Raw genomic sequence first — 57671 nt, 5'->3', positions numbered from 1 at the left:
CGTCGAAGTCGGTCAGGCTCGCCTCGGCCCACTCGATCCGATCGCGGACCGCCGCCAGGTTGGCGGGCCGGCCAGTCGACAGGTCGTCGATCACGCGGACTCGAAGCTCTTGGCCGAGCAGGGCTTCCACGAGGTGCGAGCCGATGAATCCGGCCCCGCCGGTGACGAGAATGTGTTCGGGTCGGCTCATAACTTCCTCGATGTCGGAGATCAGGCGCGAACGATCCGCGCCTTGGCGTCGGTCAGGTTCTTGAGAGCGTTGCGGGTGTCGACGATCAAGGGTGCGTGCTCGGCGATGGTCTTCCAATCGTACGCCGAGTGGTCGGTGGCGATCAAAACGCAGTCGCGCGATTGGAGGTATTCGGGCGTCAGTTCGCGGCTCGACAACTGAAAATGGGGATAATGTCGCATCGCGGGGAGAGCGGCGATATGGGGATCGTTGTACTCCACAATCGCCCCCTTTTTGAGGAGCAAGTCCATGAGCTCGAAGCCCGGCGATTCACGGGGGTCGTCGACGTCTTTCTTGTACGCCATGCCAAGGATGACGACCTTGCTCCCGCGCAACGGCTTGGCGACGTCGTTGAGCGCGTCGGCCACCTTGCCGACCACGTAGGCCGGCATCTGGGTATTGATCTCGCCCGCCAGCTCGATGAACCGAGTGGCCATCCCATGCTTGCGAGCGACCCACGTCAGGTAGAACGGATCGATGGGGATGCAGTGCCCCCCCAGGCCCGGGCCGGGATAGAACGCCTGGAAGCCGAACGGCTTCGATTTCGCGGCCTCGATCACCTCCCAGACGTCGACCCCCATACGGTCGTACAGCATCTTCAATTCGTTGACGAGCGCGATGTTCACCGCGCGGTAGGTGTTTTCGAGGATCTTGCAAGCCTCGGCCACCTCTAGAGTCGAAGCCGGGACGACCCGGACGACGATCTTGCCGTACAGGGCCGACGCCAGTTCGAGACTCGCGGCGTCGAGCCCGCCGACTACCTTGGGGATGGTCGGCGCCGAGAAATCGGGGTTGCCCGGGTCCTCGCGCTCGGGGCTGAACGCGAGGTAAAAATCGAGGCCCGCCCGCAGCCTCCCGGCGGCGAGGATCGGCAGCACGACCTCGCGCGTGGTCCCCGGATAGGTCGTGCTCTCCAGCACGATCAACTGGCCGGGCCGGAGCCGCTCGGCGATCGCCCTGGCCGAGTTGACGACGTACGACAGGTCGGGCTCACGCGCGTCGGTAAGCGGTGTCGGCACGCAGATGATCACCACGTCGGGCTCGTCGAGCCGCGTGAAATCGGTCGTCGCTTCGAACCCCTGCGCCCGCATCCGATGCACGACGGCCGCCGCGATGTGGCCGATGTAGCTCTCGCAGCGCTGAAGCTTTGTGACCTTGGCCTCGTCGACGTCGAAGCCTATGACCTCGATCCCTTGCTCGGCGAACGCCCGCGCCAGCGGCAGCCCGACGTATCCCAGGCCGATGACGCCGACCTTCACCTCGTTCGACTGGATCTTCAGCCCGAGCCGCTCGTGATTTTCCATGGGGATTCGCCAATCCAATCAGAGGACGTGATCGCAGGCGATCATCATAACATAGCCGAGGCCGAATTTGAGAAGGGCGACGGCCGCGGGTCCGCGCGGCTTGCACGGATTCGCGGGCTGTGCGATGTTCGGAAGATCATCGACCGTCTCGGGCGTGCGTGCAACGGTCAGGGCGTCGATGTTGATGAAAATCTCTCTTGAGGGAAGTGATGATGATCAATCGCCGAGAGGTGCTGAAGGTTGGCGCGGCGGGACTGACGACCTCGATGCTGGGGGCGTACGCGGCGGGGGCGGCCGACGGCAAGACCTACCGCGTCGGCCTGATCGGCTGCGGCTGGTACGGCAAGAGCGACCTGTTCCGGCTGATCCAGGTCGCGCCCGTCGAGGTCGTCGCGCTTTGCGACGTCGACAAGCACCAGCTCCAAGGCGCGGCCGAGATGGTCGCCAAGCGGCAGAAGTCCGGCAAGACGCCCCGCCTGTACGGCGATTACCGCGAGCTGCTCAAGGAGAAGGACCTCGACATCGTCCTCGTCGGCACGCCCGATCACTGGCACGCCCTGCCGATGATCGCCGCGGTCGAATCGGGCGCCGACGTCTACGTCCAGAAGCCGATCAGCCACGACGTCCTTGAAGGCGAGGCGATGGTCGCCGCCGCCCGCAAGCACAATCGCGTCGTGCAGGTGGGCACCCAGCGCAAGAGCACGCCGCACCTGGTCGACGCCAAGAAGAACGTCGTCGAGGCCGGCCTGCTCGGCAAGATCGGCCACGTCGAGGTCTGCTGTTATTTCCCCATGAGGGCCAACGGCAACCCGCCCGTCACCGTCCCGCCGGACTTCCTCGACTACGAGATGTGGACCGGCCCCGCCGCGCTGCGGCCCTACGACGGCCTGCCGCACGTGCGATGGTGGCGGACCTTCAACGAGTACGGCAACGGCATCATGGGCGACATGTGCGTTCATATGCTCGACACCGTGCGCTGGATGCTCGGGCTGGGATGGCCGACCAAGATCACGTCCTCGGGCGGCATCCTCGTGCAGAAGGAAGGCAAGTCGAACATCGCCGACACCCAGGTCGCGACCTTCGAATACCCCGGCCTCAACGTCGTCTGGCAGCACCGGAGCTGGGGCACGTCCCCCGACCCCGATTACCCGTGGGCCCTGTTCATTTACGGTGAGAAGGGGACGCTGAAGGCCAGCACCATGCGGTACGACTTCGTTCCGCAGGGCGAGGGCAAGGCGATCCGCAAGGACTGCGTTTTCGAGCGCGAGCAGTACCCCGAGGACGTCAACGAGCCCGAGATCGAGCTGAACGCCGCGCCCGCGACCCGGGCCCACATGAAGGACTTCCTGGCCGCGATCGAGAGCCGGGGCAAGCCGGTCGCCGACATCGAGGAAGGCCACATCTCGACCGCGTCGTGCATCCTGGCCAACCTCGCCATGAAGCTGAGCCGCCCCGTCGTCTACGATCCGACCAAGCGGATCGTCGTCGGCGACGACGAAGCCACCGCGCTCCTCAAACTCCCTTACCGCGGCCCCTGGCAGCACCCGGCCGATTCGCTGGCGGCGAAGTAAGCAAGAAAAGCCGTCGCTATAATCCGTTCGCTCGCTGAGCGCCCGACACCTATTCCGAGCCCTCGGAATACAAGCTCGAAGCGCCAGCGAGTGGATGATTCGTGCGATCGGCCCCGGACGCTTTGAAAATCGCCAGTGGGACGATCGGAGAGCGAAATACAAGCCCGAAGCGCCAGCGAGTGCATTCCACGTCAGCCGGCCGAGTATGCGAACGCAAAACAATGCACTCGCTGGCGCTTCGGGCTTGCATACCGACCCAACGAAGCAAGCCCGGTCCCATCTTCCCGAAGAAAATTCGCCAGGCGACGGACCCAAAGCGAGGTCAGGGGGCAGTATCTCTGTAGACGCGAACCAAGCGACGGGGGCAGGGGATGAGAAAGAGCGATAAAGGGCTGCTGTTTCAGGACCTGGATCGGCTTTTTCGTTATGGGACCGTCTCATCGGGGGACGGCGCCCTGCTCGAAAGCTTCTTGACCGAGGGGAACGAGTCGGCCTTCGAGGCGCTGGTGAATCGTCACGGACCGATGGTCCGGGGCGTTTGCCGGCGGCTTCTGCCCAGCCCGCACGACGCGGACGACGCTTTTCAGGCGACGTTCCTCGTCCTGGTGCGGAAGGGGGGTCGACTGCGGGACCCCGACCGTCTGGGGCCCTGGCTCCATGGGGTGGCGATGCGCGTGGCCGGCAAGGCCCGCGCTCGCGCCTCTCGTCGCAAGGATGAGGCGATCATCGACGTTCCTTCCCGCGAAGGAGGGAACGCCGAATGGTGCGACGTGATGCCGATCATCGACGCCGAGCTGGCTCGGCTGCCGGCGAAGCATCGCGACGTGCTGGTCGCCTGCCTGCTGGACGGCGCGACGGCCGAAGAGGCGTCGCATCGGCTTGACTGCCCGGTCGGAACCGTCAAGAGCCGCCTGGCTCGCGCCCGGGAGACCCTGCGCGCTCGTTTGACGAGCCGTGGAATCGCCCCGGCCGTGGCCCTTGGGGCCTTGACCACGACCGACGCGTTCACCTTCGCGTCTCCCGCTTCGTCCACCCTGATCCGCGCGACCCTGAAGACGGTCACGACCAAGGCCGTCGCACCGGGCGTCGTCGCTCTCACCGAGGGAGTCGCAACAACCATGTTCGCTAAATCCACCTTCACGGCCCTTGTGCTCGCCACCGGAGTCGGCCTCGCCGGCCTCGGCACAGCGGTCTGGATCAAGCCGACGCTGGCCCAGGTCTACCTGCCATCGTCCGGGGATCAGCCCGGCGGCCAGGGCCAGGGCCAAAACCCGGCCCTGTCCACTGTCACCCCAGACTCGAAGGCCCGAGACCAGCACCTCAAGGAGATCCTCGCCGCCACTCATAACTACATCTCAGCGAACGCCAGCGCCACCTTCCCCCCGGCGGCGATCTCCAATGACGCGGGCCAGCCCCTGTTAAGCTGGCGCGTCGCGATCTTGCCGTACCTCGACCAGAGCGAGCTGTATCAACAATTCCACCTGAACGAGCCGTGGGACAGTCCGCACAACAAGGCTCTGATCGACCGCATGCCCGCCGTCTTCGAGACGCCTGGCGCCCCCGCGCCCAACGGCCAGACCCGCATCCGGGGATTCGCCGGCAAGGGCTCCGTTTTCGACCCGGCCCTGACCACGCGCAACGCGATAGGCGCCAGGACGACGGCGACTCCGTCGCCCGCCAGGCCGCGGGGCGTCGAGATGAGGGAAATCACCGACGGCACGTCGAACACGGTGTTCGTTGTGATGGCGCGCGACGCGACGATCTGGACCAGGCCGGGCGAACTCCCGTTCGTCCCCGGACAAGATCTCCCGGTGCTGGACGAGAGCGATCCGAGAGGCTACCTGCTGGGCTTGTGCGACGGCTCGGTCCACGTGCTCCCGAACGTCCGCCAGAACTTGCTGCTCCACCTAATCACGCGGAACGGCGGCGAGGTCGTCGATACAAGCTGGTTCCCCAACGTGGACCAACGCACGGCGACGACGACCGTCCATCCGCCTACGACCCCGCCGATCGACGCGAAAGCTCCTGCCCCGACCGCGCCGGCCGCTCCCGCATCGTCTGCCTCGTCGGTCGAGCAGCGGCTCCAGAAGGTCGAAGAAAAGCTTGACCGGCTCCTTGAGAAGCTCGACGCGAAGTAGAAAACGCGGCTTCGGCCTCCCGTCCTCCATCCCACGCACCAAGGCGGGGCGGGAGGCTCATACCGCGTTCTCGACCGCCGGATCACTCACACATCGGCCGCGAACCACCCGTTGATCGCCTCGAACGTCTCGATCGCCGAGCGAATGACGGCGTCCTCGATTTCGGGCGTCGTCGCATAGTCCGTGAGGGCCGCGCCGAACGCCTTCCACATCGGGCCGACGCGGTCGCCGTAACTGCTGAAGAAGGCGCAGCCGGAATCCGGGCCGATCCCGAATTCGCTTGCGACGCTCTTCCGGATGTACTGCCCGCCGAGCGTCGCCCCTTCCAGAACGTACATCGCGCCGAAGGCTTCGGCCAGGCCGGTCAGGCTTGGCAAATCCCGGCAGCGGGGCAGGGCGGCGATGGCTTCGTTATCGAGGCCGAGCGCAAGGAGATCCGCCTTGAGGAGGGGGGCCTTCCTCCGCTCGTCGGGATCGAGGCCCGTCGCCTCCCAGCCGGAGGTGCGACCGAAGGCCTCTTCGACGGGTTCGTAATACCCGAGGAACCGCTCCAGGACGCGCCGGTAGCCTTCGATCGTCCGCCCCATCCGGAAGACGTCGATCCGGGTCTCGATCGCATCGTGGTGCGGGCGCGTGGCTTCCTTGAGTCGTGGCATGATCATGGGGTCTTGTTCCCGGTCGACAATTCGGTGATTTCGATCGATCGTACCATCGCCGCGACGGTCGGCGTAGAGCGCCGACCTGGCATCCGCGTATCGGCCAGCCGTTTTCGGACATGACGGCCGCTCCGCGCCTCGGCGTCCGAAAACGGCGAGACGTCGGGCGGGGCGGCTGTTACATTTCCTGCATGAGAACCGACGACGCAACTTGCTATCGAGCCCTGGCTGCCCGCGATCGGCGCTTCGACGGAGTGTTCTTCGTCGGGGTGACGACGACGGGGATCTACTGTCGGCCGATCTGCCCGGCGCGAACGCCCGGGGCCGACCGCTGCCGGTTCTTCGACCACGCGGCGGCGGCCGAGCAAGCGGGCTTCCGCCCTTGCTTGCGGTGCCGGCCCGAGCTGGCCCCGGGACACGCGCCGATGGACGCGCCGGGGAGGCTCGCCAGGCAGGCGGCGGTCCGGATCGAGGCTGGCGCGCTCAACGACGGCGGCAGCCTTGAGAGGCTCGCCGACGAGTTGGGCCTCAGCTCGCGCCAGCTTCGGCGGGTGGTGCAACAGGAGTTCGGCGTCGCTCCGGTCGTGCTCGCCCAGACGAAGCGGCTGCTGCTGGCCAAGCACCTGCTGACCGAGACGGCGCTGCCGATGATCGCCGTCGCGTCGGCCAGCGGGTTCGCCAGCCTCCGCCGGTTCAATGCGCTGTTTCGGACCCATTACGGCATGCCGCCGTCGCGGATTCGACGCCGCCAGGCCGACGCGCCGGCCGACGCCGCAAGTCTGACGCTCAGCCTCGCGTACCGGCCGCCGTTCGCGTGGGACGGACTGCTCGGCTTCCTGTCCGGCCGGGCGACCGCCGGGGTCGAGGTCGTCGCCGACGTCCGGTACGCGCGGACGATCGCCGTCGGCGACGCACGCGGTTGGATACGAGTCGAACACCGGCCGAAGCGCAACGCCGTGGCCGTCGAGATGGCCAGCTCGCTGCTGCCGGCGCTCGCGCCGCTTCTCGGGCGGATTCGATGCCTGTTCGACCTTGACTGCCGACCCGACCGGATCGCCGCGCAGCTCGCGGTCGACCCGCGCCTGGCCGCCGCGGTGAGCCTGTTTCCGGGACTCCGCGTCCCCGGCTGCGTCGACGGCTTCGAGCTGGCCGTGCGGACCATCCTCGGCCAGCGGATCTCGGTCGCCGCCGCGACGACCCTCGCCGGCCGGTTCGCGTCGGCCTTCGGCGAGCCGATCGAAACCCCGATCGCGGGCCTCGACCGGATCGGGCCGAGCGCCGCGCGGGTGGCGGCCGTTGATCCGTCGGAGATCCAGACGCTCGGCATTACAGGCCCGCGCGCGATCGCGATCCGGGAACTCGCCGCGGCGATGGCCGACGGCTCGATCCGACTGGAGCCCGGCGCCGACCCGGACGCCACGATTGCGCGGCTCAAACGGCTGCCGGGCGTCGGCGACTGGACCGCTCATTACATCGCCATGCGGGCCCTCCGCTGGCCCGACGCTTTCCCGACCGGCGACCTCGGCTTGCTGAAGGCCGTCGGCGAATCGTCCATCCGCAACCTCGACGCCATCGCCGAAACGTGGCGGCCCTGGCGAGCCTACGCCGCCATGCACCTCTGGAACACGGGAGCAACGCCGACATGAGCACGTCCACACATTTCGCCTGGCATTCGAGCCCTATCGGAGACGTCCTGCTGACCTCGCGCGGTGGAGCCCTGACCAGCCTCCACATGCTCGGCCTGCGATCCGAGACGACGATTTCGGACGACTGGATCGAAGGCGGAACCGTGCTCGACGCCGCCCGCGCGCAGCTCGAGGCGTATTTCGACGGCCGCGCGCGGGGCTTCGACCTGCCGATGCAGACCGACGGCACGCCGTTCCAGCGTCGGGTGTGGGAGGAGCTTTACAAGATCCCATACAGCCAGACGATCAGTTACGCCGAGCTGGCCCGGCGGGTCGGCAAGGATGGCGCAGCGCGAGCCGTGGGGGGCGCGAACGGCCGCAACCCGATCAGTATCATCGTCCCCTGCCACCGCGTAATCGCCGCCGACGGCACCCTCGGCGGTTACGGCGGCGGCCTCGACCGCAAGCTCTGGCTCCTCCAGCACGAAGCCGAAACCCTCGGCCGCGATACGCCGAAGTCGTGGACGGCCCCAACCGCCTCGGCGAGACGGGTTCGGGGATGACCCGGCGCACTCCTAAGGGGATAATGGAGGCGTGCGTTTGATCGTACGCGAACGCCTCGGCGCTCGACTCTCCCTCATCCGTCCGGACGGACGAGCGGTCAATCACGATCCTCCCATGGACCCTCCCGCCATGAAACCATCCAGCCGCGCCCTTGTTCTCTTCGCGTTCGCCGCGCTCACAACGTCGGTCAGGGGCCAGTCGCTCAATCCCTCGGCGCTGGTCGACCCGCGTCAGAAAGAGGAGCGGACGTCGTTCCAGACGGGTGCCTACTGGGACCCTGGGCTTCAACTTCCGGCCGACGTCGTGATGTGCTACGGGGTCGGCAACGACCTGCCCAAGCGGCTCGCGCAATGGAAGAGTCGCGGCTACATCACGCAGTTGATGACCGGTGTTTCGTGGGGGCAATATCAGGATTACCTCTACGGGCGGTTCGACGGCAAGAATCACGTCGACGAGGCGCAGACCGATCGCAACGGCAAGGTCATCTCGCACGGCGGCGACGTCTATTACATGTGCCCCGGGCCGAATTACGGCAAATACCTGGCGCAGAACGTCATCAAGGCCATCGACGCCGGCGCCGAGGCGATCCACCTGGAGGAGCCCGAATTCTGGGCCCGCGCCGGCTACGGCGAAGGCTTCAAACGCGCCTGGCGCGCGCACTATAAGGAAGAATGGATTCCGCCGCACGAGTCGCCCGACGCCCAGTATCGCGCATCGAAGCTCAAGTACGTCCTTTACCGCGACGCCCTCAAGCAGATCTTCGACGCGGTGAAGGAGCACAACGCCAAGACGGGCAAGAACGTGAAGTGCTACGTCCCCACGCACAGCCTGGTGAACTACGCCCAGTGGCGGATCGTCAGCCCCGAGTCGAGCCTGCTCCAGGTCGGCGCCGACGGGTTCATCGCCCAGGTCTGGACCGGCACCGCGCGGACGCACAACGTCTATCGCGGCGTCGAGGCCGAGCGGACGTTCCAGACGGCGTTCCTCGAATACGGCTCGATGACCGCCGCCACCCGAGGGAGCGGCGGCAAGCTCTGGTTCCTCCACGATCCCATCGAGGACAACCCCGAGTACACCTGGGACAACTACAAGATCAACTGGGAATGCACCGTCGTCGCCTCGCTGTTCTGGCCCGAGACGTCGCGGTACGAGGTCGCGCCCTGGCCCGACCGCGTGTTCCACGGCAAATACCCCCGGCCGGAGCGCGGGCGGCGGTTCCGCGACCTCCTCAAGGCCCGGCCCGAACCTCAGCCGATCCCGGCTTCGTACGCCACCGAGCTACTCACCGTCATGAACGCGCTCAACGACATGGAACAGAGCGACCTCGCGTGGGAGAGCGGCACGCGCGGCGTCGGCCTGGTGATGTCCGATACGATGATGTTTCAGCGCGAGGGGCCGAACCAATCCGACCAGCACCTCGGCTCGTTCTTCGGCCTGGCCCTGCCGATGGTCGAGCGCGGCATGCCCGTCGAACCCGTCCAGCTTGAGAACCTCAAGACCACGAAGGACCTCGACCGCTACAAGGTCTTGCTCATGACGTACGAGGGCATGAAGCCGATGTCGCCCGACGCCGACAAAGTGCTCGCCGACTGGGTGAAGGCCGGCGGCGCGCTCGTGTTCGTCGACGACGACCGCGACCCGTACAACGCCGTCAAGGCCTGGTGGAACGCCCCCGGCGGCCCCGGTTTCACGACGCCCCGGCAGTCGCTCTTCGAGGCCCTCGGCGTGGGGCGAGACGCCAAGCCCGGCGCGCACAAGGTCGACAAGGGGACGCTGATCTGGGACGCCGCCAGCCCGGCCGCGCTGACTTACAAAATCGATGGCGCCGTACAAATCCGCAAGCTGATCGAGCAGGCCTGCCAGGCCGCCGGCGTTTCGTACGGCGAGACCGACCACATGGTGCTCCGCCGCGGCCCGTACGTGATCGCCGCGGGGCTGGAAGCCGACAAGCCGGGGCAAAGCCACACGCTCAAGGGGCGGTTCATCGACCTGTTCGACGCCGGCCTGAAGGTCGTCGAATCCGTGCCGCTCGCCCCGACGACCCGGGCGCTTTTGATCGACCTCGACCGCGCCGCGAAAGCGCCCCGCGTGCTCGCCGCCGCCTGCCGCGTGACGAGCGAGACGCCAACGCCCGAAGGAGGCCTGAAGTTCGTCGCCCGAGGCCCGAAGGACACGACGGCCGCTATCCGCGTCGCGCTCGCGAAGCGTCCGGCCAAGGTCACGGTCGACGGCCAGCCGGCTGACGGCGAGTCCCAGACCTGGGACGACGCCTCGCACACGCTGCTCCTCCGGTTCGCCAACGGCGCCGACGGCCGACAGGTCGCGATCGATTGAGGATGCGAACGAGTGCAATGGGTGGCACGGGTTCGGTTCGTCCGAACCCGTGGGACAGGCCGTGGCAAGCGATCACGGGGTCGAGTACGAACCCGTGCCACCCTACGACTACGACTCATATACAAATTCTATTTACCCAGCTTCGTCGCGGGGTTGCGAAGGTAATAAAACCGGCCGTCTTCGGCGCCGCCGAGGAAGTCGGGGAGGCCGTCGGCGTTGAAGTCGACGACGGTGGGGCTGACGTCGTGGCCTTCGATGTTCTGGTTGGAAAGCGGGCCCATGTCGCGGAAGGCCCAGACGTCGTCCTCGGCGTCGACCTGGCGGAAGAACTGGGCGTTGGCGGCGTTGAGCAGGAGGTCGAGCTTGCCGTCGCCGTCCCAGTCGACGACGCAGAGCTTGCGCCGGCCGCTCTTGCCGGCCTTGCCCGCGTTGAGCCGTAGCGGGTCGCCGTTGGGTTTGTAGAACGCTCGCCGTGGAGGCAGGAGGACCAGCCGGCCGCTGGACCGGGCGCGAGGGAAGAGGCTGAGATAGCCTTCGTGATCGAGCATCACCAGGTCGACCATGCCGTCGCGGTTCCAGTCGATCGCGAACGGCGTCGTCCGCCATTGCGTGAGCAGGGCCTTGCCCTCGGGCCGAAGCCAGCCCCAAGGCAGGTGCGGCTGCGGGCGGCCCTGATTCCATTCCACCTCGATCGGCTGCGCTGCGGCGAGCTTCGGCTGCGTCCGCGAGCCGATGTTGCGATGCCACTGGACCTTGCCCCAGATCGAATTGACGAGCAGGTCGGGCCGGCCGTCGGAGTCCCAGTCGGCGACGCTCAGCGTGGTGTAGCCCCACTTGGCCTCGCAAGGCCCCTGGATGCTGCCGTTCGGACCCGCCATCACGCGGATCATGGCGCCGTCGGCATCCAGCCGCTTCGGCGCGGCCCATTTCGGCTTCTCGACGCCGGGCCCGCTCAGGTTCTCGAAGAAGCCGATGTAGCCGGCCGTGTTCCCCGAGAGGATGTCGAAATCGCCGTCGCCGTCCCAGTCGAAGCCGACCGGCGTGGCGAGCGCCCCGAATTTCAGGTCGTCGGCCTCTTGCTGGAAATAGCGAGGCGCCAGGAACCGGGGCGAGCGGTCGGCGGCGAGCGCGCCGGCGTTCTCGACGAACGCGACCCGGCCGTCCTCGTCGCCGACGATCAGGTCGACGTCTCCGTCAAGATCCCAGTCGATCGCGGTCGGCGTGATCATCTCCAGGTCCATCGCCAGCGGGCGGCCGTCGGCGTTCGCCAGCCGCTTGCCGGCCGCGTACTCGGGACGGGTCCGCGAGCCGACGTTCTCGAAGTACGTGAAGCCGTCGAGGAATTCGCCGCAGATCAGGTCGAGATCGCCGTCGCCGTCGAAATCGGCGAAGTTCGGCGACGGCCAGCCGAACACCTCGATCGGCGCGCCGGCGGCCGTCGCCTGGAACGGTTTCTCATACTTCGGCGCATCGTTCTCGCCCACGTTCCGGATCACATAGACGAACCCGCGCAACGGGCCGCGCGTCCACTTGCCGGCGACGTCGTAGCCGTCGTCCCAGCCGTAATCGGTCCAGTCGTCGGCGCCGACGACGACGTCGAGCTTGCCGTCGCCGTCATAGTCGACCAGCCGCCAGAAATTCCCGCGCACCTTGTTCGGGTGGATGTTCGCGGGCAGGCCGAGACTCTTGACGACGTCGAGGCCGCGGTTGAGGAAGTCGGGGTATTCGAAGCCCGGCGAAAGGACGCGGGGGCGGCCGTCGACGTAGCTGACCTGGACGTTCTGCAACCCCTTGCTGATGCGCCGACCCGGCTTGAAGACCGGGGTCTTGACGGCCGAGGTCGGGCCGGTCGCATTCTCGAAGAAGTAGACGCCGTTGTACGGCTGGTCCGGGCAGGCGACGACGAGGTCGAGGTCGCCGTCGCCGTCGAAATCCATCGGCAGCGGCCAGGCCCAGAGGCCGACGCCGAGGTCGACGACGAGGCCGGGGTTGTTGTACTTCAGCCGCTCCAGGCCGTCGGCCGCGTCGACCCGCGCGGCGACCGCCAGGCACAGGAACGCACACGCCGCCATCCCGCTCCATCTCATGATCACGTCGACTCCAACTCGCTCGCTTATCCGGGGACGAACCGCCGCAACAGCCCCGAAAGCAGGCCGCCGCGAGGGCGAGAGCGAGCGTCGGGCTGGTCATTGTACGCACACGAGCGGAACAATTCTTCCAGCTTGCGGCGAAACGACCAATCCTGAGTGAGCTGCGAGAGCCGATCGAAGTCGGTCTTGCTCATGTAGCCGTTGCACGTGAGCCGCTTGGTCGCGGCGTCGTAAGACAACCGGTCCTTCATGTCCCGAGGAATAACGAACCCGGTCGGCAGTCTTTCGAGCATGACGAAGCGATCCATGGAAGACCCTCCATCCCATTCAAGCCCTTAAATACGTCGTCGATCGGTCGAACCGAATCGTGCGACGGCCGCCCCGCTGCCGCGTTAATCGGCAAGTCCAGCATGGGCGCGAGAGCCCGTCGATTGCAATCGTCGGATTCGAATTTCCCTATCCACGACAACCGCGCCATTCGCGCGGGTCGCATTGCAAAACCTGCATTCATCCTTGCCGGAAACAGCCGCCCAAGTCGGAAAGGCCGCCGCGCGAGCCCGGTCGACAGAGTTCGCCCGACCGATCGAACTCCGAGAGTCGGACCGAAACACGACCGTCGCCATTTGCGGATCGGATTCGCGGGATCTAAGCTGGAATGATGCCGTGTCGACGCGGCTGATGCGGGCGATTGCGAATCTCAGGAGGGGGAGACGGCGATGATCGATCGGCGCGGCTGGCTGGGTTCGGCCCTGGCGGGAGGGCTGGCGATCGCGGCGGGCGGGCTCGGAGGCCGAGCCTCGGCCCAGGAGCCCAAGCCCCAGACCAAGGGCCGGCGCACGGTTCGACGGCCTGTGGTCGCTCGCGACCGCACGGCGATGCGGCCGGTGCTCGAGCCCTGGGAGACGGGCCTCGCGAGCGATCCCCGGATCGAGACGATCCTCGCGCCGATGGTCGAAGCCTACAAGCCGCCCGGCATGATCGGCGCGATCCTCAAGGGGACCGCGATCACGGCGATCGGCGCGGTCGGCGTCCGCAAGATCGGCTCGTCCGACCCGATCCGCGTGACCGACCAGATCCACATCGGTTCGTGCACCAAGGCCATGACGGCGACGATGATCGGCACGCTGTTCGAGGACCAGTTGCTCGCGCCCTCGACGACGATCTCCGAACTCTTCCCGGACGACGCGCCGGGGTTGCATCCCGACTTTCAGAAGGTCACGCTCTGGCAATTGCTCACCCACCGGGCGGGCCTGCCGCACGACGCTTCGTGGTGGCAGCTCGCCGGCCAGACGACGACCGAACAGCGGCGTTCGGCGATGCTTCAACTCATGTCGAAGCCGCCGCTCACGAAGCCGGGAGCGACCTACGCCTACTCGAACGCCGGCTACGCGCTGGCGGGCCTGATGGCCGAGCAGGCGACCGGCCAGCCCTGGGAAGATTTGATGCAAGAGCGGCTGTTCGCGCCGCTCAACATGTTCTCGGCGGGCTTCGGCCCGCCCGGCGAAGGGCGGCCGGGAACCGTCGACCAGCCGTTCGGCCACCACATGGTTCGCGGCCGGCTCGAAGCGACCCGACACGACAACGCGGCCTGCCTGGGACCGGCCGGAACCGTGCACTGCACGACGGCCGACTGGGCGAAGTTCGCGATCGCCCACCTTCGCGGCGAGCGGGCCGACGGCAAGCTGCTCCGGGCCGAGACGTTCCGCGAACTGCACACGGCGCCGAAGGGTTCGCAGTACGCCGCCGGCTGGATCGTCGTCAATCGGCCCTGGGCCGGAGGCCGGGCGCTGACCCATTCGGGCAGCAACACCTACTGGTACTGCACCATCTGGCTCGCCCCGGCCCGCGACTTCGGGATTCTCGTCGCCGCCAACCGAGGCGACGGCGACGTCGCCCGCGCCTGCGACGAGACCGTCGGCGCCCTGATCGGCCTGGCCTGACGACAAAGACGATTGCCGATGCGATGATCTCTTCTCCCGGTGGGGGGGAAGGCATACTCGCCGCGGTCGGCGTCTGTGTATGATAGCTCTCGACGACTTTTCACCCGAGACACGATCCGGCATGGACCTGAACCAACATCACGAGACGCACCCACCGATCGAAGACCCCCGGGTCTACCTGGCCGCCGAGCGCACCTACCTGGCCTGGGTGCGGACCTCGATCGGGCTGATGGGCTTCGGCTTCGTGATCGCCCGGTTCGGCTTCTTGATCCGGAGTCTGGCGATCATGGACCCGAGCCGTCCGTATAACTCGAAGTTCTCGCCCTACCTCGGATTCACGATGGTCTGCTTCGGCGTCGCGGTCTGTCTGGTCGCGGCCGTCCGTCATCGCGTGTACATCCGGGCGCTCCGCGCCGGGGTGGCGAACCCGCAAATGAGCCTGTCGGCTTCGATGGCCCTCGCCGCCGTGCTGGCCGTCGCCGGAATGATGATGGCGATTCATATTTTGACGACTTAGCACCTTGACCTGATGGGAATCGAGAACGGAATGAACGCCCAGGAACTTTGGAAGCGCTATCAGCGGACGCTCTGTCAGGTCGCCTCGGTCGGGGTCTCGCTCGACGTCAGCCGGATGGCGTTCGACGACGCCGACCTGGAGCGGATGAAGCCGGCGCTCGACCGCGCGTTCGCGGCGATGGACGAGCTGGAGAAGGGGGCGATCGCCAACCCGGACGAGAACCGGATGGTCGGCCATTACTGGCTGCGCGCCCCCGAACTCGCGCCGACGTCGGACCTGACCGACGAGATCGCCCGGACGCTCGCCGCGGCGGTCGACTTCGCCGCCCAGGTCCACTCGGGCGCGATCAAGCCCCAGCGCAAGCCACGATTCACGCGGATGCTGTCGATCGGCATCGGCGGCTCGGCCCTCGGCCCGATGTTCGTCGCCGACGCCCTGGGGGGCCCCGGGATCGACAAGCTTCAGCCCCACTTCATCGACAACACCGACCCCGACGGCATCGCCCGCGAGGTCGCGCGGCTGGGTGCGAATCTCGACGAGACGCTCGTCGTCGTCATGAGCAAGAGCGGCGGCACGCCCGAGACCCGCAACGGCATGCTCGTGATCGCCGAAGCCTACCGCGCGGCGGGCCTCGATTTCGCCAAGCACGCGGCGGCCGTGACCGGCGACGGCTCGAAGCTCGACCAGGCCGCCGTCAAGGAAGGCTGGCTCGCCCGATTCCCGATGTGGGATTGGGTCGGCGGCCGGACCAGCGAGACCTCCGCCGTCGGCCTCGTGCCGGGCCTGCTCCAGGGCCTCGACATGACCGCCCTCCTCGAAGGCGCGGCCGACATGGACAAGGCGACCCGCGCGCACGACGCCGCCAAGAACCCCGCCGCGCTGCTGGCCCTGATGTGGTTCCTCGCGACCGACGGCAAGGGGCGCAAGGACATGGTCGTGCTCCCCTACAAGGATCGACTTTTGCTGTTCAGTCGATACCTCCAGCAGCTCGTGATGGAGTCGCTGGGCAAGCGGCTGGACCTCGACGGCAACCGCGTCGATCAGGGGATCAGCGTTTACGGCAACAAGGGGTCGACTGATCAGCATGCGTACGTCCAGCAGCTTCGCGACGGCGTCAACAACTTCTTCCTGACGTTCGTCCGCGTGCTCGAAGACGGCGGCGACGGGGTCGAGGTCGAGCCCGGCGCGACGCCCGGCGACTACCTCCACGGCTTTTTGCTCGGCACCCGCGAGGCCCTGTTCGCCAACGACCGCCAGTCGGTGACGATCACCGTGACGCGGGTCGACGCCCGGACCGTCGGCGCGCTCATCGCGCTGTTCGAGCGGGCCGTCGGGCTGTACGCGAGCCTCGTGAACGTCAACGCCTACCACCAGCCGGGCGTTGAGGCCGGCAAGAAGGCCGCCGCCGAAGTGCTGGCGATCCAGGACAAGGCGGCCTCGGCCCTGTCGGCGACCCCGCATACGGCCGATCAGATCGCCGCCGCCGTCGGCGCGCCCGAAGCCGCTGAGGCCGTCTACCTCGTCCTAGAACACCTCGCCGCCAACGGCCGCGCCCGCGTCACCCCCGGCGAACACCCCGGCGCCACCACGTTTCAGGCCCCGTGAGCCGAGCATCCTCCGAGACTCCAACCACCAACCGAGACCCCGCCATGAGTCTGGCTGGCATCGAGTTCGAGACCGAAGATGAACCGACCGATCCCGAGTCGGAGGCGCTCGGGGTCCTCGTCGGTCGGATCGGCAGGAAGGGGGGCGCGATCCCGGCCGAGGCGCTGGCCCGGCATGTGATGAGCATCGTTCCGGCCGACGAGTGGCCGGTGCGGGTCGAGGCGGTCGACGCCCTCTTGCGGCGCCTGGAATCGGCGCGGAAGGACGAGCTGCGGATCGACGCCCGGCCGGCCGACGGGCGGACGCTCGGACGGTACGCGACCCGCCGCAAGGGGTCGAACTCACGGCCGTACCACACGGTCGCCTCGGGCGTCGATCCGATCGTCGGCCGATGCGACTGCCCCGACTTCCTCAAGAATTCGCTCGGCGTCTGCAAGCACGTCCTGGCCGTCGTTGAGCATCTGTACTCCCGGCCCCGGCTGCTGGCCCGGGCGATCAAGGAACAGGCCGAGACCGCGACGGACGCCGATGTCGAGGGGCTGACGTGGGACCCGATCCGCCCGCTGGTCGGCTTCGGCGACTGGCTGGAGCGCGTCGTCTGGCGAGGCGCGGGGAAGGACGCCCCGCGCGGCCTGTTCAAGGTCGACGCCCAGGGCGACGGCCTCGTCAAGAACGCCTTTCGCGACGCGCCTGAGAAGCGGCTCGCCGTCGTCGAATCGTTGCTGGCGGTCGGGCCGAAGACGCCGGGCGATCGCGGCCTCGATCCGGCGGTGCATGCCTTGCTGGCCCAAGAGCAGGCGAGGCTCACGCGGATCATCCGCGGCGTGGTCGGGCCGTCGAACCTGAAGAACACCTTCAAGGGGCTTTCGCGGCCGCTGTATCCGTATCAGCGCGAGGGGGTGAACCGGTTCCTGCGGACCACGCGCCTACTGCTGGCCGACGACATGGGGCTGGGCAAGACGGCGCAGGCGATCGCCTGCTGCAACGTCCTGTGGCGGGCCGGGCGGGCGAAGCGCGGGCTGATCATCGCGCCGGCGGCGCTCAAGCCCCAGTGGGCCCGCGAGTGGGCTCAGTTCTCGGACCTCTTGGTCCAGGTCGTCGACGGGCCGCCCGCCGAACGGCAACGGATTTACGAACGCTGCAATGAAGGCTTCCTCATCATCAACTATGAGCAATTGCTTCGCGACCTGGAGATGGTGCGGGGCTGGGCGCCCGACCTGGTTGTGCTCGACGAGGCGCAGCGGATCAAGAACTGGGCGACCAAGACGGCGCTCTCGGTGAAGGGCTTGAATCCGCGGTACCGGCTGGTGCTGACCGGGACGCCGATGGAGAACCGGGTCGAGGAGCTGGCGTCGGTGGTCGAGTGGGTCGACGACATGGCGCTCGAGCCCAAGTGGCGGCTGCCGGCGGTCCACGCCGTCCGGGCCGACGGCCGCAAGGAGGTCGTCGGCGTCCGCAACCTCGACACGCTCCGCGAGCGGCTCGCGCCGTGCATGCTCCGGCGGGTCCGGCAGGAGGTGCTCGACCAGCTTCCGCCCCGCACCGACGTCCGGGTGCCGATCGAGATGACCGAAGAGCAGATGGAGGAGCACGACGCGCTCAACCAGCCGATCGCGCAGCTCGTCCGCATCTCGATGATCCGTCCGCTCAAGCAGCACGAATTCCTCCGGTTGATGAGCCTGTTGACCACGCAGCGGATCATCTCCAACGGCCTGGCCCAGCTTCGGTTCGAGGACGTCTGGCCGTCGATCCGCCGCCGAAGCCCCGACGACGGCGTGCTCAAGAGCCTGTCGGCCCCCAAGCTGATCGAGCTGCGCCAGCTCATTCGCCAGCTCGTGCTCGACCAGGGCCGCAAGGTCGTCGTCTTCAGCCAGTGGCGGCGGATGCTCCACCTGGCGCACTGGGCGGTCAGCGACTTGCTCGCCGAGGAAAACCTCCGCGCGGGCTTCTTCACCGGCGCCGAGAACCCCAGGCGGCGCACCCAGAACATCGTCGAATTCCACGACGACCCGACGTTCCGCATTCTCTTCGCCAGCGACGCCGGCGGCGTCGGGCTCAACCTCCAGCGCGCGGCGAACTCCGTCGTCAACCTCGAACTCCCCTGGAACCCCGCCGTCCTCGAACAGCGGATCGGCCGCATCTACCGGATCGGCCAGAACCTGCCGATCGACGTCTACAACCTGATCGCGGAGCAGGGGATCGAATCACGGATCGCCGATCTGGTCGGCTCGAAGCAGGCGTTCTTCAAGGGCCTCTTCGACGGCCAGAGCGACTCCATCCAGTTCGAGAACGCCGGCTCGTTCTTGAGCCGCGTCCAGAAGCTCTACGAAGACTCGATCGCTGAAGCCGCCCGAGGGGGCGGGGGGGTGGACGACGAGACCGAGACCGTCGAGCTGGCCGACGCGGCCCTCGACGACGCGGTCGCCGACCGGTTCGACGAGTTGATCGAGGCCGGCGACGAATCGCGCGACCCGGTCGCGGTCGTCAGCGAGACCACCGTGATCGAGGAGCGAAGGGCCGCGATGCCGGCCAGCGACGGCGAGGTCCGCCGGCTGTTCTCGCAGTTGAGCGTCCGCCGCGAGCCCAACGGCAACCTCGTCATCGAAGCCCCCGCCGAAGCCGCCGACACCCTCGGCGCCCTGTTCGAAGGCATGGCCGCCATGCTCCGCGCCTCGGCCCGGCCGACGGAGTAAGTTGCCCGATCGCGGTTGGAGTTGCGGCGGCGGCGGCTTGCGACGGCGGGCGGTGCGCGTCATGCTGAAAACCTATCGGCGGATTCGGGCGTCGCGGTCCGAGGCCGATCTCTTGCCTGTTTTCGAGGAGTCGCTGGACCATGAAACGTCGTGATTTCCTGACCACTTCCGCCATCGCCGGCGTTTCCGGGAGCTTCTTGCGAGGCGCGGCGCCGGCCGTCGCCCGGGCGGCCGACGAGTCGCCCAATTCCAAGGTCCGCTTCGCCTGCATCGGCGTCGGCGGCAAGGGGGACAGCGACACCAACGACGCCGGCAAGCATGGCGAGATCGTCGCCCTTTGCGACATCGACGAGAAAACGCTCGACAAGATGGCGGCCAAGTACCCCAACGCGAAGAAGTACTTCGACTACCGCAAGATGCTCGAAGAGCTTGGCGACAAGATCGACGCCGTCACCGTGAGCACGCCCGACCACTCGCACGCGGTCGCCTCGGCGATGGCCATGCGGATGGGCAAGCACACGTTCTGCCAGAAGCCGCTGACGTGGTCGATCGAGGAGGCCCGCATCCTCCGCACGCTCGCCGCCGAGAAGAACCTCTGCACCCAGATGGGCAACCAGGGAACCGCCGACGACGGCTTCCGCGAAGGCGTCGAGCTGCTCAAAGCCGGCGCGCTCGGGCCGATCAAGGAGATCCACGTCTGGACCAACCGGCCGATCTGGCCGCAGGGCGTCAAGCGCCCCACCGACACCCCCGGCATCCCCAACAACGTCCACTGGTACGAATTCCTCGGCCCCGCCCACGACCGCCCCTACCACGGCGGCTACCACCCGTTCAACTGGCGCGGCTGGCTCGACTTCGGCACCGGCGCGCTGGGCGACATGGCCTGCCACACGATCAACGTCGCCGCCATGGGCCTTGAGCTGTTCGACGCCGAGAGCGTCGAGGTCCTCGACACCTCCGGCATCGTCGACCGCGAAACCTACCCCACCTGGTCGATCATCAAGACCCAGTTCGGCGAGCGCAACGGCCGCGCCCCGCTCTCCCTCACCTGGTACGACGGCGGCGACAAGCTCCCCGAGGAGAAGCGCGCCTACAAGAAGCTGCTGCACGGCGAAAAGTCGTCCGGCAGCGGCCTGTTGATCGTCGGCGAGAAGGGCTCGTTCTACTCCGTGAACGACTACGGCGCCGAGCACGTCCTGCTGCCGCGCGACAAGTACAAGGAATTCAAGAAGCCCGAGGCGACCCTACCGCGCTCGCCCGGCCACTTCACCGAGTGGGTCGAGGCCATCAAGACCAAGGACCCCAAGAAGGCGCTCTCGAACTTCGAGTACGCCGGCCGCCTCACCGAGACCGTCCTCCTGGGCGTCGTCGCCCTCAAGGCCGGCACCAAGATCGAGTGGGACGCCAAGGACATGCGCGCCAAGAACAACTCCGCCGCCGACCAGTACATCCGCCGCGACTACCGCAAGGGCTTCTCGATCCACGTTTGAGCGCGGCTCGCAGACACGTTGTGGACGGCCGGATTCGGGTTCCCTTCTCCCCTTGCGGGAGAAGGTGCCCCGAAGGGGCGGATGAGGGGTGCTCGATCGCCCTGTGACCCGAACAAAGACACGATGATGCTCCCCCCTCATCCGGCCGTGCCGGCCGCCTTCTCCCGCAAGGGGAGAAGGCATGGCCGCGACGGCCTGTTCTCATAATCAAACCGAGTTTCACCTAGCGAGCCACGATGATCTGTTCACACGTAAACTCCGTACTGCGTTCGTCGCGCCTGGCGCGCAGGGTCTTCCTCGGGGTCTGGATCAGCCTGACGGCGGGGGCGGGGCCGGGGCCGCTGTCGCCGGAGGACGAACGGGCGACGTTGCGGCTGATCGACCCGGAATTGCGGATCGAGCTGATCGCGTCCGAACCCGACATCGCCAGCCCGGTGGCCGTCGCCTGGGACGAGGCCGGGCGGCTGTTCGTCGTCGAGATGACCGACTACCCGGCCGGTCCGAAATCGGGCAAGGTCCGTATGCTCGTCGACCGCGACGGCGACGGCCGCTATGAGACCGCATCGACGTTCGCCGACGGATTGAATTTTCCGAACGGCGTGCTCCCCTGGAACGGCGGCGTGCTCGTGACCGCCGCGCCCGACATTGTGTTCCTGAAGGACACGAACGGCGACGGCGTCGCCGACGAGCGCCGGGTGGTCTTGACCGGGTTCGTCGAGGGGAACCAGCAGCTTCGCGTCAACGGCCTGACATGGGGCGCCGACAACTGGGTTTACGCCGCGAACGGCCGCAGCGACGGCGTCGTCCGCCGGCCCGGCGACCCCGACGCCAAGGCGGTCCCGCTCAACCGCCACGACTTCCGGTTCCGGCCCGACACCGGCGAAATCCAGGTGGTCTCCGGCTTCAGCCAGTTCGGTCTGCCGCGCGATGATTGGGGCCGCCGGTTCCCGTCGTGGAACACGATCCCGATCCGCCACGCCGTGATCGAGGAACGCGTCCTCAGCCGCAACAAATACCTAGCCGAATCGGCGTCGGTCGCGTCGATCCTCGACCCCGCCGACGGCGGCCGGGTCTTCCCGATCAGCCCCGCGCAGACGACGTTCAATCGCGAGTCGACGGCCTATTTCAACGCCACCTGCGGCCCCACGATCTACCGCGGCGACGTCCTGGGCGACGCCTACAAGGGCGACGCCTTCGTCTGCGAATCGCTCACGAACCTGGTCCAGCGCCGGGTGCTGGAACAGCGCGGGCCGACGTTCCTCGCCCGCCGGGCCGAAGCCGACCGCGAATTCCTCGCCTCGACCGACCCCTGCTTCCGCCCGGTCAACCTGACGACCGGCCCCGACGGCGCGCTTTACGTCGTCGACTTCTACCGCGAGATGGTCGAGCACCCGCAGTTCGTCCCCGAAGCGCTGCGCAAGTCGGTCGACTTCCGCCGCTGGAACAACCGGGGCCGGCTCTGGCGGATCAGCAAGAAAGACGCGAAGCTCGCGGTCGGCCCGCCGCTCGGCAAGGCGCCGACGGCCGTCCTGGTCGCCTCGCTCGAACACATCAATGCCTGGCAGCGCGACACCGCCCAGCGGCTGCTCGTCGAGCGCCACGATACGGCGGCGATCCCCGCGTTGGCTGCGCTGGCGAACGCCGGCGCGACTCCGCTCGGCCGGGCGCACGCCCTCTGGACGCTCGACGGCCTCGGATCGCTCGACGACGCCGTGCTCGCCCGGGCGCTTTCCGATCCGAACGCCGGCGTCCGCGAGGCCGCCGCGAAGCTGGCCGACGGCCGCCCGGGGCTCGCCGACGCGCTGGTCAAGGCGGCCGACGCCCCCGAGATCCGCGTGCGGTTTCAGGCGGCGATCGCGCTGGGCGACCTGGCCGACGACCGCGCGGCCGGCGCGCTGGCGAAAATCGCCGCGCGGGACGCCGACGACGAATGGGCCCGCCTGGCGGTGCTCAGCGGGCTGGGCGAGAAGGCCGATCGGTTCTTGCAGGCGTTGCTCGACGACGACCCCGAATGGCTGGCCGCGACGTCGCCGGGTCAGGCTCGATTGCTGGCGGCGGCGGCATCGATCGTGGGGGCGCGGAATCGCCCCGACGAGTTGCGGAAGCTGGCGGCCCGGCTGTCGCCCGATCCGAACGCCGCGTCGGTCGCCGGCCGGATCGCCCTGCTCGACGGCCTGTCGGACGGCCTGTCGCGAGCGGGCCGGCCGCTGCATGCGCTGTTGAAGGAAGGGCCGGCCGAGGCGTTCAAGGGGATCAGCGCGTTGCTCGACCGCGCGGCGAAGGTCGTCTCTGCCGCCGACGCCCCGCCGGCCGACCGCGCCCAGGCGCTGGCCTTGCTGGCGCGCTGCCGGCCCGAGGCGTGCGCCGAGGCGGTCCCCGGCCTGCTCGCGCCCGGCCAGCCCGACGCCGTGCAATCGGCCTCGGCCCGGGCGGTCGCCGAGGTGGGCTCGCCCGAGCTGGCGGGGCGGATTCTGGAGCGTTGGGGAGCGCTGCCGACCCGCGTCCGCCGCGAGGTGCTGTCGGCGTTGACGACCTCGGCGCCGCTGGCCGACCGGCTCGTGACGGCCATCGAAGACGAGGAGGTGGCGATGACCGAGCTGGCCCCCGCCGACCGCGACGCGCTCCGGCTCACGCCCGACGCCGCGCTCCGCGCCCGGATCGAGAAGCTGCTGGCGAAATCGGCCCCGGCCGATCGTGGCGCCGTCGTCCTGAAGTTCCAGCCGTCGCTCGAACTGAAAGGCGACGCCCAGCGCGGAGGCGAGCTGTTCGCCAAGAACTGCCAGACGTGCCACCAGCGCCAGGGCAAGGGCAACCGCGTCGGCCCAGACCTATCCGGCGTCGCCGGCCGTCCCCCGGCGGCGCTGCTGAAGGACATCCTCGACCCCAACGCCGACGTCTCGCCCGACTTCTCGACGTTCCTCGTCGTCACCAAACGCGGCCAGACGTTCTCGGGCCTGCTCGCCGAGGAAACCGCCTCCAGCCTGAAGCTCCGCGCCGCCGAGGGGATCGAGCAATCGGTGCTCCGCTCCGAGATCGAAGCCCTGCGCCCCAGCGGCCGAACCCTGATGCCCGAAGGCCTCGAAGAAACCCTCGGCCCCCAGGGCCTCGCCGACCTGATCGCGTTCCTCAAGCAACCGTGAGGAGAAGACGCGCCGGCCCTCGCGCGCCGCCCAATTGCCGACCGCGGTAAGATGAGGATGGTCGGGAACGGCGAGTTTCCCGAGTCCGAATCCAAAGGGAGGGTGCGCGATGGCAACGGCGACGTTTGGGGCGGGGTGTTTCTGGGGCGTCGAGGAAGCGTTCCGCAAGATGCCCGGGGTCGTCGAAACGGCGGTCGGCTACATGGGGGGGGCGGTCGAGCATCCGACGTACAAGCAGGTTTGCACCGACCAGACCGGGCACGCCGAGGTCGTCCAGGTTCAGTTCGACCCCGCGCAAGTGAGCTTCCCGCAACTGCTTGAGCTGTTCTGGAAGATCCACAACCCCACCACGCTCAACCGCCAGGGGCCCGACTTCGGCAGTCAGTACCGCTCGGCCGTCTTCTATCACGACGACGCCCAGCGCGACGAGGCGTCGGCGCTCAAGCGACGGCTCGATGAGTCCGGCGCGTTCCCCCGGCCGATCGTCACCGAGATCACCCCCGCGGCGACCTTCTGGCGAGCCGAGGAGTATCACCAGCAGTACGTTCAGAAGAACGGCGGCGGAAGCTGCCATATCTGATCGTGATCGATCGCGGCGTCCGCCGGCCGACTCGACCGAGCGGGTCAGCAGCAGAGCGCTTCGCAGGCCATCGTGGGCCGGCCGCGGAGCCGGAACGGGCTCGACCCCGGATCGACCGGGGCGGGCGCCGAGGATTCGGACAGCATGTCGAGGACCTGGGCGCGCAGGTCGTTGGCTTCGACCAGCGTCAGGTCGGAGGCGGAGAGCCGATTCAGGAGCGACTGAAGCCGCTCGATGGTGTGGGTCCGTCCGTCCGCGTCAGTCATGAGAACGTCGCAAGCCCTCTCTGGGCGATTTCGGGGAACAAAGATCCGTCTAATGACGACTCTAGGTCACACATCCGCTAGAGGCAACTTTCGCTCGATGGGTTCGGGGAAAGAACCATTCCAGGGCGATTTTTCCTTGGTACATTCGTCATAGCCTTACGCATTATTAGAGAGTGGAGCGTGTTTGGAAATGAGTTCGTCCAAAATTTTCGAGCACGCCTTCCGGGTCCGGACCGAGGACATCGACGGTCAAGGCCACGTTAACAATGTGGTCTATGTGAGATACGCCCAGGACGTCGCCGTGGCGCACTGGAAGACCGCCGTCCCGCAATCGTTCCGAGAAACCCTGTCGTGGGTGACGCGGCGGCACGAGATCGACTACCTGCGGCCGGCGTTCCTCAACGACGACCTGATCGCCCGTACCTGGATCGAGTCGGTCTCGGGCGCGAGCATGGAGCGGCGGATCGACATCGTCCGGCCCGCCGACGACACCCTGCTGACCCGCGTGAAGACCGTCTGGGTGGCCGTCGATCCTCAGACCCATCGACCCAAGCGGATCGACGACCGGCTCAAGGCGCTGTTCCTGGCCGACGCCCCCCCTTGAGCGGCTTGTCCGTGGGGGTTATGATCCGGGAAGCGTCCCCGCCCTCCGGTCGTTCCCGCCGTTTCCGCCAGGAATCGCACACCGAGGCGCCTTGCCCATGCCACACGCCCCCGCCCCCACTCGTCCGGCTTGGGTGCTCGCGATGCTGGGCGGCCTGCTCGCCTCGGCGAACGCGGCCGACGAACCCGCGTCGACCGCGTTCTTTGAGACCAAGATCCGGCCGGTGCTGGTCGAGCATTGCGCCAAGTGCCATGGCGCGGCCATCGCGGCGCCGAAGGGGGGGCTGCGGGTCGACACCCGCGACGACGTCCGACGCGGCGGCGATTCGGGGCCGGGCGTCGTCCCCGGCAAGCCCGACGAGAGCCTGCTGCTTCAGGCGATCGAACGAACCGGCGACGTCGCGCCGATGCCTCCCAAAACCAAGCTGCCGGCCGCCGTCGTCGCCGACTTCCGCGCCTGGATCGCCCACGGCGCGATCGACCCTCGCACGCCCGACGCCGCCAAGCCCGCGCCGGCCACGGCCGACGCCGACTGGTGGTCGCTCCGCCCCTTGACCCGTCCGGAAATCCCGAACGCGGGCCGCGACGCGGGCCGGAATCCAATCGACGCATTCTTGCGTGTACGCCTCGACGCCAAGGGGCTGAAGCCCGTCGCCGAGGCCGACCGCCGGACCTTGATCCGCCGCGTCACACACGACCTGACCGGCCTGCCGCCGACGCCCGACGAGGTCGCCGCGTTCGTCGCCGACGCCGATCCGACGGCTTACGAGCGGCTCGTCGATCGGCTGCTGGCCTCGCCCCGATACGGCGAACGGTGGGCGCGGCACTGGCTCGACGTGATCCATTTCGCCGACACCCACGGCCTTGAGCATGACCAGCTTCGGCCCAACGCATGGCGGTATCGCGATTACGTGATCGCCAGCTTCAACCGCGACGTCCCCTGGGACCGGTTCATCCGCGAGCAGATCGCCGCCGACGCGCTTTATCCCGATCAACCGAGCCTGACGGCCGCGCTCGGCTTCCTCGGCGCCGGTCCTTACGACCGCAGCGCGGCGGGGACCGCGCCCAAGAATTTCGAGTACCTCGACCGCGACGACCTGGTGACGCAGACGATGTCGGCCTTCGTCAGCACGACGGTCAACTGCGCCCGCTGCCACGCCCACAAGTTCGACCCGATCCCGCAGGAAGACTACTTCGCGCTCCAGGCGGTTTTCGCGGGCGTCGGCAAGGGGGACGTGGCGTACGACGCCGATCTCGAAACGGGCCGTCGCCGACGACTCTTGAAGACGTTCCTCGCCGCGTCCTGGGCCGGTCGAGCGATCTCGGCGCCGGCCGCGTTCGTCTTGGGGGCGGTCGGGACGGCCGCGTTCACACGGCTGCCGGTGCCGTTGCAGGTTTACGCGGCGTCCAGCTCGGCCGAGAACGAGCGCGGGATCGTCGCCATCACGACCCCGCGCGTGATCCGCGTGCTCCGTCGCGGCGACCTCGACGCGCCCGGGCCCGAAGCCGCGCCCGGGGCGCTTTCGGCCGTGTCGTCGCTCAAGGGTCGGTTCGACCAGGTCGCGCGAGACGACGAGGCGGGCCGACGCGTCGCGCTGGCCGAATGGCTGGCCGACGATCGCAATCCGCTGACCTGGCGGAGCATCGCGAACCGGGTCTGGCAGTATCATTTCGGCCGCGGCCTGAGCGACGCGCCCGGCGATTTCGGCCGGATGGGCGACCCGCCGTCGCATCCGGAATTGCTCGACTGGCTGGCGGTCGAGCTGCGCGACGGCGGCTCGATGAAGCGGCTGCACCGGCTGATCTGCACGAGCGCGGCCTACCGGCGGGCGTCGGTCCATCGCGACGACGCCGAGGCCGTCGACCCCGGCGACCGGCTGGTCTGGCGGATGAGCCGCCGCCGGCTTGAAGCCGAGGAGTTCCGCGACGCCGTGCTCGCCGTCAGCGGCCGGCTCGACCACCAGCCCGGCGGCCCCGGCTCGGCCCAGTTCAAGACGCTCCCCGGCATCCAGGTCACGCCCAAACTCGACTACGAGACGTTCGACTGGGACGCCCCCGGCGCGACCCGGCGGTCGATCTACCGGATCGTCTGGCGCGGCATGCCCGACCCGCTGTTCGACGCCCTCGACTTTCCAGACGCCACGCTGATGACGCCGGTCCGCGGCTTCTCAGCCTCGCCGCTCCAGGCCCTCGCGCTGCTCAACAACCCGTTCGTGCTCCGGTTCAGCGCGCATTTCGCCGCGCGAGTCGAAGCCGTCGGCAAGTCGACCGACGACCATGTCCGCGCCGCGTTCCGACTGGCCCTATTGCGCGAGCCCTCGACCGACGAGCTGGCCGCGTTCGGCAAGCTCGCCGACGCGCACTCGCTCGCCGCCGTCTGCCGCCTGCTGTTCAATAGCAACGAATTCTTGTTCGTGGACTGAATCATGAATCAAAACCCGTTGCACATGCCGGCCGTCTCGCGTCGCGACTTCCTCTCACGGTTCGGCGGCGGCATCGGCTCGGTGGCCCTGGCGCAGCTTCTATCGCGCGACGCCTCGGCCGGCGCGGGTGCTCCAGGGGTGCTCGGGGCGCCGCATCATCCGGCCAGGGTGAAGCGGGTGATTCAGTTGTTCATGAACGGCGGCGCGAGCCCGATGGACACGTTCGATTACAAGCCCGAACTGAACCGGCTGCACGGCCAGTTGATCGGCCCCAAGGAGAAGCCCGAGGGCTTCACCGCGCCGGCCGGCGCGGTCATGAAAAGCCCGTTCGCGTTCCGCCGTCATGGCGAGCGAGGGCAGTGGGTCAGCAGCGTGTTTCCGCATCAGGCGAAGTGGGTCGACGACATGGCCTTTTTGATGGCCATGGCCTCCAAGACGAACGTCCACGGGCCGGCCAGCTACATGATGAACACGGGCTTTCTGCTGCCCGGCTTCCCGTGCATGGGCGCCTGGATCTCGTACGGGCTGGGCGACCTGACCGACAACCTACCGACGTTCGTCGTCCTGCCCGATCCCAAGGGGCTGCCGTACAACCAGAAGGGGAACTTCAGCGCGGGGTTCCTGCCGGCGCGGCACCAGGGGACGGTGATCAACGCGGCCTCGGCCCGGCCCGTGCCCGATTTGTTCCCCGACGCCGGTTGCAAATTCGCCGGGGGCGACGCCCAGCGCGACAGCCTGGCGTTGCTCGAACGGTTCAACCGCAAGCACGCGGACGACCGGCCCGACGATTCACGGCTTGAGGCCCGGATCGCGTCGTACGAGCTGGCCGCCAAGATGCAGTTGAGCGCCCCGGAGGTCTTCGACGTCTCGCGCGAGAGCGCGGTCGTCCGCCGAGCGTACGGGCTCGACCAGGACCACACGGCCGACTTCGGCCGCCGCTGCCTGCTGGCGCGCCGGCTGATCGAGCGCGGGACGCGGATCGTCCAGGTCTGGAGCGGGCCGCAGGGGGCCGAGGGGAATTGGGACAACCACGGCAACATCCAGACCGAGCTGCCGCCGATCGCCGCGAGCGTCGACCAGCCGATCGCCGCCTTGCTCGGCGACCTCAAGGCCCGCGGCCTGCTCGACGACACGCTCGTCGTCTGGACCACCGAGTTCGGCCGCACGCCGTTCGCGCAGGGCTCGCTCGGCCGCGACCACAACGGCGGCTCGTTCGTCACCTGGCTCGTCGGCGCGGGGGTGAAGGCGGGCGCGTCGCACGGCCGCAGCGACGACCTCGGCTATCACGCGGTCGAGGGCAAGACCTACTGCTACGACCTCCACGCCACGATCCTCCACTTGATGGGCGTCGACCACAAACGCCTCACCTTCCGCACCGCCGGCGTCGATCGCCGCCTCACCGACGTCCACGGCGAGGTCGTCCACGAAATCCTGGCCTGAACCGGCCCAGCCAGGCTCATCGATTCTTCATCAATTCTTGCATGTAATATCATTGGTGGAATCGAGCATCATTTTGTAGGGTGATCGAACAGGATTTCGACCCTACGAAATGGAGCCGAAGCTCATGAACTCGCATCGTCGTCTCGACCGGGCGTTCACGTTGATCGAGTTGCTGGTGGTGATCGCGATCATCGCGGTGTTGATCGCGCTTCTGCTGCCGGCGGTGCAGTCAGCCCGCGAGGCCGCTCGTCGCATTCATTGCACGAACAACCTCAAGCAGCTCGGCCTGGCGGTGGCCAACTACGAGAGCGGCAACAACGCCCTGCCGCCGCAGCAGACGATGAAGCAGGTCGGGACCAAGCAGCCGACGTCGTATACGTCGTGGGGCGTCAGCGCCCGGCTCGCGCCGTTCATGGAGGCCGGGCCGCTGTACAACTCGATGAACTTCACGCTCAAGTACAGCGACCCGACGAACACGACGGTCAGCTACACGACGATCGGCTTCCTGCTCTGCCCGAGCGAGCCGAATCAGCAGCCGAACGCCAACCCGGCCAAGGGCGAGTCGTTCGGGGTGTCGAACTACGGCTGGAACGTGGGCGACTGGTACGTCTTCGGCGGCGCGTCGGGCCCCGCCAACCGCAACGCCTTCGCCGTCAACGTCAGCCGGTCGTACGCGGCGTTCACCGACGGCCTCAGCAACTCGGTCCTCAGCGCCGAGGTCAATACGTATCAGCCGCTGTTCAAGTCGTGCTTCGGCAACGGGTCGGGCGGAACCTTCCCGATGCTGAGCGACCCCAACAACGTGCCGTCGCCCGCCGACTCGTTCGCCGTCGTGAAAGCGGCCGCGACGTCAGGCTCGTGCAAGGCCGACACCGGCCACACCAAGTGGTCGATCGGCTCGGCTTGCTACGACGGCTTCACCACGGCCCTGCCTCCCAACGCCAAGGTGATCGTCGACGGCACGCAGCAGAGCTACGACCTGGCCACGCTCGACGAGAACAACGGCGGCCCGACCTTCGCCGCCATCACCTCGCGAAGCCACCACCCCGGCGGCGTCAACGCCCTGTTCGCCGACGGCAGCGTCCACTTCATCAAGGACTCGATCGACGGCATGAACTGGCGGGCGCTCGGATCGATCCGCGGCGGCGAAATCGTCTCCTCCGACCAGTACTAACCGACACGAATTGGGAAACATGATGACGCCGATGCGTAAATCCGCCCTGACCCTCGCCGCCGCGTTCGCCGTATTCTCGCCGATCCAAGGGTTCGCCGAGGACGTGCTCGCCCCTCGGATCGTGATCGAGACCGAGACCGTCCCGCACGCCGGCGACGCGGCCGACGACCCGGCCGTCTGGGTCCACCCCGACGACCCGGCGCAGAGCCTCGTTCTCGGGACCGACAAGAAGGGGGGCGTGATCGCCTTCGACCTCGCCGGCAAGCGGATTCAGGAGGTCTCGCCGGACCTCCGGCCCAACAACATCGACGTGATCTACGGCTTCCCGATGCACGGCGGCGCGGTCGACCTGGCCGTCGCGGGGACCCGTGCCGAGGGCAAGCAAGGGGTCGCGATCTGGCGGATCGACGCCGCCAACCGCCGGCTCGCCGAGATCGCCCCGGGGCCGGCGTTCACTGTGTTCGGCGGGACCGAGCCGTACGGCACCTGCGTCTACCGCAGCCCCAAGGATCAGGCCTTCTACATCTTCGTGAACAACAAGAAGGGGAAGGTCGAGCAGTACCGCCTCGACTCGCCTTCCGAGGGCGCGGTGCGGGCGACGTTGGTCCGCGCGTTCGGCGTCGGATCGCAGACCGAGGGGTGCGTCGCCGACGACGACCTGGGGGCCTTCTACCTCTCGGAAGAGTCGGTCGGGATCTGGAAATTCTCGGCCGAGCCCGACGGCGGGACTGAAGGGGTTTTGATCGCCAAGGTCGGCGAGCACGGGCTGACGGCCGACGTCGAGGGCCTGACGATCTATCGCGGCGCCCGCGACGCCGGCTATTTGATCGCCTCCAGCCAGGGAAGCGGCGACTTCAAGGTGTTCGAGCGGGCCGGGGCGAACCGGTTCGTCGCGACGATCGACCTGGGCCTGGCCGACGTCGACGGCCTCGACGTCGTCGCCGTCCCCACCTCCGCGCGGTTCTCCCGTGGCCTGTTCGTCTGCCAGGGAGGCAAGACCACCGGCGCCAACCAGAACTTCAAATACGTCGCCTGGGACGAGATCGCCGGCGACCGCCTGCTCATCGACGCGTCCCGATCCGTCCGCGGCCGGTGACGTCGAGCACGTCCGGTCAACGGCCGATCGGCAGGGTCAGGAACGGGCCGGCGGCCGCCTTGTTGCCGAAGTCGAGCCGGCCGAGCTGGAGCATCAGGGCGAGGGTCGACTTGCTGGCGTGGTCGCGATCGTCGATGTAGTACCAGTAGCCGCGATACGAGATCGCGACGAACGCGCACGGCGGAGGCTTGTGGCCCTTGCCGCAATGGACCTCGAACAGCCCCTGGGTCAGCTCGCGGCCGTCGATGGGATCGCCCGCGTCGTCGGTCTGGGTCTTCACCAACCCGCAGCTCAGGTGCTCCTCGGGAACCTCGACTCCATTGGCCAGGTAGTACATCACCTGCGACGCCGACCGGGTCATGACGCGGATCTCGGACGAAGGGGGCCGAGGATAACGCATGGGGTCGGGTATCACACCGGGGGCGACCACGACGTCGTAGGCGGGCCGCCCGGGTTCCAGATTCAGCAACTCCATCAGCTCGACCACCTCCGGGCGATCGACCGCGCGAGGGTTGATCCGGACGACCATCTTCGTCCCCTTGCGGACGAGGACCATCTTCCCGTCCGGCTGGGCGCGGAGCTCGACGCCCGACTTGGCGGCGTCGACGGCGGCGGCGGCCGACGACGACTCGATCGGCAACGGCCCCCCCACGACCGTCTCGTGTTCCTCGACCCGGAGGCTCGACCATTCCTGGGTCTGAAGCTCCTGAATCAGCTCGGTCGCCCTCTGGAACCTCCGGAAATCCGAGATCACGGCGCGTTGCGGTCCGCTTGCGGTGACCGCGTTGGGGACGCCGTTGAGACGCTCGACCCAGAGGCGGAGGATCACCGAGGGGGGCCAGCTCGTCTCGATCAAGAAGGCGAGCGTCTCGGGCGGGGCCGGGGTCATGAACTGACGCACCGCGTCGCCGTCGTCGGCGGGCAGCAGGGTGATGGTCGGCCGGTTCGCCCCGCTGACGTTCAGGTTCGGCAGGATCGACGTGAACGTCCTGAAGATGACGTTGCTGTTGCTCGGGTTGGGGGCGACGAAGAACGGCTGCGCCTGAGCGCCGCCGGCCAGCTCGTACTGCGACGCGATCGACGAGACGTTCAGATTCAGCGGGGTCTCGTTGTACCGCATGTGGACGATGTTCCGCAGCAGTTGCTCCTCGCCCACCGTGCGGATCGCCTCCTGGTAGCGCCCGTGCGTCTTCTCCAGGAGCTTGGGACCGAACGCGCAGCCCGACGGCACGACGAGCGCGCCCAGGCACGCCAGGACCAGACCGATTCGGCCGCGCGCCCCGCCGGGGAGTCCGATCATTCGTCGCTTCCGGCGTTCGCGACGGCCGCCGGAGCAGGCGGGGCGGGGGCCGGCTGCGGCGTCGCGACCTTCTTGCCGCCGTACTGAATCGTCAGGCCGGCGTAGATGACGTCGACCTGAGCGTCGAGCCGGATGCTGCTGCCGGGGACCTGGCCGATCGGCCCCTCGATCGCGTTGCGGAACCCGTGCTGCCAGGCCAGCGAAAACGCGACGTCGTCGGTCATCCGGTACGAGACGCCCATCGACAGCATGTGCTGGATGATCGCCGGCGCCTGGGCGTTGAACAGCGTCTGCGGCGACCGCACCGGGTTGGTGTTGAACAGGTAGCCGCCCATCAACGACAGGCGATCGGTCGCCTTGTACTGCACGCCGGTCGCGACGGCGAAGACGCTCCGCCAGTCGAGGCCGCCGTCGGCGATCTTCTGGCCGAACAGGCTGGCGTTCGCGTAGTCGAAGTAGCGGAGGTCGACGTCGATCAGGGTCTTCGGCAGGCCCTTGTAAGCCACGCCCCACGAAATCACCTCGGGGAGCTGCGCCTGCACGCCGATGCGCCGGGGCGACAGGTTCGGGTTGAAGCTGTTGTACGCCCACCGCTCTTGCCAAACGGGGCTCTTGTAGGAGAACCCGAGGTTCCAGTCGTCGCTCAGCTCGTAGAGGAGCCCGAATTGGAACCCGCCCCCCCAGAACGGCCGCCCGTTGGTTCCGGCCGGGAACGTGGCCACGCCGTACTGGTCCTTCGGCCCCGCCGCGAAGAAGGCCGGCGAGAAGCTGATCGTCCCCGCCGTGACGACCGGCCCCCCCGCCACCGCCAGCTTGTCGGTGACCTGGAGCGAGGCCATCGGATTGACCGACAGAATCGACATATTCGCATAGATCGGCCCGAGGCCGAAATTGTTGGGCGGCTGACGAGGCCCCAGCACCGGGGTGCTGTAACTCCCCGCGAAGTTCACGCCGCCCCCCACCAGGCCGAAGATCCCCAGGCCGAGCGTGAGCGGCGAATCCTCCTTGAGCTTGAACGACGCGCCGACCGCCAGTCCCGAGGACACGCCGCTGTCGCTCCGCGCCGTGCCGAACCGGTTCGCCGGCGGGAACGCGCCGCCGATCGAGTTGGCCTGAAGCTCCGAGGCCAGATGGATGCTCGGAATGGCGAGGGCCGTGCTGATCAGCGCTTCCGGCCGCTTCAACCCGCTGAGGATCGCCGGGTTCCAGTAGCTCCCCCCGAAATCCACCGGCGCCGCCACCGACGCGCCGGCCATCGCCGAGTTGATCGGCCCGGCGCTCGGGGCGAAAATCCCCTGCGCCGTGGCGGCCGACGACGCCGACAGCCCGAGCAGGACAGCGACCAGCGAAGAACGCAAAGCTCTCATTCGCCGCCTCGGAAAGATGTGCCGATTGTGCGGAAAGAAATGACATTGCGGTTATTCGGCCGCTCGCTCCAGAAACTTGAGCCGAATCGCAAACCCGCCTGAAACCGCGCCCGGTCGAGCCGCCGGCTGTAGAATAGAGTGGACTTCCTTCTTATTAAAGATGGGCTTCAACGCAAGCGAGGAGCGACCATGGCGCTGAACATCCGGAACGACGGCGACGTGACGATCCTCAGCAACTTCCGCCAGTTGATGAACGACCCGCGGTACGTCGACTCGGCGCGCGACGTCGACGAGCAGCTCGACCAGGGGGCTCGCAAGTTCGTCATGGAGCTGGCCGGCGTCCACGAGACCGGCGCGAGCTTCCTCGGCGTCTTGATGACGCTGACCCGCGAGATCCGCCGGCGCGGCGGCGAGGTCGTCATCGCGCGTCCCAGCCCGCAGATCGCCCAGTTCCTCGTCGACATGCACATGGACGATTTCTGGGACGTCTTCCGCTCAGTCGACGAGGCCCAGCAGTTCTACGGCCGTCACGACGTCGAGTGAAACCGGCCGTAACCTATTCCGAGCCCTTGAAATACAAGCCCGAAGCGCCAGCGAGTGAATCGTCCCGCGAACCGCGTCGCGTCCGAAGCGGCCGGTTGAACCATTCACTCGCTGGCGCTTGCGCCGGCTCGAATCACTTGGCGGCGGCGGGCTTCTTGAGGTCCTTATGGAGGTCCTTGAGGAGCGAGACGGCCTCGTCGACGATCATTTCGCCGGTGCCGGGGGCGACGTAGCTGTGGAGGCCGGTCCAGGTCTGGTAGCCCCCCAGCTCGTGGCCCTTGCGGTCGGGGACGTAGCCGATGTAGTCGTTGGCCAGCTCGAAGACGTAGGTGTAGCGGAACGGCGACCGCCGCTTGATGTCCTGGCCGAGCACGGTGAAGAATTCGGCCGGCACGCCGACGACCGCGACGTCGCCGATCCGGACCGCCTGGACCCACGTCTTGCGCTCCTCGCCCTTGTGCGGCGCCAGCTCCTTGCGCATGTCGCGGAAGACGTCGACGACGAACTGAATCAGCTTGGGGTCTTTGAGCACGTGGTTCTCATAAGCCACCACCGCCGCGTCGTCCTTGGCCTCGTCGAAATCGCGGACCTTGAAGGTCACTTCCTTGCGAATCGCCCGCACCGAGTCGACCTTCCGGGGCTTGGCCTTGCCCAGCGCGTCGCGGACGGCCTGCTCGATCCGCACGATCATCTCGGGGCCCTTGAGGTCGAGGTTGTGGGTCGAACCCGAGGCGCCCTCGAAGAACAGCACGGTGCTCCCCAGCTCCTTCTCCAGCTCTTGGGCGGCGACGCCGTAGAAGCCGGGCGACCGCACGTTGCCGGTCTTGGTTCCGATCGTGTGGGTCGAGTGGTTGAACATCACGGCTTCGAGCTTGCCGTCGTTGCGGCGGAACGCCCAGACCGGCAACTCGGGGTCGAACGGGCCGGTCGGCCGCACCACCTCGTCGCGCGGGCCGACCCAGAAGATCATGCCGTTCGACAGCAGCAAGCGGCTGTTCTGCCCCACCGACGATTCTTCGCCGAGGCGGAACTCCATCGTCACCGGCGCCAGCCGCTTGTTCGCCGCGACCACCGCCTCGACCGCCTTGTCGCCCACGAGTTGCGTGAACGCTTCTTCACGCTCGTATCCGTGGACCTTGACCGTCGTCGGCGCGTGGTGGGTGTGGGTGCAATTGATCAGGACGTTCTCGAACGGGATGCCCGTCGCCTTCTCGATGTCGCGCGCGGCGCGGTCGAGGACGTCGCGATTGATCATGAGCACGTCGCACTCGACCAGCGCGACCTTCGCCCCTTGCGGGTCTTGCACCACCAGGGCCGTGGCCCGCAGTTCGCCTTCCTGGGCGTCGACCTTGTGCGGCCCGATGCCGCCGCCGATCACCAACGCGTTGTCGGCCGGGATGTTCGCGGCGGCCGCGCCCGCCATCAGCTCGCCCGCCCGCGCGGGGCCAGCCGCAACGGCCGCCGTCAGCACGGCCGAAATCGTCAGGAAATTCCGTAGCATCACCACTCCAGCCTCCGCGAGTTCTCCGATCCAGCGGCCGACGCCTCGCCACGACGCGAGCCGGCCCGACCGCGCAGTCTATCGCGGTTGGGGAGCGGTCGAAAGAGCCTGGCTAGCGCGGTTTACTTTTGGGATGCAGGCGGACCGCAGCCGAATTCCCTTCTCCCCGCGTGCGGGGAGAAGGTGCCTCGAAGGGGCGGATGAGGGGTCTTCGACCGCCTTGGCCCTGGCCCCCCCTCATCCGGCCGTCCGGCCACCTTCTCCCCGCGTGCGGGGAGAAGGTATGCTCGCGACAGTCTGCTTTGATTGCTGTCTGCAACCCATTAGCAAACCGCGCTATTGCGTCCTCGGCGCGGAATTCCGGCTTGATCACGCCGGCGGGGTCGTGTTACAAGGCGGGTCGACACGTCTTGGCCGATCGGGCCTTGTTCATCACATCACTGGGATTCCAAGGAAGGAGCCCGTCGATGCCACGCCAACCGCGCCGCCGTGCGGCCCGCGCCTCGCTCTCTCGACGGCTTGCTCTCGGCTTCGGACTGATCGCCGCCGCTTCGAGCCCGGCGCTCGCCTCGACGATCGCGACGACCTACGCGCTGACGGCCGACGAGCAGGGCAAGGCGACGGTCCTCGACCAGTCCGGCCGGACCGTTCCACTCCGCAGGGGAGTGCTGCCGACTTACATCGTCTATCGCCTGGACGGCTCGGCCAAACTGCCCGACGGCCTGCCGACGCTGGCGGTGCGGCCGTCGCTGTCACGAGGCGCGACCGGCCCGCTGCGGCTCGACGCCAGCGGCCAATCGGCGCTCAACGCCGCGCTTGCATCCAACGGCCAGGCCGCCGTGCTCACGCCACGGCAGACGTACCTCGTCGAGTCGCTCGCCTCCGTCTCGGCCGCCGCCGCAACCGCGACCGCGACCCCCGCCGCGGCCACGACGACGACGCACGCCTCGCTCGTCACGGCGGCCGTCGACAAGGCGGACGCGACGGCGAAGCACTGGTACGGCACGAGCGCCTCCGCCTTCAAGCGGTGGAGCAACGAGATCCGCAGCAGTCTGGGAGGCCGCCTCAAGCTCCGTTCGCCCCGGATCGTCGACCATAAGCCCCCCGCCCCCACGCCCTCGTTCACGACCACGAACACGGCGGCGCAGGTGCTGGTCCCTCCCCACGGCGCGACGGCCGCGCAGGTCCTCGCCGCGCCGGTCCCCGAACCCGCCAGCATTCTGGTCTTCGCCGTGGCGGGAATAGCGGCCGGCATCCGCCTTCGAAAGCGGTCGTAGGGCGGTTTTTCGTCGCGGTCGTCGTTTGCGGAACCGGCGGAGTCGGTGGGCGGTCCGAATCGATCAAGTGACTCAGGTGGTACGGCCGAATCCAAGGCCGTAGACTTGAGTCATGTCGATTCCGATGGACCGCCAACCACGGTGCCGCCCATGTCGCTTTTCGATCTGCGCGAGCCAATCAGCGCCTGGAGCCACGGGGCGGGGATGATCGCGGCGTTGCCGGTCGTCTGGCTGTTGCTGCGCCGAGGCCGCGACGCGCTGCGGTCGGCCGCGACGGCTGACGAATCCTGCGACCGCGACTTCCACCAGGGCAAGCTCGTCTGCCTGGCGGTCTTCGGCGCGTGCCTGGTCTTCTGCTACGGCGCCAGCATGCTCTACCACGCGGCGAAGCTCCAGGGCGAGCCCCTGGGCCGGCTGCAACGGCTCGACCATGTGGGGATCTTTTTGATGATCGCCGGCACGTTCACGCCGGCGGCCTGGGCGCTGATGCGGCCGTTGTGGATGCGCGGGGGGCTGGTGCTGGTGTGGGGCCTGGCGTTGACGTGCGCCGCGAGGGTCTGGATCGGCGGCCCGTTCCCCCCCTGGCTGGCGACCAGCGTGTACCTTGGGCTGGGCTGGGGGATGATCGTCGGCTATTACGACATCCAGCGCGGCCGCGGCCACCGGATGCTGCTGACGTTGCCCCTGGGCGGAGCGCTTTACAGCGTCGGGGCCGTCGTCAACCTCGCCCACCGCCCCGACCTGTTCCCCGGCGTCTTCGGCTCGCACGAACTCTTCCACATGTTCGTCCTGGCCGGAACCGCCGCGCACCTCCACTTCATGTTCCACGTCGTCCTGCCCGCCGGACCTCCCGTGCGCTCGGCGACCGAGACCGAGACGGAGCAGGGGACGGAGCCGATCCGAGGGCGGTTCGCGACCCCCAACTTCTCGCGTCCGCAAGGCGTCGGCATGAACGCGGCGTCAGGCGCCGTCTACGTCGACAACGGCTCCTGACGCTCTCGGGTTCGCCCCGACTCAGCCGAGGACGGCTTCAAGGCGGGTGGTGGTGTCGGGGTTGGTGAGTTCGGCCTTGCCGAAACCGGGCTCGGCGCCGGCGGCGCGGGCGGCCTCCTGGGCGTCGGCGAAGTTGCTGACGAGCATGATCGGGACCGAGGCGAGCGCGGCGTCGGACTTGATCGCCTTGACGACGTCGACGCCCGGCGTGCCGTCGGCGTCGAGCAGGCGGTTGACCAGGACGAGCGAATACCGCGCCTGGCCGAGCGCCTGCCGCGCGTCGTCCAGCCCGTGCGCCCGATCGACCTGCGCCCCGAACCGCCCGGCCAGATGCTCGGAGATCGTCCGGTGATCGAAATTGCACTGACCGACGTTCAACACGCGCGGCGATTCCCCCTGGGTCGGCTTCGACATATCTGGCGCCTCGATGTCTTTCTTTTCGAATAAGGTATCAGGACTGGCCTCGCGACTTGAACAATTCTACCAACGGGTCAAGCCGCGCGCCGCCAGCGAGGTCAGGGAATCACCAGGCGAACTTTTCCGCTTTCCGCTTGAGGGACGATGGCGAAACTCCGTCGACTCGGCTAACATGAAGACAATCTCAGAATCGCTTGCCCCGGTGCGGGGCAGTCGAAGCACATCTGCCGGGCGACACATCCATGACGGCAGGCGGTGGGTGCCCGCCGGAACGCACAGACGCACGCGGCGGGAAGGTCGAGTCGACCGGTTTCGCGTTCCCCAGGATGGATCATCCGAAGCTGTAGATGCACAGGCGGCGTGAAGGATGGCCCACATGAACACCGAATTGTTCGAGCACAATTATCAAGTCCTCACACGTCGGGCGTCGGCCCTGCACGCGGCGCCGACGACGACTCCCCAGGAACTTCAGTGCCGGCTGGACGAGGCTTCGGCCCTGGCCGACGACGCCATCGGACGGCTGCGGATCGCCGAGGCCCGACTCCGTGAAATCGAGGAACGACGCAGCGCCGAGGACCAATCGCCCTCGCCCGCGCGGCCGGTCAGCGAAAGCGTCGAGGCGGACCACGGCCGCGAGCAAGCGTTGGCCCTGCTGGCCCACGAGCTGCGCACGCCGCTGGCGGTGATCCTGAACTCCGTCTACTATTGGCGGCTCGCCGAGAACGACCCCACCGCGATCGAGCAGGTGCGCGAATTGATCAGCCGCCAGGCGCATCGCATGTCGAAGCTGGTGGACGATCTCCTGGACCACTCCCGGATCACCCGGAACCAGATCCAGCTCTGTCTGGAGACGGTCGACGTGGGCGTGATCGTCAGCCGCGTCGCCGAGACGATCCGGCCGCTGATCCAGTCGCGCGGGCACGAGTTGACGGTCACCCCGCCGCTGGATCGGATCGACCTGACCGCCGACCCGAACCGCCTCGAACAGATCCTGATCAACCTGCTGACCAACGCCGCGCGGTACACGCCGCCGGGTGGAAAGATCCGCCTGACGGCGTGCCGCGAGGGGGACGAGGTCGTGATGCGGGTGCGCGACACCGGGATCGGAATCGCGCCGGAGGCGGCGGACCGGATCTTCGAGCCGTTCACCCAGTTGGATCGCAGCGCAGGCCACGCCTCGGAAGGCCTGGGCCTGGGCCTGTCGCTGGTCAAGGCCCTCGTCGAGCGGCACGGCGGCGCCGTGACCTGCACCAGCGCCGGACCGGGCCGCGGCTGCGCGTTCACCGTCCGCCTGCCCCTCACGCGCCCCGACGTCGGCCCTGAGCCGACGTCGCCTTGCTCGGCGTGAACGGCGGGCGGATGAGGAAGGGCGATCGCCGAAGCGGCTCGAACACGCTCTATTACGATCACCCCTCATCCGGCCTGCGGCCACCTTCTCCCGAAAGGGGAGAAGGCATGCTCGCCACGGCCGGGCGGGGGTCGCAGCATCATTTCTTCTTCTTGGGCGCGGCCTTCGGCTTCGGCTCGGCCTTGGCTTCGGCCGGCTTGTCGGCGGGCTTCACGTCGGCGGCGGGCTCGGCGTCGGCGCCGTGTTCGAGCGGGCGCGACCCGAAGATTTGCTCATGATTGGGAAATCCGTACTTGCGAATTATAGGTCCGGACATCGCTCCTCCTGTATCGTATGCGTTGGGGTAGACGACCGATTCGACCATCCCATTATAACAAAGCGCGGGGCGGGAAAGCGGGGCGGGCCTGGGCGTGGGTCGGGGGGGGACCGGGGTCGCCGAACTGGCGGGCGCAGAGGCGGCGGTAGAGGCCCGAGCGATCGGCCAGGAGCTGGGCGTGAGAGCCCATCTGGACGATCAGGCCGCCGTCCATGACGACGATCAGGTCGGCGTCGACGATCGTCGACAGCCGGTGCGCGATGATGATCGCCGTGCGGTCGCGCAGCAGGTTCGCGAGCGCGGCCTGGATGAGCGCCTCGCTGGCGGTGTCGAGCGAACTGGTGGCCTCGTCGAGGATCACCAGGGCCGGGTCGCTGCAAACGGCCCGCGCGATCGCCAGCCGCTGGCGCTCGCCCTGGCTGAGCTTGAAGCCCCCCTCGCCGACGAGCGTGTCGTAGCCTTCGGGCAGGGCGACGGCGAAGCCGTGCACGAGCGCGGCCCTGGCGGCGGCCTCGACCTGGGCGTCGGTGGCGTCGGGGGCGCCGTAGCGGATGTTGTCGGCCAGGCTGAGCCGGAAGACGACCGGGTCTTGCAGCACGACGCCGATCTGCCGCCGCAGGTCGCCGGTGGGGATGCGGTCGACCGGCACGCCGTCGAGCCGGATCTGGCCCCAGGTCGGGTCGTAGAAACGCATGAGCAAGTTCACGAGCGTGCTCTTGCCGCAGCCGGTCGGACCGACGAGCGCGACCTTCATGCCCGGCTTGACGTCGAGCCGGACGTCCCAGACGACGGGCTCGCCGACGACGTAGCCGAAGCCGACGCGGTCGAAGACGACGCCCCCCCGGGCGCGGCCGTCGGGGCCGGGGAGCCGGCGGGCCTCAGCCGGCTCGGGCTCGGGGACGTCGACTTCGCGGTCGAGGATCTCGCCCAGGCGGTCGACGCTCGCCGCGGCCTGCTCGAAGACGTACGCCAGGTCGGCCAGGCGGGCGACCGGGCCGAAGACCATCGCCGCCAGCGCCGCCGTCGAGACCGCGCCGCCGGCCGTCAGCCGGCCCTCCAGCACCTCGTACGCCCCCATCGCGAAGACGACCGCCGTCCCCACGCCGCCGATCGCCCCGCTGATGTTCGCGAACGCCGCGCCGAGGTTGCTGTCGCGGACGCGGGGCGTGTGCGCGTCGTCAAGCTGGGTGGCGAAATCGGCGATCTCGTCGGGCTCGCGGGCGTAGGCGCGGATCACGATCGTGCCGTCCAGCTTCGCCTTCAACCCGCCGAAGATCAGGTCCATCTTCTCGCGGATCACCGTGCTCGTCGCCCGGATTCGCTTCATGAAGAAGCGGAAATTGAGCGCGAACAGCGGCGCGACCGCCAGCACCACCGCCGCCAGCCGCCAGTCGCGGTAGAGCAACAGCCCGGCGATCGCCAGCGTCGTCCCGAGGTCGGTCAAGATCGTGAACGTCTGGCTGGTGACGAAGACCTGGATCGCCCCCACGTCGTCCATCACCCGCGACAAGATCGCGCCGCTGGGGGTCTCGTCGTAGTACGAGAGGCTGAGCCGCTGGAGCCGCTCGTAAAGCGCGTGGCGGAGGTCGCGGACGACCCCCTGGCCGACCCGGCCGATCAAGAGCCCGTTGCACCAGGCGAGGCCCGACTGCGCGGCGAAGACCGCGAACAGGCCGACCGCGTACATCGGCAGCAGGCCCCACTCGTTCCGCGTGACGACGCGGTCGATCAGCCCCTGCACCAGCAGCGGCACCGGCAGGTTGCAGACCGCCGCCGCCGCCGTCAGTACGAACGCCAGCGCCAACGACCTCTTGTAAGGGGCCAGCCAGCCGCCGATCCGCCGCAACGTCTTCACGATTCCTCGTCGAACCTCCGTGACCCGAACGCGGCGTCGACCGACGGCCGTTCCCTCGTTGAATCGTATCCATCCGTCAACCCCCGGCCAAGCCGAACGGCCTTGCGCGCGGTCGGATATTCGGGTTGCCCGACTTGAGGAAATCGTGATAAAACGCGGGCCGAACGCGGAAACGCAACACGTCACGACATCCCATCGCGCCGAAGTCCAACGTCAAGAAACGGTCGCCAGGACCCCCTTGACTCCCCATATCAATCATCCGGAAGGACCCCGCCATGATGGCAAGGACGACGACACGCACTCGGCTCGCGACCGCCCTGTTCAGCCTGGCCGCGACCACGGGCACGGCCTGGAGCGGCCCGATCGGATCGAGCTTCACGCTGTCGCCCTCCGAACTCGGCAGGCCGGTCTTGCTGGACGAGAACGGCACGCAGATCAGGGTGCTGAAGGGCGCCCACGGCGCGACGAAGAGCCTGCCGGCGGGCGCGTCGCCGACTTATGTGGCCTACCGGCTCGATAAGGCGTCTGAGCTTCCCGCGGGCTTCCCGACGATCAACGTGGGACCGGGGACCGCGCAGAGCGGTCCGGCGCGGGGGCCGCTGCGGCTCGACACGCTGGCCAAGACGGCCCTCGACGCCGAGCTGGCGAAGTCGGGCGAGGCCGCCGTCCACCTGCCGCGCCAGACGTACGTCGTCGAGTCGCTCTCCTCGCTGCTCGGATCGACGTCCGGCGACGCCGCGACGCAGATCTGGATGGCCTCGACCGCGACCGGCGGCGCGAAGCCCCGGCCGGCGGCGTCCGACGGCTCGTCGCTGGGCGACACCCTCAAAGGCTGGTTCACCAGCAGCACGAACGCCGTCCAGAACCTGAACACCCAGATCGCCGACGCCATCAAGCGCCAGCTTTTCCTCGATCCGCCCAAGCCCGTGATCATCCCGCCGAAGACGAAGACCACGACCAAGACCGCCGCGCAGCTCCTGGCCCCTCCCGCCGCCGCAACAGCCGACGGCTCGATCCAGCCCGCCCCCGTCCCCGAACCCGCCAGCCTCCTCGTCTTCGCCGCCGCCATCGGAGCCGTCGCCCTGCGCGTCCGGGCCGGACGAACGCGGAATCGGTGATCGGAAACGGGGATGCTCAACGCGCGGGAACCGGGACCTTCTCGCGCGCCGGTTTGGCCGTGGGCTTCTCGGCGAAGGGCTTCTCGGACGCGGCGGAGTTGAGGACGTCGGACAGGCGAAGGCCGGCCTGGGCGAGGCGGCGGGTGGCGAGGGGGAGGTTGAGGTCCTGGTACTCCTTGCCGATCCGCATGCCGGTGCGAAGGTACTCACGCGAGCCGGGGACGCGATAGGCCTGGCGAGCGGCTTCGAGGCTTTCGTCGACCCAGTCTTCGACGTTCCCCTTGATCCAGTCCTGGGCCTCGGGGCGGCGGGCGAGGAAGACCAGCTCTTCGACCAGCTCGCGCTCGCCCTTGTAACCGATGCGGAGCAGGCCCGAATCCCAGATCTGGTGAAGGTTCGTGCGGTCGTCGCGGAAGAACGTGAGCTGGACGTTGTTGCCCCCCCGGTCGCGGCGGTCGCCGACGTGCATCGGCTGGTGGGCGTCCTCGACCAGATGGACCACGTACCGCAGCGCCATCCGGCGACGGGCCTTGGGGGCGGTCTTGTCGGCCAGGATGTTGTAGAACTCGTGGAACTTCGAGACCACGCAGCCGTCGCGGCAGTCGCGGGCGGAGTAGCCGTCGGCGTCGAGCGGGACGTTGACGAAGTGCCAGGCGCCGCTGCCGGGGATGTCGCGGCTGTTCTCGTCGGCCCAGGTCGAGGCGTCGGCCAGCGACTCGCCCTCGTCGAGCAGGCTGCGGACCAGGGCCTTGGCTTCGGGGGAGAGCCGGGTCTCGGCCAGCCTCGTGGCGGCGCGGTGGGCCATCCGCCCCCAGGCCATCGCCGGCCGGTCGGGAAGGATCAGGGCCGCGATCAGCGCGGCGACGAGCGCGAACGACGGCGCGGCGGGCTTGCGGCGTCGGCTCGGGTACGCGCGGCGTCGCGCGGCGAGGTCGTCGAATCCCATCACGGGACGGCTCCGAAGTCGAGGGCGAAAGGTCGGGTGAAAGGGCCGACCGCGGCGTCGCGGAGAGGGCGGCGAGCGACGGCGAGCACGATAGCATCAGCATAGACGGGGGCCCCGCGCTTTTGCTAGTGTGGCCCCAGTGCTGGGTCGAGCTCGCGTTTCTGGAGATCCGAAGTCCAGAGAGGGTGGCCCGGGTTCGGCTTCCGAACCCGGGGGACAGGCCGAGGCCCTCGTTCACGGGTTCGGGGTCCGAACCCGTGGCACCCACGATTGGACCTGAAACGACTCGGACGGTCGGCCAGCGGCGAACCTCCAGGATCAAGCGCGACTCCACGGTAATCGCGGAGTTTGCTACTCTCCCCAAGGAATGACAACGATGGCGGCGGTCGATGCCTACTCGCCTTGCCCCTGCGGCAGCGGTCAGAAGTTCAAATGGTGCTGCCACAAGGCGGAGTCGTACGTCGATCGAGCCGAGCGGCTGGACCGCAACGGCCAGCACGAGGCGGCCCTCGCGGTCGTCAACGACGGCCTGACGAAGTACCCCGACGTCCCCTGGCTGCACATCCGCAAGGCGGTCTCGATGCTCGCGCTCGAGAAGCCGCAGGAAGCCAAGGCGGCGATCGGCGAGCTGCTCCGTCAGCACCCCGACCACCTCGGCGCCATCGTTCTGAACTTCCGCCTGATGCTCGAAACCGGCGACGTCGCCGGCGCGGTCGCGCAGTTCCAGAACGCCTTCGCCCGCGCGGCCGACGCCGCGGGCCGCACCCGGTTCGCCAGTCTGGCGGCCATGCTCGGCACCGTTCTGCCGAAGGTCGGCCTCGCCGCCTCGGCGATCAAGCACCTTGAGCTGGCCAAGTCGCTCGCCGCCCCCGACGACACGATGTGGATCGACTCGGCGCTGCCGCGCGCCCGGGCCAACCCCGCGCTCTCGGCCTGGATCAAGAACCCGTACAAGCTGTCGAGGGCCCCCGAAGGGCTCGGCGACGAGGCCCGCCGGCAGTTCGAACAGGCGATCGGCTGGGCCGATCTGGGCCAGTGGGCGCACGCGGCCTCGGCCTTCGAGCTACTGTCGGCCGACCGCGCCGCCGCCGTCGAAGCCGACCGCAACCTCGGCCTCTGCCGGCTCTGGCTGGGCGACCACCCGGGGGCGCTCGAAGCGCTCCGCCGCAGCCTGGCCGACCCCCGCGTGAAGGCCAAGCCGACGACCGACGCCGTCGACCTCGAAGCCCTCTGCCAGACGCTCGACGACCGACCGGGCGACGACCCGGTCGAGGAGGTCGAGCTGTCGTGGCCGATTCGCGACCGCGCCGGCCTGCTGACTCGCCTGGCCGCCGACAAGCGATGCGTCGAGACCGCTGGCGACGAGGACGACGAGGAAGCCGCCGCCGGCCGACCCGCGCGCTCCGAGACGTTCCTGCTGCTCGACCGGCCGAAGCTCGACGCGGCGAAGCCCGGCCTCAAGCCCGCCGACCTGCCGCTGGTCGTCGGCCAGATCGCCTTGGGGCCTGACGCCGTCACGCTGCGGACCCGCGACGACGGCCGGCTCAACGAGGCGATCGACGGTTTCACCTCGGTCGCCGACAAGACGATCCCGCCGGCGCAGCCGAGGACGAAGGTGATCGGCGCGATTCCCCGCGCCGACCTCGTGCTCGACGTCGTCTGCTTCCCGCCGTCCGACCTGCCGCCGGCCGACCGCGAGAAGCTCACCACGGCGCTCCTGTCCGATCAGATCAACAACCTCTGGCCCGAAACGCCGCTCGTCTACCTCGACGGCAAGACGCCGAACGCGGCGGCCAAGGCCGGCGGCTACGAGCTGCCGCTCCGCGCGGCGTTCCTGCTGTTCGAGGAGAGCGGCCGGCAGTGGGAGGCTCAGCCCGACTGGTCGGCGCTGCGGACCCGCCTGAAAGTCCCCGTCGAGCCGCCGATCGATCACGCCTCGGTCGTGATCGCCGACGTGCAGCTCGGCCGGCTCGCCTTGCTCGACCCCAAGCGGCTCGACGACGACCGCCTCGTCAGCCTCTATGAGCGGGCCCAGACCTGGGGCCTGCCCGACGTGCTGCTGAAGGCCGCCCGCGAGATCACCACCCGCCGCAAGCTGCTGGAGCGCGACCGGTTCCCGGTGTTCAGCGTCTACACCGACCTGGCGATGGCCGAGGCCGGCGAGCGCCGCCGCGACGCCGCCCTCGAATGGGCCCGCAAGGGGAGGGGGGTCGACCCCCAGGCCCGCCGATCGGTCGCCGCCGCCTCGTGGGACATGCTCGAACTCCAGATCCAGATGATGACCGACGAGCCCGAGACCTGGGTTCCCGAGCTGGTCGTCGTCATGAACCGCTACGAGCGCGATCAGGACGCCACCCGGCTGGTCCTCTCGCGACTGGTGCAAGCGGGCCTGATCCGCCTGACGCAGTCGGAGAACGAGTCGGAAGGCATGGTCGCCGACTCGTCGCTGCTTCAGCACTTGATCGCCCGTTACGGTCCTCGCGTGCAGACCGCGACAGGCGAAGTCGGCGTGTCGGCCACCCGCGGCGGAATCTGGACCCCCGAAGCGCCAGTCGGCGGCGGAGTCTGGACCCCCGGGTCGTCGCCGAAACCCGCCCCGGCCGACAAGCCCCGGATCATCCTCCCCGGCCAGTGAGCGAGGGCGAAGACTGTTGTAGCCGACCTACGCGAGGTCGGCCTGAAGGCAGGCGGGCCGGGGTCGCAAACCCCGGCTACAACCTTGTTGAGGGTGCCAAACGGATGACCGCCACAACCCAGAACGCGAACGAAGCGGCGGTGGCCCTCGTCCACGAAGGCTGGAACCACCTGATGTCGCAGCGTCCCCTGGCCGCCTGGGGGACCTGGCAGCGCGCCTTGCGGCTCGTCCCCGAGCTGGCCGCCGCGAAGAAAGCGCTGGCGACGCTCGAATCGGCCCACGAGCTTCCCCTGGCCGCGCGGAAGGTCTACCGGTTCCGACAGCCGAGGAACCAGGAGCAACGGCAACGCTGGGACGCCCACCTGCAAGCGGCGACGTCCGACGACCTGGAGGCCGCCGCCGCCGCGTTTGGAGCGCTCAACAACGAATTCCCGGAGGACGCCGAGGCGTGGTACAACCACGGCCTCACCCTCGCCTGGATCGGCCGCGACCGCGAGGCCGTCACCTGCCTCGACCACGTGGTGGCGATCGAATCCGACCACGACGTCGAAGGCGCCGTCGAGGCCTGGACGCTCGCTGAGGTGCTCCGCCAGGGGGGGGGCGCCGAGATCCTCGCCGACGACCTCCGGTACGCGTGCAGCCTCCCTTGGAGCGCCGACGATACGGACGCCCTGTTCGCCCTCTTCCCCGAGATCCGCCGGATTCCGACCCCGCTCGATCCGGCCCGGCTCGATCCCAAGATCACCGACCTCGAAGTCTTCGAGTGGCTCGACCGGCCGTTCCCCGCCGCCGACCGCGAGCACGTCGCCGCCTCCGAGCTGCCCCGCGTGCTGGCGACCGTCTACCTCGCGCCCGGCACGCTTCGGCTCTCCAGCCCGCGGGTCGACAGCCTCGAACAGGCCGAGGAGAAGCTCCGGCTCTTGATCGGCGACGACGTCGAGCCCGCCGAGCGCGCCGCCGCGCCGCTGCCGCTGCCGTTCCTGGACGCGGCGGTCTGGACCGTCCGGCTCCCCGAAGGCCGCGACCGGGCCGACGCCGACCGCTGGACCCGCGAAGTCGTCGAGGCGTATTACGAAGACCGCTGGATTCATCGCCCGCGCCAGAGCCTCGACGGCCTCTCGCCCCTCGCCGCCAGCCTCGACGCCCGCGCCGGCGACGACCCGATCCGCGCCAAGCTGATCGCCGTGATCCGGCTCCGCGAACAGCTCGGCGCCCGCGCCAGCTCGGTCGCGCTGTATCAAGGCTACCCGTTCGACCGCCTCCGCCGCCGCCTGGGGCTCGATCCGATCGACCCCGCGTCGGTCGATTCGACCGACCTGAGCTGCGCCGGCGCGACCGAATTGAAGGCCCTCATCCCGGCCGACATCGACGACCATCAGCTCGTCGAAGCGTTCCTCTCAGCCGTCGGCCTGCGCGACGATTCGGTCGCCGCGCCGCTCGCCGAGGAGCTGCTGCGACGGCGCCCCGAGGGCCTGCGACGGGTCGCCGCCGACGAGCTGTGCGCCTGCCTCGTCCGCCGCGCCATGCAGAGCCAGCGGCCCGAAACGGCCCTCGACTGGATCGACCAGATCCGGCCGCTGGGCCAGCCCGGCCAGCAGCGCACGCTCGACGTCTGGCGGGCCGAAGTCCTCGCCCGCGCCGACCGCCCCGACGAGGCGAGCCGCGTCTACCGCGACCTGACCGCCGGCTCGACCGCCGGCGACCGCGCCCGGCTCGCGCTCGACGCCGCCGAAACCCTCATCGACAACGACCACGCCGAGGCCGCCCACGACTTCCTCCGCGAAGCCATCCAGCTCGCCGGCCCGATCGGCCTCCGCGGCGTCGGCCGCCGCGCCGAACGTCACCTGCTCCACGCCACGAGACGATCGCCATGAACGCTGACACGAATATGGACGTGAAGACGACTGCGAAGATCAACCTCCCGGCAGAACTCGGCTGGGACGCCGACGGCCTGCTCCCCGCGATCGTCCAGGACGCCGAGAACGGCGAGGTCTTGATGATGGCCTGGATGGACGAGCCCGCGCTGCGGAAGACGCTCGAAACCGGCCTGACCCATTTCTACTCGCGGTCGCGGAAGCGGTCGTGGATGAAAGGCGAGACCTCGGGCCACGTCCAGACGGTCGAATCGATCGCCATCGACTGCGACGCCGACGTCCTGCTCATCAAGGCCCGCCAGGTCGGCGGCGCCTGCCACGAAGGCTACCGCACCTGCTTCTTCCGCCGCCTCACCCCCGACGGCGGCCTCGAAACCCTCGGCGTCCCCGTCTTCGACGCCCACGCCGTCTACGCCCCGCCGCCGAGCGAGTGAATCGGCGGTCGGCCGCCCTCTCCCGAAGGAGAAAGCGGACGCGCCCACACATCTTAATGCGGCGTTCTTACTTGACCTTGAGCAGCTCGACCTCGAAGAAGAGGGTCGCTTTCGGCGGGATGCCGCCGGGGTGGCCGCGATCGCCGTAGCCGAGCTTGGAGGGGATGAGCAGCTCGCGTTTGCCGCCGACCTTCATCGACAGCACGCCCTCGTCCCAGCCGGCGATGACCCGCTTCGTGCCGATCGGGAACTCGAACGGATCGCCGCCGACCGAGCTGTCGAACTGCTCGCCCTTCTTGCCGTCTTCCCAGAGCCAGCCGGTGTAATGCATCACGCAGGTCTGGCCCTTCTCGGGCTTCGCGCCGGTCCCTTCCTTGGTGTCGCGATATTCGAGGCCGCTGTCGGTCTTCGTCATCTTCTTCTCCTTGGCTTTGTCTTTGCTGTCGTCCTTCGCGCCGGTCGACTTGACCTTGGCGTCCTGGGCTTGGACCGAAGCCGGGGCCGAGAGCGCGGTCAGCAGGACGGCCGATGTGAGGGCCGCGGCCAAGCTCAGGCCCAGCGTCGTCTTGACGGTCATCAACGGAGAGACTCCTCGACGGTGATTCGGATTTCCGCCCCCCGATCCAATCGAGACCGGGGGCGCGACTGCCGCCGACCGTACCATATCGACCCGCCGGCTGGGAATGGCGCCCGGCCACGATGTCCATAGCGCCCACACACTTTGTTCTCTCCGGCAACGGCCGAAAAGCCGTTTTTCCGACTCCTTTTTCACTCCAAACTGATATTCTATTCTTACAGTGGTCTATGGACAGAACCAAAAAACCATCGCTAACTCATTAGCCTGCAACTCTTTGCGCTGTCCATAGTTCGTCAGGGAGCCAGGGACGCATCTATGGACGTCGACACGACCGCCACAACCCATGCAACCGTCGCGACCGAATCCGCATGCGGATCATGTGTTCACTCGCCGACGACGTGCGTGAGCGAGCGGGTTTGCTGCTGGAAGGCGTCGGCGTAGCGCCGGCCGAGGGCGACGAGCTGGTCGTGACTGCCGCGTTCGACGATCCGGCCGTGGTCGAGGACGACGATCTGGTCGCACCGTCGGACCGACGAAACTTTATGCGAGACGACCACGCAGGTCCGCCCCGGCAGACGGCGGTCGAGCGCGTTCTGGATGCGGGCCTCGGTCTCGGCGTCGAGGGCGCTCGTGCAATCGTCCATCAGCAGCACGGCCGGGTCGACGAGGATCGCGCGGGCCAGCGCCAGCCGCTGCCGCTGGCCGCCCGACAGCGAATACCCGCGCTCGCCGACCGGCGTGTCGAGCCCCTTCGGCAGGCCGTCGACCATCGCCGCGAGGTCGGCGATCTCGAGCGCCTGGCGAATCTCGTCGAGCGTGGCGTCGGGCTTCGCATAAAGCAAATTCGATCGAATCGTGCCCTCGAAGAGGAGGGCCTGCTGCGGCACCAGCGCGACGGCGCGGCGGAGGTCGGCGAGCTTCAAATCACGGACGTCGACGCCGTCGAACCGGACCGCGCCGGAACCCTCGGCCACGTCGTAAAGCCGGGGCGCAAGGGCCAGCAGCGTCGACTTCCCCGCGCCGCTGGGGCCGAGCACGCCGACGCGCGAGCCCGGCTCGATCGTCAGGTTCAGGCCGTCGAGGATCATCGCGGGAGGGGCGTCGGATCGGGCCTCGTCATCGGCTTCGGTCTCGTCCTCGGCCTTGCGGCGGCGGCCGTAGGTGAAGCGGACGTTCTGAAATTCGAGCTTGCCGCGCGGGGCGACGATCGGCCGGGCGTCGGGGCGGTCGCGGATCGGCTCGGGCTCGTCGAAGATCTCGTAGAGCCGTTCGAGCGAGACCTGCGTCGACAGGGCCGTCGCCTGGAACTGCGTCAGCCGGACGATCGGCGCGTAGAGCTGGCCGATGAGCGCGTAGAACGCCAGCAATTCGCCCACGCTGATCACCCCCCGGCCGACCAGGACGATCCCGTAGCCGACGACGAAGACCGTCCCCAGCCCGCTGATCAGCGTGGCGATCGCCGCCAAGGTCGCGGCGGCCCGCGTGTTGGCCCAAGAAAGCGCCCGGTGGGCGTCGATCCGCTCGTCGAGGGCCGCCAGCTCGGCGTCCTCCTTCGCGAACGACCGGACCACGCGAACCGCCGACACGCGCTCACTTAAAAGTGCGTATAAAGCCGAGATCTGAGCACGGATCTGGTCTGATAGCAGCCGGAGCCGCTTGAAGAAGAACGCCTGGTTGAGCGCGTAGAGCGGCACGGCGACCATCGCCGCGAGGGCCAGCCGCCACTGGAGCCAGAACAAGACGCCGGTGATCGCGACGGCCAGAATCAGGTCGCTGAGGAGCTGGATCACGCCGCTGCGGACGAACATCAGCACGCCGCCGACGTCGCTGGTCACGCGGGCCATCAGCCGGCCGGTCTGCTGGCTGTCGAAATACGCCATCGGCAGCCGCATCAATTTTTGATGCAGCGCCCCGCGGATCTCGCGGACGACCTCCTGGCTGATCCTCCCCATCGCCGACGCCGTCCACCACGACAACACCGACCGCGCCAGGTGCAGCCCGATCGTCGCGGCGAGCGCCAGCACGATCGCCCGCCCGACCGCCTCGCGCGAGGGCGCCCCCGGGCCCGCCTTCGACCACGCCACCAGTTGATCGACGACCCACCCCTGCAACAGCGGCGCCGGCAGCAGCATCACCGACTGCACCAGCAACCCCAGCAGCGCCGCGCCGATCTCCCACCGGTACGGCCGCAGGAAGTCCCGTTCCAGCCGCCAAAGCACCCCGCGCCCCTCGTCTTGCTCCGTCATCGCCCCCCCCTCTCCCTTGACGGTAGGCCGATCGGGGCGTGGTTTCAAGAGGCGTTTCAACCTCGACCAAGCGCCGGGTGGCTGTGGCAGACGCTACAGGAGGGATGGCCTGGCGCTCGCCTCTGTGGCATTCTGCCACAGCCACCCGGCCGCCGGCCGGAGATCAAATATTCGAAACCAGGAACAGCACGCACGACGCCCCAGCCAGGCACGACAGGCAGCCGGCGGCCGCGCCGACAACAGCCCAGACATTGCTCAGCCGCGACAGGATCGCCAGGAAGATGCTGGCGGCGCCGCCGATCACCATGAACACCCCGCCGCCAAAGCCAGCGGCGAGGAGCGGAATCTCGTTGTTCAACATGATGGTGATCGGGTAGGACAACATGATTAGCACGCTCATCGCCAACGAGCACAACCCAAGGATGCCGCTGAGCTGGGCGAATCGTCCGTGATCTAGGGCCGCGAGCGTGTGCACCACGTGATGCGGTGGCGTCCGCACCGGCGCTCCCGTCGCGTACTCTTCCGGACCTTCCGACAAGTACGCTTCGGGCGGATCGAGGCGGCTGAGGACGGCTAGGACGTCGTCGCGCGACGGCTCGACGCCAGGGCCGCAGCGGTCGTTCAGCAGCTCGTGGATGCGGCCCTCGACCTCGCCGACGACGTTGAGCCGCTCCTGCCGCGAGACCCGGCCCAGCAGCGCCCGGTCGATCGCGTCGAGCCGGGCGTCGATCATCGTCTGCAATGATCCCGAAACCACCGTCATGTCGATCGTGCTCATCCCCGCACTCCTTTGAGTAAATTCGACAGGCTGTCCGTGACCGTCCGCCAGCTCCCTGCCATCGCGTCGAGCCGCCGTCGTCCCTCGCCTGTCAGCCGATAATACCGCCGCGTCGGGCCGGCCGGCGACGGCTCGGTCCGGATCGCCAGCAGGCCCTCGCGGGCCAGCCGCGCCAGCACCGGATACACCGTGCTCTCCGAGAACTGGAGTCCCGAAAGCCCCTGAAGCCGCTCCACGATCCCGTACCCGTACGCCTCCCCCTCGGCGATCGTCGCCAGCACCGCCAGCTCCACGATCCCCTTCCGCAACTGCGTCTCCCAGGGACTCATCGCGAACCATCCTCTCCTTCGTACATCTACAACGCAATACACAGTAGCGGTTCGTGCGGGGATGTCAAGACGTCAGATCGCTCGATCAGAGGACGCCCGTGTTCAGCGATCCGGCTCGTCGTCCTCGTCCGGTTCGTCCTCGTCGCGGACCGTGCCGTCGTCGTTGATCGCCTCGGCGGGGATGTACGCGACCTTGCCGTTCTTCCAGACGACCAGCGGCAAACCGGCTCGCTTGTGCTGGATCGCGGCGGCGCGAGCGGCTTCCTCGAGCGCCTCTTCGATCGGAGTCACTTCCGCGAAGATCCGGGCGATATCGACCTTGGGCTTGTCACTCATCAGCTCCCTCCCGCTTCGCACTCGATGCGACGCCACACTTTCGGCAGCCTCACGGCCTCGATCTTCGCGCCGGAGCCGTGGGCGACGAGCCGTAGCTCCAGGCTCTTCGCATTATTATAGACCTGCCAGCTCGTCGCGATCGGTCGGTAGAGCGTCTGGAAATTCTGGATTCCGGCGGCGTATCGCCTTCGGATCGTCTCTTCCGGCACGTCGTGACCGCCTTGACGCACCCGGTCGGCGACGCGCGCGACGGCCAGGTCGGCCGACGGCAGCCAGAGGAAGACGAGGTGAAACTCGTAGCCGTCGGCGATCAGCGATTTCAGCCAGGGGGCGAACGAGCGGGTGGCGAGCGTCGTCTCGAACGCGAAATCTTCTCGGTCGGCCGCCAGCTCTTTCAGCCGAGCGAGCATGATTCGGCCCGCCTGCATGGCCACGGTCTCGGGGGCGAAGCCGGCCAGTCCCCGGGCGATCGCATCGGCGTTGACAAACGCGTTCACGGCCAGCCTCCCGTGCAAAAGCGCGGGGGCGGTCGTCGATTTCCCCGCCCCGTTCGGCCCGGCCAGCACGATCACGTTGGGCGGTCGCTCAGGCTGGCGGACGGTATCGGCGGACATCGCTCCTCGCTCATTTCGAGATCAACAAACGACGGGGGGCGGCTTCACAGATCCGCAGCGCGTTTGAGCTTGGCTTTCGGCTTGGCGGGCTGGTCGCGGCGGGCGTGGGCGGCGACGGCGAGGGTGAGGAAGTCGTCGAAGGCCGGGGTCTGGAAGTCGTCGAGTCCGTGGCCGGTGAGAGTGATTTCCTGATAGCCGGGGTGCTCGGCGAACCGCATCCGGGGGGCGTCGGAGAGGACCGGAGTGGCGCACTCGGAGAACGGGACGAGGGCGAGCAGGCCGGCGAGGGTCTTCTCCTTGAACGTCCGGCGCGGGATGCAGAACCGCAGGGTGACGATCCACTCGCCCGAGGTCGTGGCGTGGAAGAACGGGGCGCCGAGCGACGTTTCGGGATCGGCGGCGACGATCCGGACCACCCCGCGCTCGTTCCAGTCGGCCGGCGCGAGGTCGCCGCCGGTGAGCTTGGCGACCTTGTCGACGATCCGCGACAGGATGCGGCCGTCCCACCGCGCGGGGCGGCCGGTGCGGGCCGTCCGCGTCTCGGTGTGCCACTTCCGGCCGTCGCGCTCCCAGGGCGCCAGGGCCGTGGTCGTCGACTCGTCGACGTGAATCGACGCGGTTGCTTTCGACTTCGCCGCCCCCTTCGCCTTCGGCGCGGCCTTCGCGGGCCCCCTGGCCGCGAGCCGGGCGGCCTTGGCTTCCTCGGCGGCCTTGCGGGCGGCCTCCTTGGGGTCGTACCGGGGTCGCTCGGCGTGAGGGCCGGCTGCGAGCAGCTCGCGGAGGAACTTCGACGTATATCCGCGCTTGCATTTCGAGACGTCTTCAGGCGTCCCCTCGGCGACCAGTTCGCCGCCGCCGTGGCCCGCTTCGGGGCCGAGGTCGAGAAGCCAGTCGGCCGTCTTGATCACCTCCAGGTTGTGCTCGATGACGACCACGGTGTTGCCGAGGTCCGACAGTCGGTGGATCACGTCGAGCAGCTTGCGGACGTCGTCGAGGTGCAGGCCGGTGGTCGGCTCGTCGAGGATGTAAAGGGTCCGGCCGGTGTCCGGCCGCGCGAGTTCGGCGGCCAGCTTCACGCGCTGGGCCTCGCCGCCGGAGAGCGTCGGCGCCGACTGGCCGAGGGGCAGGTAGCCGAGGCCGACGTCGTGCAACGTCTGCAAGATCTTCTTGATCCGGGGCGTGTTCGCGAACAGTTCGAGGGCCTGGTCGACCGACATGTCGAGCACGTCGGCGATCGACTTGCCGCGAAACTGGACGGCCAACACCTCGGGGACGAACCGCTTGCCGCCGCACGAGTCGCAGGTGATCCAGACATCGGGCAAGAAGTGCATCTCGATGCGTTTCTTGCCGGCGCCCTCGCACGCCTCGCACCGGCCGCCGGCCATGTTGAAGCTGAACCGCCGGCTCGTGTACCCGCGCACCTTGGCCTCGGGGAGCTTGGTGTACAGGTCGCGGACCAGGTCGAAAACGCCCGAGTAGGTCGCGGCGGTCGAGTTCGGCGTGCCGCCGATGGGCGATTGATCGACGCTGATGACCTTGTCGACCTGACCGAGGCCGTCGACCGACTCGACCGCGCCGGGGGTCGTCTGCGCCCGGTGCAAGAGCCGGGCGGCGGTCTTCCAGAGCACGTCCTCGACGAGCGAGCTTTTGCCCGAGCCCGACACGCCGGTGACGACCGTCACGACGCCGAGCGGGATGCGGACGTCGAGGTCCTTCAAATTGTGCTGCCGCGCGCCCCGGATCGTGATCGCGCCGACGCCGGACTCGGGACCGGCGGGGCGGCGGTTGGTGGGCACGGGGATGGCCGTCGCGCCGCTGAGGTAGCGGCCGGTGAGCGAATCCGGGTTGGCGCGGACGGCCTTGGGCGTGCCGCTGGCGGTGACTTCGCCGCCGAACCGGCCCGAGCCGGGGCCGAAGTCGATCAGGTGGTCGGCCGCCTCGATGATCTCGCGGTCGTGCTCGACGAGGACCAGCGTGTTGCCCAGGTCGCGGAGCCGCTTGAGCGCGCCCAGCAGGCGGTTGTTGTCGCGCGGGTGGAGGCCGATTGTCGGCTCGTCGAGGACGTACAAGACGCCCGTCAGGCCGCTGCCGATCTGGCTGGCGAGCCGGATGCGCTGGCTTTCGCCGCCGGAGAGCGTGGGCGTGCCCCGGCCGAGCGAGAGGTAGTCGAGCCCGACTTCGACGAGGAACGACAGCCGTTCGCGGACCTCGCGGACGAGGTCGCCGGCGATGTGCTGCTGGTCGGCCGTGAGCGAAAGCCCCTCGAAGAACTGGAGCGACTGGCCGAGCGGCCATCGGCTGATCTGGTCGAGCGTCCAGCTCTCGAACCGAACCGCCGCCGCGTCGTCGCGGAGCCTCGCCCCCATGCACGACGCGCACGGCACGTCGTCGACCATGCCTTGCAACTTATATCTGTACACGAACGAGACCCGCGCCGCCTCCTCGATCGCCGGGAACAATCCCTTATATTGGAATGAGAAGCCGGGTTCGCGGCCGGCGGCGGGGACGACGTACCAGGCGTTCTCCTTGCCGTGGAGGATCGTGCGGCGGTGGCGGCCTTCGAGGTCGTCGAACGGAAGGTCGAGGTCGATGGCCTCGGCCTTCGCCATCGCCTCGATCATCCGGGCGAACAGCGGATTCTCCGCGAGTTTCGGCCAGACGGCGACGGCCCCGGCGCGGAGGCTGCGAGACGGGTCGGGGATCAGGATCGCCGGGTTCGCCCCGTGCTGGACGCCCAGCCCCTCGCAGACCGGGCACCAGCCGAGCGGGCTGTTGAACGAGAAGTGGTGGGGCGAAAGCTCCTCGAAGCTCCGCCCGCAGCCGTCGCACGAGCGGTGCTGGCTGTAGCGGTCGACGGGCCAGCGGGCCTCGTCGTCCTCGTCGCCGACGCGGGCGACGTGCACCACCCCCTTGCCCAGATCGAGCGCCGATTCGACCGAGTCGGCCAGCCGCGAGCGGGTCGACCGGCGGACGATCGCGCGGTCGACGACGACCTCGACCTTGTGCTTGCGGCGTCGGCTGAGCTTCGGCGGCGAATCGAGATCGACCGACGCGCCGTCGACCCGGACCCGCGCGAAGCCCGTGGCTTTCAAGCTTTCCCACAGATCTTCATACGTCTCATTGTCCCGGCGCTCGATCGGCGCCATGACGTAGACGCGGCTCCCCTCGGGGAGGTGGAGGATCTTCTCGACGACCTCGTCGGCCGACTGCGTGCCGATCTCGGCGCCGCAGTCGGGGCAGAACGGGCGGCCGAGCCGGGCCATCAAGATGCGCAAGTAGTCGTGGATCTCGGTCACGGTTCCGACCGTCGATCGCGGGCTCTTGCTGGTCGTCTTCTGCTCGATGCTCACGGCCGGCGAGAGGCCGCTGATCCGCTCGACGCGCGGCTT

Annotated in this window: 45 protein-coding genes (2 of these 45 cut by a window edge); 25 read left to right on the top strand and 20 right to left on the bottom strand. The window is 68.4% G+C overall.

All coding sequences use genetic code 11. From position 1 onward, the window contains the following. Together BSF38_RS03565 and BSF38_RS03560 are read right to left on the bottom strand one after the other, a co-directional pair. Window positions 1–190, bottom strand: partial view of an NAD-dependent epimerase/dehydratase family protein gene (locus tag BSF38_RS03565; protein ID WP_076343489.1) — the beginning only. The gene continues 767 nt to the left of window position 1, outside the view; the window shows 190 of its 957 coding nt (coding positions 1–190); it begins with the start codon at window positions 188–190; its stop codon lies beyond the left edge, outside the window. 20 nt (window positions 191–210) lie between these two features. After that, window positions 211–1533, bottom strand: coding sequence for a nucleotide sugar dehydrogenase (locus tag BSF38_RS03560; protein WP_076343488.1), 1323 nt, complete (start codon window positions 1531–1533; stop codon window positions 211–213). Between the two features lie 212 nt (window positions 1534–1745). Between BSF38_RS03560 and BSF38_RS03555 the strand changes: the two genes are divergently transcribed. Then, window positions 1746–3104, top strand: coding sequence for a Gfo/Idh/MocA family protein (locus BSF38_RS03555; protein WP_237170724.1), 1359 nt, complete (start codon window positions 1746–1748; stop codon window positions 3102–3104). 371 nt (window positions 3105–3475) lie between these two features. Continuing rightward, a complete protein-coding gene (locus BSF38_RS03550; protein ID WP_076343487.1) occupies window positions 3476–5242 on the top strand; it encodes a sigma-70 family RNA polymerase sigma factor in 1767 nt (588 codons plus the stop codon). Between the two features lie 86 nt (window positions 5243–5328). On the opposite strand, the gene BSF38_RS03545 is transcribed toward BSF38_RS03550, so the two are convergent. Continuing rightward, a complete protein-coding gene (locus tag BSF38_RS03545; RefSeq protein WP_083712668.1) occupies window positions 5329–5904 on the bottom strand; it encodes a biliverdin-producing heme oxygenase in 576 nt (191 codons plus the stop codon). Window positions 5905–6089: 185 nt separating this feature from the next. Here BSF38_RS03545 and BSF38_RS03540 point away from each other — a divergent pair, with 185 nt between their 5' ends. The 3 genes from BSF38_RS03540 (at window position 6090) to BSF38_RS03530 (ending at window position 10421) form a co-directional block, all read left to right on the top strand. Then, the gene (locus BSF38_RS03540) at window positions 6090–7544 is read left to right on the top strand and encodes an AlkA N-terminal domain-containing protein (RefSeq protein WP_076343486.1); all 1455 of its coding nucleotides are present in this window, start codon (window positions 6090–6092) and stop codon (window positions 7542–7544) included. After that, window positions 7541–8086, top strand: coding sequence for a methylated-DNA--[protein]-cysteine S-methyltransferase (locus BSF38_RS03535; protein ID WP_076343485.1), 546 nt, complete (start codon window positions 7541–7543; stop codon window positions 8084–8086). The genes BSF38_RS03540 and BSF38_RS03535 overlap by 4 nt, the downstream gene beginning before the upstream one ends. A 130-nt stretch (window positions 8087–8216) precedes the next feature. Then, window positions 8217–10421 (top strand): type 1 glutamine amidotransferase family protein, encoded by a 2205-nt coding sequence (locus tag BSF38_RS03530; protein ID WP_083713735.1) that lies wholly within the window; start codon window positions 8217–8219, stop codon window positions 10419–10421. A 128-nt stretch (window positions 10422–10549) separates the two neighbouring features. Here the strand turns inward: BSF38_RS03530 and BSF38_RS03525 are convergent, their stop codons facing one another. Continuing rightward, window positions 10550–12508: an FG-GAP repeat domain-containing protein gene (locus BSF38_RS03525; RefSeq protein ID WP_076350567.1), complete on the bottom strand. Its 1959-nt coding sequence runs from the start codon at window positions 12506–12508 to the stop codon at window positions 10550–10552. Window positions 12509–12534: 26 nt separating this feature from the next. Continuing rightward, window positions 12535–12819, bottom strand: a complete 285-nt coding sequence (locus tag BSF38_RS03520) for a hypothetical protein (RefSeq protein WP_076343484.1) — start codon at window positions 12817–12819, stop codon at window positions 12535–12537. 408 nt (window positions 12820–13227) lie between these two features. Between BSF38_RS03520 and BSF38_RS03515 the strand changes: the two genes are divergently transcribed. The 7 genes from BSF38_RS03515 to msrA all read left to right on the top strand — a co-directional run bounded on the left by BSF38_RS03515 (window position 13228) and on the right by msrA (window position 24476). Next, the gene (locus BSF38_RS03515; RefSeq protein WP_076343483.1) at window positions 13228–14451 is read left to right on the top strand and encodes a serine hydrolase domain-containing protein; all 1224 of its coding nucleotides are present in this window, start codon (window positions 13228–13230) and stop codon (window positions 14449–14451) included. Window positions 14452–14572: 121 nt separating this feature from the next. Continuing rightward, entirely contained in the window at window positions 14573–14968 is a 396-nt protein-coding gene (locus BSF38_RS03510) for a YidH family protein (protein WP_076343482.1), read from the top strand. A 30-nt stretch (window positions 14969–14998) separates the two neighbouring features. After that, complete coding sequence (locus tag BSF38_RS03505) at window positions 14999–16573, top strand: glucose-6-phosphate isomerase (RefSeq protein WP_076350566.1); 1575 nt, start codon at window positions 14999–15001, stop codon at window positions 16571–16573. A gap of 44 nt (window positions 16574–16617) precedes the next feature. Further along, window positions 16618–19266: a DEAD/DEAH box helicase gene (locus BSF38_RS03500; protein WP_076343481.1), complete on the top strand. Its 2649-nt coding sequence runs from the start codon at window positions 16618–16620 to the stop codon at window positions 19264–19266. Window positions 19267–19406: 140 nt separating this feature from the next. After that, the gene (locus tag BSF38_RS03495) at window positions 19407–20756 is read left to right on the top strand and encodes a Gfo/Idh/MocA family protein (RefSeq protein WP_076343480.1); all 1350 of its coding nucleotides are present in this window, start codon (window positions 19407–19409) and stop codon (window positions 20754–20756) included. A gap of 236 nt (window positions 20757–20992) precedes the next feature. Then, window positions 20993–23896 carry a PVC-type heme-binding CxxCH protein gene (locus BSF38_RS03490; RefSeq protein WP_076343479.1) on the top strand — a complete coding sequence of 968 codons (2904 nt, stop codon included), beginning with the start codon at window positions 20993–20995 and terminating at the stop codon, window positions 23894–23896. 109 nt (window positions 23897–24005) lie between these two features. Next, window positions 24006–24476 (top strand): peptide-methionine (S)-S-oxide reductase MsrA, encoded by a 471-nt coding sequence (gene msrA / locus BSF38_RS03485; protein ID WP_076343478.1) that lies wholly within the window; start codon window positions 24006–24008, stop codon window positions 24474–24476. 44 nt (window positions 24477–24520) lie between these two features. Here msrA and BSF38_RS03480 read toward each other — a convergent pair whose 3' ends face one another. After that, entirely contained in the window at window positions 24521–24742 is a 222-nt protein-coding gene (locus tag BSF38_RS03480; protein WP_076343477.1) for a hypothetical protein, read from the bottom strand. 190 nt (window positions 24743–24932) lie between these two features. Between BSF38_RS03480 and BSF38_RS03475 the strand changes: the two genes are divergently transcribed. The 5 genes from BSF38_RS03475 to BSF38_RS03455 all read left to right on the top strand — a co-directional run bounded on the left by BSF38_RS03475 (window position 24933) and on the right by BSF38_RS03455 (window position 31478). After that, window positions 24933–25346: an acyl-CoA thioesterase gene (locus BSF38_RS03475; protein WP_076343476.1), complete on the top strand. Its 414-nt coding sequence runs from the start codon at window positions 24933–24935 to the stop codon at window positions 25344–25346. A 97-nt stretch (window positions 25347–25443) separates the two neighbouring features. Further along, entirely contained in the window at window positions 25444–27768 is a 2325-nt protein-coding gene (locus tag BSF38_RS03470) for a PSD1 and planctomycete cytochrome C domain-containing protein (protein ID WP_076343475.1), read from the top strand. 3 nt (window positions 27769–27771) lie between these two features. Further along, on the top strand, window positions 27772–29208 hold the full coding sequence (locus tag BSF38_RS03465; RefSeq protein WP_076343474.1) for a DUF1501 domain-containing protein: 1437 nt from the start codon (window positions 27772–27774) through the stop codon (window positions 29206–29208). 124 nt (window positions 29209–29332) lie between these two features. After that, window positions 29333–30382 (top strand): DUF1559 domain-containing protein, encoded by a 1050-nt coding sequence (locus tag BSF38_RS03460; RefSeq protein ID WP_076350565.1) that lies wholly within the window; start codon window positions 29333–29335, stop codon window positions 30380–30382. 19 nt (window positions 30383–30401) lie between these two features. Next, window positions 30402–31478, top strand: a complete 1077-nt coding sequence (locus BSF38_RS03455) for a phytase (RefSeq protein ID WP_076343473.1) — start codon at window positions 30402–30404, stop codon at window positions 31476–31478. Between the two features lie 16 nt (window positions 31479–31494). Here the strand turns inward: BSF38_RS03455 and BSF38_RS03450 are convergent, their stop codons facing one another. Together BSF38_RS03450 and BSF38_RS03445 are read right to left on the bottom strand one after the other, a co-directional pair. After that, window positions 31495–32778, bottom strand: a complete 1284-nt coding sequence (locus BSF38_RS03450) for a hypothetical protein (RefSeq protein WP_076343472.1) — start codon at window positions 32776–32778, stop codon at window positions 31495–31497. Then, window positions 32775–34145: an OmpP1/FadL family transporter gene (locus BSF38_RS03445; protein WP_083712666.1), complete on the bottom strand. Its 1371-nt coding sequence runs from the start codon at window positions 34143–34145 to the stop codon at window positions 32775–32777. Before BSF38_RS03445 ends, BSF38_RS03450 begins: the two co-directional genes overlap by 4 nt. A 189-nt stretch (window positions 34146–34334) precedes the next feature. Here BSF38_RS03445 and BSF38_RS03440 point away from each other — a divergent pair, with 189 nt between their 5' ends. Beyond that, window positions 34335–34688, top strand: coding sequence for an STAS domain-containing protein (locus tag BSF38_RS03440; RefSeq protein ID WP_076343470.1), 354 nt, complete (start codon window positions 34335–34337; stop codon window positions 34686–34688). 133 nt (window positions 34689–34821) lie between these two features. Here BSF38_RS03440 and BSF38_RS03435 read toward each other — a convergent pair whose 3' ends face one another. Beyond that, on the bottom strand, window positions 34822–36189 hold the full coding sequence (locus BSF38_RS03435; RefSeq protein WP_237170722.1) for a hypothetical protein: 1368 nt from the start codon (window positions 36187–36189) through the stop codon (window positions 34822–34824). Window positions 36190–36656: 467 nt separating this feature from the next. Here BSF38_RS03435 and BSF38_RS03430 point away from each other — a divergent pair, with 467 nt between their 5' ends. After that, entirely contained in the window at window positions 36657–37466 is an 810-nt protein-coding gene (locus BSF38_RS03430; RefSeq protein WP_076343469.1) for a PEP-CTERM sorting domain-containing protein, read from the top strand. Window positions 37467–37616: 150 nt separating this feature from the next. Then, window positions 37617–38459, top strand: a complete 843-nt coding sequence (gene trhA / locus BSF38_RS03425) for a PAQR family membrane homeostasis protein TrhA (RefSeq protein ID WP_076343468.1) — start codon at window positions 37617–37619, stop codon at window positions 38457–38459. A 21-nt stretch (window positions 38460–38480) separates the two neighbouring features. Here the strand turns inward: trhA and BSF38_RS03420 are convergent, their stop codons facing one another. After that, window positions 38481–38873 (bottom strand): response regulator transcription factor, encoded by a 393-nt coding sequence (locus BSF38_RS03420; RefSeq protein ID WP_076343467.1) that lies wholly within the window; start codon window positions 38871–38873, stop codon window positions 38481–38483. 379 nt (window positions 38874–39252) lie between these two features. Here BSF38_RS03420 and BSF38_RS03415 point away from each other — a divergent pair, with 379 nt between their 5' ends. Further along, window positions 39253–40224 (top strand): sensor histidine kinase, encoded by a 972-nt coding sequence (locus BSF38_RS03415; RefSeq protein ID WP_076343466.1) that lies wholly within the window; start codon window positions 39253–39255, stop codon window positions 40222–40224. Window positions 40225–40363: 139 nt separating this feature from the next. On the opposite strand, the gene BSF38_RS31185 is transcribed toward BSF38_RS03415, so the two are convergent. Beyond that, the gene (locus tag BSF38_RS31185; protein WP_168189271.1) at window positions 40364–40540 is read right to left on the bottom strand and encodes a hypothetical protein; all 177 of its coding nucleotides are present in this window, start codon (window positions 40538–40540) and stop codon (window positions 40364–40366) included. A 52-nt stretch (window positions 40541–40592) separates the two neighbouring features. Next, on the bottom strand, window positions 40593–42395 hold the full coding sequence (locus tag BSF38_RS03410) for an ABC transporter ATP-binding protein (RefSeq protein ID WP_076343465.1): 1803 nt from the start codon (window positions 42393–42395) through the stop codon (window positions 40593–40595). A 275-nt stretch (window positions 42396–42670) separates the two neighbouring features. On the opposite strand from BSF38_RS03410, the gene BSF38_RS03405 reads away from it, so the two are divergent. Further along, the gene (locus BSF38_RS03405) at window positions 42671–43513 is read left to right on the top strand and encodes a hypothetical protein (RefSeq protein WP_076343464.1); all 843 of its coding nucleotides are present in this window, start codon (window positions 42671–42673) and stop codon (window positions 43511–43513) included. A 16-nt stretch (window positions 43514–43529) separates the two neighbouring features. Here the strand turns inward: BSF38_RS03405 and BSF38_RS03400 are convergent, their stop codons facing one another. Further along, complete coding sequence (locus BSF38_RS03400; protein WP_076343463.1) at window positions 43530–44459, bottom strand: S1/P1 nuclease; 930 nt, start codon at window positions 44457–44459, stop codon at window positions 43530–43532. A gap of 376 nt (window positions 44460–44835) precedes the next feature. Between BSF38_RS03400 and BSF38_RS03395 the strand changes: the two genes are divergently transcribed. From BSF38_RS03395 to hisI, 3 genes are all read left to right on the top strand, one after another. After that, a complete protein-coding gene (locus tag BSF38_RS03395; RefSeq protein WP_076343462.1) occupies window positions 44836–47094 on the top strand; it encodes an SEC-C domain-containing protein in 2259 nt (752 codons plus the stop codon). A gap of 104 nt (window positions 47095–47198) precedes the next feature. Beyond that, window positions 47199–48968, top strand: coding sequence for a hypothetical protein (locus BSF38_RS03390; protein ID WP_076343461.1), 1770 nt, complete (start codon window positions 47199–47201; stop codon window positions 48966–48968). Further along, window positions 48965–49402 (top strand): phosphoribosyl-AMP cyclohydrolase, encoded by a 438-nt coding sequence (gene hisI, locus BSF38_RS03385; RefSeq protein ID WP_168189300.1) that lies wholly within the window; start codon window positions 48965–48967, stop codon window positions 49400–49402. The genes BSF38_RS03390 and hisI overlap by 4 nt, the downstream gene beginning before the upstream one ends. Window positions 49403–49469: 67 nt before the next feature. Here hisI and BSF38_RS03380 read toward each other — a convergent pair whose 3' ends face one another. The 7 genes from BSF38_RS03380 to uvrA form a co-directional block, all read right to left on the bottom strand. Continuing rightward, the gene (locus tag BSF38_RS03380; RefSeq protein WP_210405675.1) at window positions 49470–49979 is read right to left on the bottom strand and encodes an FKBP-type peptidyl-prolyl cis-trans isomerase; all 510 of its coding nucleotides are present in this window, start codon (window positions 49977–49979) and stop codon (window positions 49470–49472) included. Window positions 49980–50362: 383 nt separating this feature from the next. After that, a complete protein-coding gene (locus BSF38_RS03375) occupies window positions 50363–52225 on the bottom strand; it encodes an ABC transporter ATP-binding protein (protein ID WP_076343459.1) in 1863 nt (620 codons plus the stop codon). A 163-nt stretch (window positions 52226–52388) separates the two neighbouring features. After that, window positions 52389–53003, bottom strand: coding sequence for a hypothetical protein (locus tag BSF38_RS03370; RefSeq protein ID WP_076343458.1), 615 nt, complete (start codon window positions 53001–53003; stop codon window positions 52389–52391). Continuing rightward, a complete protein-coding gene (locus BSF38_RS03365) occupies window positions 53000–53332 on the bottom strand; it encodes a PadR family transcriptional regulator (RefSeq protein WP_076343457.1) in 333 nt (110 codons plus the stop codon). The genes BSF38_RS03370 and BSF38_RS03365 overlap by 4 nt, the downstream gene beginning before the upstream one ends. 102 nt (window positions 53333–53434) lie before the next feature. Further along, window positions 53435–53668, bottom strand: coding sequence for a hypothetical protein (locus BSF38_RS03360; RefSeq protein ID WP_076343456.1), 234 nt, complete (start codon window positions 53666–53668; stop codon window positions 53435–53437). Continuing rightward, complete coding sequence (locus BSF38_RS03355; protein WP_076343455.1) at window positions 53668–54282, bottom strand: ATPase; 615 nt, start codon at window positions 54280–54282, stop codon at window positions 53668–53670. The genes BSF38_RS03360 and BSF38_RS03355 overlap by 1 nt, the downstream gene beginning before the upstream one ends. 44 nt (window positions 54283–54326) lie before the next feature. Next, a protein-coding gene (gene uvrA, locus BSF38_RS03350; protein WP_076343454.1) for an excinuclease ABC subunit UvrA crosses the window boundary here: on the bottom strand, window positions 54327–57671 show its 3' portion. It continues 3186 nt past the right edge of the window; only the last 3345 of its 6531 coding nucleotides appear in the window; the start codon falls outside the window, past its right edge; the stop codon is at window positions 54327–54329.

The organism is Paludisphaera borealis (assembly GCF_001956985.1).
In the GTDB taxonomy this organism is placed as follows: Bacteria; Planctomycetota; Planctomycetia; order Isosphaerales; family Isosphaeraceae; genus Paludisphaera; species Paludisphaera borealis.
Note: the sequence above shows the minus strand (reverse complement) of the source record. Positions and strands in the feature narration are given on the sequence as shown.

Bases quoted from the DNA above. Each gene is read 5' to 3' on its own strand.
- BSF38_RS03560 (WP_076343488.1), bottom strand. From the start codon at position 1,533: ATGGAAAATCACGAGCGGCTCGGGCTGAAGATCCAGTCGAACGAGGTG.
- BSF38_RS03555 (WP_237170724.1), top strand. From the start codon at position 1,746: ATGATCAATCGCCGAGAGGTGCTGAAGGTTGGCGCGGCGGGACTGACG.
- BSF38_RS03550 (WP_076343487.1), top strand. From the start codon at position 3,476: ATGAGAAAGAGCGATAAAGGGCTGCTGTTTCAGGACCTGGATCGGCTT.
- BSF38_RS03545 (WP_083712668.1), bottom strand. From the start codon at position 5,904: ATGATCATGCCACGACTCAAGGAAGCCACGCGCCCGCACCACGATGCG.
- BSF38_RS03540 (WP_076343486.1), top strand. From the start codon at position 6,090: ATGAGAACCGACGACGCAACTTGCTATCGAGCCCTGGCTGCCCGCGAT.
- BSF38_RS03535 (WP_076343485.1), top strand. From the start codon at position 7,541: ATGAGCACGTCCACACATTTCGCCTGGCATTCGAGCCCTATCGGAGAC.
- BSF38_RS03530 (WP_083713735.1), top strand. From the start codon at position 8,217: ATGAAACCATCCAGCCGCGCCCTTGTTCTCTTCGCGTTCGCCGCGCTC.
- BSF38_RS03525 (WP_076350567.1), bottom strand. From the start codon at position 12,508: ATGAGATGGAGCGGGATGGCGGCGTGTGCGTTCCTGTGCCTGGCGGTC.
- BSF38_RS03520 (WP_076343484.1), bottom strand. From the start codon at position 12,819: ATGGATCGCTTCGTCATGCTCGAAAGACTGCCGACCGGGTTCGTTATT.
- BSF38_RS03515 (WP_076343483.1), top strand. From the start codon at position 13,228: ATGATCGATCGGCGCGGCTGGCTGGGTTCGGCCCTGGCGGGAGGGCTG.
- BSF38_RS03510 (WP_076343482.1), top strand. From the start codon at position 14,573: ATGGACCTGAACCAACATCACGAGACGCACCCACCGATCGAAGACCCC.
- BSF38_RS03505 (WP_076350566.1), top strand. From the start codon at position 14,999: ATGAACGCCCAGGAACTTTGGAAGCGCTATCAGCGGACGCTCTGTCAG.
- BSF38_RS03500 (WP_076343481.1), top strand. From the start codon at position 16,618: ATGAGTCTGGCTGGCATCGAGTTCGAGACCGAAGATGAACCGACCGAT.
- BSF38_RS03495 (WP_076343480.1), top strand. From the start codon at position 19,407: ATGAAACGTCGTGATTTCCTGACCACTTCCGCCATCGCCGGCGTTTCC.
- BSF38_RS03490 (WP_076343479.1), top strand. From the start codon at position 20,993: ATGATCTGTTCACACGTAAACTCCGTACTGCGTTCGTCGCGCCTGGCG.
- msrA (WP_076343478.1), top strand. From the start codon at position 24,006: ATGGCAACGGCGACGTTTGGGGCGGGGTGTTTCTGGGGCGTCGAGGAA.
- BSF38_RS03480 (WP_076343477.1), bottom strand. From the start codon at position 24,742: ATGACTGACGCGGACGGACGGACCCACACCATCGAGCGGCTTCAGTCG.
- BSF38_RS03475 (WP_076343476.1), top strand. From the start codon at position 24,933: ATGAGTTCGTCCAAAATTTTCGAGCACGCCTTCCGGGTCCGGACCGAG.
- BSF38_RS03470 (WP_076343475.1), top strand. From the start codon at position 25,444: ATGCCACACGCCCCCGCCCCCACTCGTCCGGCTTGGGTGCTCGCGATG.
- BSF38_RS03465 (WP_076343474.1), top strand. From the start codon at position 27,772: ATGAATCAAAACCCGTTGCACATGCCGGCCGTCTCGCGTCGCGACTTC.
- BSF38_RS03460 (WP_076350565.1), top strand. From the start codon at position 29,333: ATGAACTCGCATCGTCGTCTCGACCGGGCGTTCACGTTGATCGAGTTG.
- BSF38_RS03455 (WP_076343473.1), top strand. From the start codon at position 30,402: ATGATGACGCCGATGCGTAAATCCGCCCTGACCCTCGCCGCCGCGTTC.
- BSF38_RS03450 (WP_076343472.1), bottom strand. From the start codon at position 32,778: ATGATCGGACTCCCCGGCGGGGCGCGCGGCCGAATCGGTCTGGTCCTG.
- BSF38_RS03445 (WP_083712666.1), bottom strand. From the start codon at position 34,145: ATGAGAGCTTTGCGTTCTTCGCTGGTCGCTGTCCTGCTCGGGCTGTCG.
- BSF38_RS03440 (WP_076343470.1), top strand. From the start codon at position 34,335: ATGGCGCTGAACATCCGGAACGACGGCGACGTGACGATCCTCAGCAAC.
- BSF38_RS03435 (WP_237170722.1), bottom strand. From the start codon at position 36,189: ATGCTACGGAATTTCCTGACGATTTCGGCCGTGCTGACGGCGGCCGTT.
- BSF38_RS03430 (WP_076343469.1), top strand. From the start codon at position 36,657: ATGCCACGCCAACCGCGCCGCCGTGCGGCCCGCGCCTCGCTCTCTCGA.
- trhA (WP_076343468.1), top strand. From the start codon at position 37,617: ATGTCGCTTTTCGATCTGCGCGAGCCAATCAGCGCCTGGAGCCACGGG.
- BSF38_RS03420 (WP_076343467.1), bottom strand. From the start codon at position 38,873: ATGTCGAAGCCGACCCAGGGGGAATCGCCGCGCGTGTTGAACGTCGGT.
- BSF38_RS03415 (WP_076343466.1), top strand. From the start codon at position 39,253: ATGAACACCGAATTGTTCGAGCACAATTATCAAGTCCTCACACGTCGG.
- BSF38_RS31185 (WP_168189271.1), bottom strand. From the start codon at position 40,540: ATGTCCGGACCTATAATTCGCAAGTACGGATTTCCCAATCATGAGCAA.
- BSF38_RS03405 (WP_076343464.1), top strand. From the start codon at position 42,671: ATGATGGCAAGGACGACGACACGCACTCGGCTCGCGACCGCCCTGTTC.
- BSF38_RS03400 (WP_076343463.1), bottom strand. From the start codon at position 44,459: ATGGGATTCGACGACCTCGCCGCGCGACGCCGCGCGTACCCGAGCCGA.
- BSF38_RS03395 (WP_076343462.1), top strand. From the start codon at position 44,836: ATGGCGGCGGTCGATGCCTACTCGCCTTGCCCCTGCGGCAGCGGTCAG.
- BSF38_RS03390 (WP_076343461.1), top strand. From the start codon at position 47,199: ATGACCGCCACAACCCAGAACGCGAACGAAGCGGCGGTGGCCCTCGTC.
- hisI (WP_168189300.1), top strand. From the start codon at position 48,965: ATGAACGCTGACACGAATATGGACGTGAAGACGACTGCGAAGATCAAC.
- BSF38_RS03380 (WP_210405675.1), bottom strand. From the start codon at position 49,979: ATGACCGTCAAGACGACGCTGGGCCTGAGCTTGGCCGCGGCCCTCACA.
- BSF38_RS03375 (WP_076343459.1), bottom strand. From the start codon at position 52,225: ATGACGGAGCAAGACGAGGGGCGCGGGGTGCTTTGGCGGCTGGAACGG.
- BSF38_RS03370 (WP_076343458.1), bottom strand. From the start codon at position 53,003: ATGAGCACGATCGACATGACGGTGGTTTCGGGATCATTGCAGACGATG.
- BSF38_RS03365 (WP_076343457.1), bottom strand. From the start codon at position 53,332: ATGAGTCCCTGGGAGACGCAGTTGCGGAAGGGGATCGTGGAGCTGGCG.
- BSF38_RS03360 (WP_076343456.1), bottom strand. From the start codon at position 53,668: ATGAGTGACAAGCCCAAGGTCGATATCGCCCGGATCTTCGCGGAAGTG.
- BSF38_RS03355 (WP_076343455.1), bottom strand. From the start codon at position 54,282: ATGTCCGCCGATACCGTCCGCCAGCCTGAGCGACCGCCCAACGTGATC.